The sequence below is a fragment of the Kitasatospora purpeofusca genome (assembly GCF_034043715.1).
Classification (GTDB): Bacteria; Actinomycetota; Actinomycetes; order Streptomycetales; family Streptomycetaceae; genus Kitasatospora; species Kitasatospora purpeofusca_A.
In genome coordinates this window covers 57,672-115,342 of record NZ_JAXCLC010000009.1, presented here as the reverse complement: position 1 = coordinate 115,342, position 57,671 = coordinate 57,672, and the positions used below count along the sequence as shown (strand labels likewise).

The window sequence follows — 57,671 nt, the reverse complement described above, 5'->3', positions numbered from 1 at the left end:
AGACCCGGAAGACCGGTGAGCCGGAGCTCTCGGTCAACGCCTTGTCCACGTCCGCCAGTTCGTGGCGCGAGGTGACCAGCGGGGCCAGCCGATCGGCGAGCGCTCCGCTGCGCAGCAGGGCGGCGGCGGCACGCCAGTCGGCGGGCTCCTGGCTGTAGGAGCCGGTCACGGTGAGCTGGCGGCGGTGCACCTCGTAGCCGGGCAGGACGGCGTCGGGGGTGTCGTGGGAGCCGCCGAAGAGGACCAGCCGGGCGCCGTCGGCCGCGGCGCGGAAGCCGGCGGCGATCGCCTCGCGGGAGGCGATGGTGACGAACACCACGTCGGCCTTGGGGAGTTCCACGAGTTCCGCGAGTTCCTCGGGCGTCACGGCGTGGTCGGCGCCGGCCGCCAGGGCCGCGGTGCGGCGGGCCTCGTCGGTCTCGATCACGGTGACCGAGCGGGCCTGCTGGTGCTGGGCGAGCAGCAGGTGCAGTCGGCCCATGAAGCCGCCGCCGATCACCGCGACCCGGTCGCCGGGCTGGAAGGAGCCGCGCCGGAACGAGTGCACGACGCAGGCCAGCGGCTCGCCCATGGCGGCGTGCAGCGGATCGGCGTCGCCGACCGGCCAGGCGTGGGCGGCCGGGACCCGGACGTACTCGGCGAGTCCGGCGCCCATGCTGATGCTGCCGTCCGGCAGCAGACTGCCCTGCGGGGACGCGCAGATGGCGCTGTTGCCGGAGCGGCAGTGGCGGCAGCTGCCGCAGCGGGTCAGCAGGTCCACGGTGACCAGATCGCCGACGGCGGGGGCGTCCTCCAGTGCGGCGGCGCGTGCACCGACCTGCTCGACGCGGCCGGAGACCTCGTGGCCGGCGGCCACGGGGTAGACGGGCATGGCGCCGGTGTAGAGCTTGGCCTCCATGGTGCACAGGCCGCAGGCGGCGATCCGGACGAGCACGTCGTCCTCGCCGATCCCGGGGCGCGGGGTCTCGCGGATCTCGACGGAGCCGGGGGAGGTCACCAGGGCTATGCGCATCGGTCGTTCCTTTCGTGGTGCTGCGGTGCTGTGGTGCAACGGTGCTGTGGTGCAACGGTGCTGCGGTGCAGCGGTGGGGGCTGCCGCGGTGCGGTGGCGCCGCGCTGTCGCGCGGCCGGGGCACGGTCGGTGCCCCGACGGCCCGGGCGGTCGGGCGGTCAGGTGGTCGGGTGGACCCCGGACGGCGGGAGGTCGGCTCAGGCCGAGGGAGGGGGAGCGGTCCACTGCGCGGCGGGTCGCCAGTGCGTCCACCGGTCGGCCCACCAGGTGTCGCCGCGGTCGATCCGGGCGGCGAGCGCGGCGGCCTCGGCGCGGACGGCGGCGGCCTGTTCGGGGGTGAAGCCGCCGGTGCGGGCGCGCTCCTCGAAGGCCTCGACGTCCTTCCAGCGGTAGGGGCCGCCGTCGGCCGGGAGCCAGAGGTCGAGCTCGTGGTCGAGGGTGTCGACGCCCTCGGCGGTGATCCGGTACGGGTCCTGGAAGTTGACGTACCAGCCGGAGAGTTCGTCGGTCGCCGGGTCGCGGAAGGCCCAGACGGCGTAGGCCTCGCCGGGGCGCTGCAGTTGCAGGACGCCGGGGCTGCGCCAGCGGTCGGCGACGGTGCTCCAGCCGTGCGGGCCCCAGCTGAACTCGCCCTCGCCGAAGGTGAGTCGGGTGTCGTGGGCCAGGTACACGGCGAGCAGGCCGGGTTCGTGGGCGACGACCCGGACGGGGTAGCTCAGCCAGACCCGTCCGTCGAGGATCTCCCGGCGCAGGACGACCTGACCGGGCGTCAGCCATCCGCTCGCAGACAGGGCCGGGTCGGGGTCGGCCGCCTGGTCGGGGTCAGTCGCGGGGTCGGGGTCGGCCGCGCGGCCGGTCGCGGGCAGGGCTGCGCCGAGGCCGGCCGCGGGCCCGGCCGTGCCCCGGCCGGATTCGTCGCCGGCGGGCGCGGCGGAGCGCCTCGGACCTCTCGAAGGATCGTGCATGAACGTCTTGCCCCCGTTTCGCAATGCCGCCCCCGGAACGCGGGCGGCGAGACTCCGGCCCCCGCCGGAGTGCCGCACACCTGCCCCTCGGACCCCTTCCCCAGTGGTTCGACGCAGGTCGAACGGGGGTCGCTACTCGCGGGTAGGTATCGGCGGTCCGGATCTTAGGCACGCTTGCGGAGCATTGGCAATGCCCCGCCGAATGGCGGGTACGGGCCCCCCGATGGACGGTGTGATGCAGCCCACGGCGCCACCGGTTCACCGACGTCTTGTCAAGATCGCGGCAACTGTGCGAAGTTGACGAGCGTTGTTCAAGACGTTTGCGCACTCCGGGGTCGGTGAAAGTCCGAACCGGCGGTTACAGTCCGCGACCCGTCCGCCGCCAGCGGCCGGTTGACCAGGTGAAATTCCTGGACCGACGGTTAAAGTCCGGAAGGGAGGCAGTGCGCGGCGAGCAGGTTTTCCGATGGCCGGGGGATTTCCCGTCGGCCCGTCGGTCGCGGGCCGCTTCCACCGGAATGCGGTCGAAGGCCGTCCCTGCACGCCCATGCTCCAGCAGCCCCGGAAGTCCGCGCCCCGAGCGCGAGGAGAGTTCCGATGGGCCACACCACGGGCACCACCACCGCCGACGCCGGCTCGTACGCGGTCGGCGACACCGAGCAGCCGTTCGACTCCGTCGAGTACGCGGTCGCGCAGATCGCGGCCGGCCGGGCGGTCGTCGTCGTCGACGACGAGAGCCGCGAGAACGAGGGCGACCTCGTCTTCGCCGCCGAACTCGCCAGCACCGAGCTGGTCGCCTTCGCCATGACCGAATGCCGCGGGCTGCTCTGCGCCCCGATGGCCGGCGCGGACCTCGACCGGCTGGAACTGGACCAGATGGTCCGCGAGAACACCGAGCACCACCGCACCGCCTTCACCGTCTCGGTCGACGCCGCGACCGGGATCAGCACCGGCATCTCGGCGGCCGACCGGGCGCTCACCCTGCGCCTGCTGGCCGGGCCGGGCACCCGCCCGGCCGAGCTGGTGCGCCCGGGCCACGTCTTTCCGCTGCGGGCCGTCGACGGCGGTGTGCCGGCGCGCCCCGGACACACCGAGGCCGGGGTGGACCTGTGCCGCCTGGCCGGCCTGCGCCCGGCGGCGGCCATCTGCGAGATCGCGATGGCCGACGGCGCCATGGCCCGGCTGCCGGAGCTGCGCGAGTTCGCTCGCCGGCACGGCCTGGCGCTGATCTCCATCGCCGGCCTGATCGAGTACCTGCGCACCGCGGACGGTGCGGCTGGCGTCCCGGCCGGGCCGACGGCCCCGGCCGGAGCGGCGCGGACGACGGCCGCGGCGGTCGCCGGCTGACCCTGCCGGGAGACCGGCCGCAGGGGGGGCGGTTCCGCCGGGAATTATTTCCTGGGCGGGGCCGTGATTCGCCCTGCCCGCAGGAATTCCGGTACCGGATCCGGTTAACCTGCCGTTTTCCCGGAATTGACAGTTCCGCAATCCTGCTCCAATAATCGATTTACGGATGCACGCCGACGGGGAGAGGCCTGGTATGTCCGACATCAGCACCACGGAAAAACTCAGAATTATTTGGGAAGAAGTCCTCGGTACGCCGGTCGACGACCTGGACGCCGATTTCTTCGACCTCGGCGGGGATTCCCTGCTGGCCCTCGCGATTTCCACCCGGGCCATCGAGTCCGGTCTGGACATGCCCCGGTCGGCGGTGCTGCGCCGCAGCACCCTCCGGCAGCTCGCCGAGGCCGTCGAGGACCCCCGACTCTTCGATCGCGCCTGAGCGATGGCCATCGTCGTCGTCTACGACCAGGGTTCGGCCTCGCCGCGAGAGGTGATCGCCCTGGGGCGAACGGCTCCGGTGCTGGTCGCCCTGGCCGACTCCGACCACGCCCGGCAGGTCGGCCCGCTGTTCGAGGAGAACTGCGCGGGCGTCGTCACGCTGGGCGAAGGTGACGAGGCGGTCGTCGCCCGGCTGCGCGAGTACGGGGCCGCGGGCATCCTGACGTTCAGCGAACGGATGCTCGCCGACACCGCCCGGCTCGCCGGACTGCTCGGCCTGCCGTTCAACACCCCCGAAACCGTGCGGGTGTTGACCGACAAGGCGGCGCAGCGCCGGCGGCTGCGGGAGGCCGGGGTGGACAGCGTGCGCAGCGCGCTGCTCACCGACGCCGACGGCTGGCACGCCGCGCTGGCCGAGGTGGGCCTGCCTGCCGTGGTCAAGCCGGTCCGCGGGGAGGGGAGCCGGAACACCGTCCTGGTGACGGATCCGGACCGCGGCGCCGCCGTGGTGGAGGAGTTCCTGCGCGCCGAACCGGCGCTGGTGGTCGAGGAGTTCCTGCGGGGCGCGGACTGCGCGCCGTTCGGGGACTACGTGTCGGTGGAGAGCGCCGCCACCCCCGGCGGGATCCGCCACTTCGCCGTCACCGGCAAACTGCCGCTGGCACCGCCGTTCCGGGAGTCGGGGCAGTTCTGGCCCTCGCAGCTGGCCCCCGGGCCGGAGGCCGAGGTGGTCGAGCTGGCCGACCGGGCGCTCCGGGCGCTCGGGGTCACGCACGGTCTGGTGCACACCGAGATCAAGCTGACGGCCGCCGGGCCCCGGCTGATCGAGGTCAACGGCCGCCTCGGCGGTGACCAGACCGATCTGGCCGGACGGTCCGTCGGGCTCGATCTCGTCGCTCTGGCGGGCGAGTTGGCGCTCGGTCGCGGCGTGGAGCTGAATCCGGCCCGCCCGGAGCGGGTGCACTTCCAGTACTACACCCCCGGCCCCACCGCGGGCGGCCGGCTGACCCGGGTCGACGGCCAGGCCGCCGTCCGGGCGCTGCCCGGGGTCGACTCGTACCGGCTCTCGGTACGGCCCGGCACCGAGCTGGCCGCCGGGACCGGTACCACCCTGCTCGACCTGCTGTGCGGCTCGGCCGCCGACCACCGGGGCATGACCGCGCTGGTGGAGCGGGCGGTCGCCCTGCTGGCGTACGAGTTCGTCGTCGACGGCCGACCCGTGACGCGCACGGCCCGGGACCTGCTCGACCACGTCTGAGGCATGCCGTCCGTCGGCGCGGCGGTGGACCGTGGGCGCGGCGGTGGACCGTTGGCGCCGCGGTAGACCGCTGACGTCGCGTCCGACCGCCGGGATCCGGAACACGACCTCGGCGCGACACCTCCGTGAACCACCTCCGTGAACCACCTCCGTGAACCACCTCCGTGAACCAACTCCGTGAACCACCTCCGTGAACCACCTCCGTGAACCGCCTCCGTGAACCGCCTCCGTGAACCACCTCCCTGAACCGCCTCCGTGAACCACCTCCCTGAACCGCCTCCCTGAACCACCCCTTGGATGCCCCATGCCCACCATCGGCTCGGCCGCCGCCGGGTTCCTGAAGGAACTCGTCCCGGCGCCCGGGGCCGAGCGCCGCATGGGTGTGCTCACGCTCACCCAGTCGCTCGGCACCGGCCTCTTCCTGACCTCGAGCGCCATCTTCTTCACCAGGACCGTCGGGCTGTCCGCCGAGAGCGTCTCGGTGGCCATGTCGGCGGCCGGACTGTGCGGGTTCCTCGCCACCGTCCCGGGCGGGCGGGTCGCCGACCGGTTCGGTGCGCGGCGGCCGCTGGCGGCCAGTTACGGTCTGCTCGCGGTGCTGTTCGTCGGCTACGCCTTCGTCGAGGGGGTGGCCGCGTTCACCGCCGTGGCCTGCGCGATCGCGGTGTGTGAGACGGTCGGCAGCCCGCTGCGCGCGGCCCTGACCCACGCCCTGTTCGGCTCCGCCCGCTCCGCGGGGGTCCGGGCGAGGATGCGCAGCCTGTTCAACCTCGGCTTCACGGCCGGCGCCGGTCTGGCCGGCGCCGCCCTGGCGACGGATTCGCGGACCGCCTTCCTGGTCGTGATCGCGGTCAACGTGGCCCTCCAACTGCTTTGTGCCATCATGGCGTTGGGCCTGCGGCCGGACGGCCCCGAGGTGGTCCCGGCCGCCGCGGGACGCTCCTGGGCGGCCTTCCGGGACCGCCGGTTCCTGCTGGCCACCGCGCTCACCGGGATCCTGGAGCTGTTCCAGCCGGTGCTCGCGGTGGGCGTGCCGCTGTGGATCGTCGACCGCACCAGCGCCCCGGGCGCCCTGGTGGCGGCCCTGACGGTGGTCAACACCGTTCTGGTGGTGCTGCTCCAGGTCGCCGCGGGCAAGGGCTCGGAGACCGTGTCCGGCTCCGGTCGCCTGCTGCTGCGGGCGGGCCTGCTGATGGCGCTGGCCTGCTGCCTGTTCGCCGGATCCGGCGCCGCCGACACCTCGCTGGCCGTCGTCCTGCTGTTCGCCGGCACGGTCCTGATGACCCTGGGCGAACTCGCCCAGTCCGCCGGCGGCTGGGGACTGTCCTTCACCCTGCCGCCCGAGGGCCGGATGGGCGAGTACCAGGGCGTGTTCGGGCTCGGCCGGGGACTCCAGCAGTTCTTCGGGCCCGCGCTGGTGGTCATGCTCCCGCTCGGCATGGGCGCCGTCGGCTGGCTGCTGCTGGCCGGAGTGTTCGTGATCTGCGGCCTGACCGCCCTGTGGGCCTTCGTCCGGGACGCCCCGCCGTCCGGCGTGCCCGACGAACCGTCAAATGAACCATCACCCCAGACGTAGGAGCACCACGTGAGCCCCACCCCCCACAGCTACCCCTCGTTCCGCGGCGTCCTCGCGGACAACCCGCTCGTCCGGATCGCCGGCGCGCACTCCGCGCTCGGCGGCGTCATCGCCGAGCAGGTCGGCTTCCAGGCCGTCTGGGCCTCCAGCTTCGAGATCTCCGCCGCCCGCTGCCTGCCCGACGCCAGCCTGCTCAGCATGAGCGAGTACCTGGACGCGGCCGCGCACATCCAGAAGGCGCTCTCCGTCCCGGTGGTCGCCGACTGCGACACCGGCTTCGGCAACAGCATGAACGTGGCGTACATGGTGGCCGAGTACGAGCAGGCCGGCATCACCGCCGTGTGCATGGAGGACAAGGTCTTCCCGAAGATGAACAGCTTCGCCGCGGCCGACCACAGCCTGCTCGACGTGAACGCCTTCGCCCACAAGATCGAGACGGCCAAGAAGTCCCAGCGCGGCGAGGACTTCTTCGTCATCGCCCGCACCGAGGCGATGATCAGCGGGCTGGGCGTCGACGAGGCGCTCAAGCGCTGCGCGGTCTACGCCGACGCCGGCGCCGACGCCGTCCTGGTCCACTCCAAGCAGGCCACCAAGGACGAGGTGCTCTCCTTCCTCGACCAGTGGGACGACCGGCTGCCGGTCGTCGTGGTGCCCACCACCTACCCCGACTGGCACGCCGACGAGGCCCGCGCGGCCGGCGTCTCCGCCGTCATCTACGCCAACCAGGGCCTGCGCGCCACCATCACCTCCCTGCGGTCCGCCCTCGGCTCGATCTACGAGACCGGGCACTCGGCCCACCTGGAGGACAGCATCGCCGGGGTCAAGGACGTCTTCGCGCTCCAGCGACTGGACCAGTGGCAGGAGTTCACGGCCTGACGGCCGCAACGACCTCGCCCACGACCCCGACCCACCGAAAGGATCAAGACTTGTCGTCGCAAGACATGGCGCTGGTGCGCCGTCGGGCGGCACGGGCCCGAGCACTCGCGCTGACCACGGTCAGCACCGCCGGCACCGGCCACATCGGGGCGGACCTCTCCGCCATGGACATCCTCTGCGCACTCCACTTCGGCGTGCTGCGCGGCGGCCCGGACGACCCGGACCGGGACCGCTTCATCCTCAGCAAGGCCCACGCCTCGGCCGCCATGTACAGCGTGCTCGCCCTGCGGGGCATCCTGCCCGAGGAGGAGCTCGCGACCTACGGCGCGGCGGACTCCCGGCTGAGCACGGTGGTCTCCACCCGCGTGCCGGGCATCGAGTTCAACACCGGCTCGCTCGGCCACGGCCTCTCGCTCGGCGTGGGCGCGGCTCTCGCCGCCCGCGTCCAGGGCTCGGGCCGCCGGACCTTCGTGCTCACCGGCGACGGCGAGCTCCAAGAGGGCAGCAACTGGGAGGCCGCGATGCTGGCGGCCTCGCGGGGGCTGGAGAACCTGGTCGTGATCGTCGACCGCAACCTCGCCCAGAAGGGCGCCAGCACCGAGGACATCAACGCCCTGGAGCCGCTGGACGAGAAGTGGCGCTCCTTCGGCTGGGCCGTGCGCACCGTCGACGGCCACGACGTCGGGGAACTGCTGACCGTCCTCGGCGCCGCGCCGCTGGAGCCGGGCCGGCCGACCTGCCTGATCGCCTCCACGGTCAAGGGCAAGGGCGTCTCCTTCATGGAGCGCAACCTCGAATGGCACAGCCGCCGACTGACCCCCGACCTTCTCGACCAGGCACTCCGGGAGCTTGAGCATGGCACCGACGACTGACTGCGCCGCCGCCTTCTCGGCGGCCCTGCTCGAACTGGCGCGCACCGACGAGCGGATCTGCATCGTCAACAACGACTCGGCCGAGACCCACTCGGCGCTCGGCTTCCAGGCCGAGCTGCCCGACCGCTTCGTCGACGTCGGCATCGCCGAGCAGAACCTGGTCGGCGTGTCGATCGGCCTGGCCAACGCGGGCCTGCGCCCGTTCGTCTACTCCGCCTCCTGCTTCCTGACCGCCCGTGCGCTGGAGCAGATCAAGAACGCCGCCTACACCAACGCCGACGTGGTGTTCTGCGGCTTCGTCAGCGGCCTCGCCTACGGCGCGCTCGGCGGCACCCACCACGCCGTCGAGGACCTCGCCTGGATGCGGTCGATCCCGCGGATGACCGTCCTGGCGCCGGCCACCCCCCGGGACACCGTGGCCGCCCTGCACGAGGCGATGACCCACGACGGCCCGGTCTACATCCGGATCGTCAGCAAGCTGGACACGCCCGAGCTGTTCCCGGCCGACCACTCCTTCGCGTACGGCGGCTCGGTGCGGCTGCGCGAGGGCGAGGACGTCACCCTGGTCGGCACCGGCCTGCTCACCACCCGCCTGGTGGAGGCCGCGGACCTGCTCGCGGCCGAGGGCGTCCGGGCCGGCGTGCTGCACCTGGGGTCGGTCCAGCCGATCGACGCGGAGGCGATCGGACGGGCCGCGCGCCACAGCGGACGCCTCGTGGTCGCGGAGGACCACGTGCTCAACGGCGGCCTCGGCGGGGCGGTCGCCGAGACCGTCGTCCGCACCCACCCGGTGCCCGTGCTCCAGCTCGGCGTGCCGAACGAGTACGCGCCGATCGGCCCGGCCGAGTTCCTGTACGAGCACTTCGGCCTGACGGCGCAGGGCGTGGCGAAGCGGGTGGCGCAGTGGCTGGCATGACCGTCACCGTGGCCGACTACACGGCCGCCTACCTGCACGCGCTGGGCGTGCGCACCTGTTACAGCCTCTCCGGCACCGGCTCCATCCACCTCGACCAGGCCTTCAGCCGGCAGCCGGGCCTGGTGACCATCTGCGCCCGGCACGAGACCGCGGCGGCGCTGATGGCCACCGGCGCGGCCAAGCTGACCGGCGAACTCGGGGTGGCGCTGGTGACCAGCGGCCCGGGCGCCGTCAACGCGCTGGCCGGACTGGTCGACGCGTACGCCGACGGCGTGCCCGTACTGGTGGTCTCCGGCCAGGTCGAGACCCGGCACATGGAGGAGGGCGTGCGCTCCTTCGGCGTCCAGGGCTTCGGCGTGGTGCGCAGCGCCCGCAGCATGACCAAGTACTCCGCGGTGGTGGAGCGCCCCGGCGACATCCGCCGCCACCTGGACGAGGCCGTCCGGCACGCCCTGGAGGGCCGCCCGGGCCCGGTCTGGCTGGACATCCCGCTGGACGTCCAGGCCGCGCGGGTCGACCCGGACACCCTGGAGGGGGCCGAGCCGCCCGCCGCCGAACCGCGCGGCTCCGGCGCCCGGCAGACCGCCCGGCAGCTGATGACCATGCTGCGCTCCGCCGAGCGCCCGCTGATCGTCGCCGGCCAAGGCGTCCGGCAGGCCGACGCCGTGCAGGCCTTCCGGGCCATGGTGGCGAAGCTGCGGATCCCGGTGGTCACCTCCCGGCTGGGCACCGACCTGCTCCCGTACGACTCGGAGTTCTGCTTCGGCCAGGGCGGCATCCGCGGCCGGCTCTACCCCGGGCTGATCATGGGCCGCTCGGACCTGGTGATCTCGCTCGGCTCCAGCCTGTCCACCGCCTTCGTCGGCGAGGACGCGGACGCCTTCGACCCGGACGCCACCGTCGTCGCGGTCGACATCGACCCGTCGCAGCTGACCAAGAAGGGCGTCCGGGTGGACTTCCCGGTCTGCATGGACGTCGGCCGGCTGGTCGAGGCACTCCAGGAGGAGGCGGCCGAACCCGCCGCCCCCGCCCACGAGACCTGGCTCGCCGAGTGCGCCGCGCTCAAGGCCGCCCACCCCACCGTCGGCGAGCAGCGGCCGGACGGCCCGATCAACTCCTACCGGTTCGTCGACCGGCTGGAGGCGCAGACCGGCCCCGGCCACGTCTTCGTGGTCGACACCGGCAGCGCCTACTACGTCACCGGCCAGACCCTGGAGTTCACCGCCTCCCAGCGGGAGATCACCTCGGCCGCCTTCCTCAACATGGGCGCGGCCGTGCCGATGGCGGTCGGCGCGGCCTTCGCCCGGCCGGACGCCCAGGTGCTGGTGATCGTCGGTGACGGCGCGATCGAGCTCAACATCCAGGAGCTCGCCACCATCAGCCAGTACGGCCTGGGCATCAAGGTGTTCGTGCTGAACAACGGCGGCTACGCCTCCATCCGCGAGTCGCAGGCCGCGCTGGTCGGGGGACCGGAGCTGGAGGAGCCCGAGACCCTCGACTTCTCCGCCGTCGCCACGGCGTTCCGGCTGCCGTACCGCACCCTGCGGCACACCGGCACGCTCGACGCCGACATCGCCACCGTGCTGGCCGAGGACGGGCCGGCGCTGGTCGAGGTGATCTGCGACCCGGCGCAGCTGCTGCTGCGTCCGCTGCGGGCCGACGGCGGGCGCCGGGCCCATGACGGCGCCTCGCTGGTCCGGGCCGGCGGGCCGGACGGCCTCCCGGCCCTCACGGACCTGGTCCGGGAGCGGGAGCTGAACCATGCGTGAGACCCTGCGGGCCTCCTGGAACCACCGGCACCGGCTCGGCCAGACCCGGGAGGACGCCGAGCGGGGCGTGTTCAACCCGCACCACAGCACCCTGCCGCTGGTCCTGCACGGCACGCTCGACCTGGCCGCGCTGAACCGTGCCTGGCACGCCGTCCAGCGCCGCCACCCGGCCCTGCTCAGCGGCTTCGACACCGACCGGGCGCTGTGGCACGTCGGCGCCGCCGAGCCGCAGGACCTCCGGCGGCTGCCCGCCGGGGCGGACGAGGAGGCCGACCGGGCCGCGGTCCGCGAGGCCGTGATCGAGCCCTTCGACCTGGTGAACGGGCCGGTCGCCCGGCTGGTGGTGCTCCCGCGCTCGCCGCAGGAGACGTACTTCGCGCTCGTCACCGAGCACATGGTGAGCGACGGCTGGTCGCTGAACGCCCTGATCCGGGACCTCGCCGTCGGTTACGGGCAGGAGGTGGGCGCCGCGGTGCCGCCGCTGCCGCCGATCGAGCTGCCCTTCCAGGAGTTCGTCCGCCGGCAGAACCTCGCCGTCGACTCGCCGGCCGGGCGCGCCGCGCTCGCCCGGCTGGCCGCCCGGCTGGACGGCATCGGCGCGATTCCGGCCATGCCGGTCGAGGGGTTCAGCGGCGCGACCGGCATCCGGTACGAGCAGAACGAGGACTTCGTCCGCCGCCTGCCGGGCGGGCTCTGCCGCGACCTCGCCGCGGTGGCCCGCCCGCTGCGGATGACCGGCCTGAACCTCATGCACGCCGCGCTCCACCGGGCGCTGCACGAGCGCTCGGGCCGCCCGGTGGTCGCCACCACGCTGTCCACCGCCAACCGGGAGCTGCCCGGACTCACCCACACCGTCGGCTGGTTCGCCAGCAAGACGGTGCTGGCCAGCGAGCCCGGCCGGCACCCCGACCCGGTGGAGTACCTGCGGCACTTCCGCGAGCGGATCCTCGTCACCCTGGACGACAGCGACCTGCCGTGGCCCGCCCTGATCGACCTGATGGACCCGCGGGCGCTCGGCCGGCAGGCCACCGTCCCGTACGTCACCTTCAACGCCCGCCCGCTCGGCATGCGCCGCAGCGTCGGCGAGATCGAGATCCCCGGCGTGCGGACCGCGCCGCTGCGGATCTCCAACGGCTGGCACGACGCCGCGATCGCGACCTTCTGGGACGAGGACGAGGACGGCGTCACCGTGAACGTCATGTTCAAGACCGACTGGTACACCGCCCCCGACGTGCTGGCCCTGTGGGACGCCGTGGAGGCCCGGCTGTACCGGTGGGCCGAGGAGCTGCGCCCGTGACCGCCGTGCCCGCGCGCACCGACCCGTCGACGAAGGAGAACACCATGGACGACACCGGCATGCACATCGCGACCATCCGCGAGTCGACGGTCGAGACCGCCGTCGAACGCGACTGGACGCCGCTCACCGACGAGCAGCTCGAGAGCTACGAGCGGAACGGCTACCTCCACCTCAGGGGCCTGTTCGGCCCCGAGGAGGTGGAGCGCGGCCTCGCCGTCATCGACGAGGTGGTCGCCGACGGCGCGCGGACCATCGGGAACCACGCCAGCTTCACCGACCGCGCCCACACCGTCCGGGTGCGCGACGCGGTGGCCCGCACCACGGGCATGGACTACTTCCTCGACCACCCGAAGCTGGTCGGCCCGCTGATGTCGCTGCTCGCCGGCAGCGTCCAGCTCCTCGGCACCGAGATCTTCGTCCGCTCGCTCCAGGACGAGGCGCTCGAGTACTGGCACACCGACGGCGGCGAGTACCTGCAGCAGCTGCGGCTCGTCCACGGCAGCCCGAGCCTCCAGGTCAAGGCGCAGGTGTTCTTCACCGACACCACGAAGTCCGACAGCGGCAACTTCCTGCTCGTCCCCGGCAGCCACCGCCGGGTGCCGACCGACCGGACGGCGCTCTGCTACATCGAGGAACTCGACGAGCCGCTGCGCCAAGGGGTGCTGCCCGAGGACGCGCTGGAGGTCAAGGCCGCGCCGGGTGACGTGCTGATCTTCCCGTACTCGCTGTGGCACGCCGTGGCGCCCAACAAGGTCCAGGAGCGCAAGACCTTCATCCTGCGCTACGGGCACCTGTGGCACCGTCCGCACGACTACCTCCAGCAGCCGGCCGAGGTGCTGGACCGGATGTCGCCGCGGCTGCGCCGGATGTTCGGCGACTTCGGCGACCAGGTCCACCCCACCGACTACTACAAGCCGGTCGGCCAGGGTGACGTGATGGCGGTCGGTGGCAACCATGCAGCTGTCTGACCAGCCAGACCAGCCAGACCAGCCCGGCCAGCCCGAGCAGCCAGGCCAGCCCGAGCAGCCCGAGCAGCCCGGCCTGTCCGGTCTGGCGGCCGACGCCCGGTCGCTGCCGGAGCTGTTCGCCCGCGTCGCCGCCGTGCGCGGCGACGCGGCCGCGGTGGCCGGCGGCGGCGAGCGGCTCGGCTACGCCGAACTCGACCGGACGGCCGGGGCCGTCGCCGCCCGGCTGACCGCCGCCGGCCTGGGCCGCGGCGACCTGGTGGGCGTGCTCCTGGAGCGCTCGCACCGGGCGCCCGCCTGGATCCTCGGCGTCCTGCGGTCCGGCGCGGCGTACGTGCCGCTCGACCCGTCGTACCCGGCCGACCGGCTCCGGTTCATGGCCGGGGACGCCGGTCTCGCGGCCCTGGTCGGCGACCCCGACCGGGCCGCGGCCTGCGGGCTGGACGCGCTGCCCGTGATCGCCCCCGTGATCGATCCCGCGGTCGACCCCGAGGCCGCCGCCCCGGAGCCCGCCGCACCGGCCTCCGGGCCGACCGGGGCCGCACCCGGCCCGGACGACCCGGCGTACGTGATCTACACCTCCGGCTCCACCGGCGTGCCCAAGGGCTGCGTGGTCACCCACGGCAACGTCCTGGAACTGCTGCGGGCCACCCTGCCGCTGTTCGACCTCGGCACCGACGACCGCTGGACCCTCTTCCACTCCGCCTCCTTCGACTTCTCGGTCTGGGAGCTGTGGGGCGCCTGGGCGACCGGCGCGACCGCCGTCCCGGTGCCCGCGGCCACGGCGCAGGCGCCGGAGGACTTCCTGCGGCTGCTGGCGGACGAGCGGATCACGGTGCTCAACCAGGTCCCGTCCGCCTTCCGCCACCTCGCCCGGGAGTACACCGACTCGGGCGCCCCGGCGACCGCGCTGCGGTACGTGGTCTTCGGCGGCGAGAGCGTCGACCTCGACGTGGTGCGCGGCTTCCTCGCCGCCGCACCCGCTCCGGCGCCCGTCATGGTCAACATGTACGGCATCACCGAGACCACCGTGCACGCCACCCACCTGGTGCTCACCCCGGAGCAGCTGGCCGGCGGCACCGCCTCGCCGATCGGCCGCCCGCTGCCCCATCTGGCGATCGAACTGCGCGACGACGCGCTCCGGTCGGTCCCGGACGGCGAGACCGGCGAGATGTGGGTGGCCGGGTCGGGGGTCGCCGACGGCTACCTGAACCGGCCCGAACTCACCGCCGAGCGCTTCCGCGTCCTCGACGGCCGCCGGATGTACCGCACCGGCGACCTCGCCCGTCGACTGCCCGACGGCGGGCTCGCCTACCTCGGCCGCAACGACCAGCAGGTCAAGCTCCGCGGCCACCGGGTCGAACTCGGCGAGGTCGAGGCCGGTCTGCGGGCCGCCCCGCAGGTCCGCGACGCCGCCGCGCTGGTCGTCCGGGACGGCGCGGGCAACGAGCTGCTGACCGCGCTGGTCGTCCCGGCCGGACCCGGGGCACTGGACGTCGCCGCCCTGCGGCGGCACGTCCGCAGCACCATGCCCGCACAACTGGTCCCCAACCGGTTCCACCCGGTGGAGGAGCTGCCGCTCACCTCCTCCGGCAAGCTCGACCGGCGGGCGCTGGCCGAGCAGGCGCCGCGGGCCGGGGTACCACGCGCCCGCCTCCTGGTGCTCGACCCCATCGACCCGGGGGCGCTGGACGAGCTGCGCCGGCGCCACGACGTCACCGTGGCGCTGCGCCCGCCCGTCGACGAACTGCTCCGGCTGGTGCGCGACCAGGACGTGATCGTGCTGCGCAGCGGGGTGCGCCTGGACGCCCCCGTCATCGCGGCGGCCCGGCGGCTCAAGGTGATCGCCCGGGCGGGTTCCGGGATCGACAACATCGACGTCGGGGCGGCCACAGCGGCCGGCGTGACGGTCTTCAACATCCCCGCCGTCTCCGCTCCGGCGGTCGCCGAGCTGGCCCTCGGGCTGATGCTCACGGTCGGGCGCCACCTGGCGCTGGCGGACCGCCAGGTGCGGTCCGGGATCTGGAACAAGGCCGCGCTGTCCGGGTCCGAACTCGGCGGCAAGACCCTGGGACTGGTCGGCTACGGCCGGATCGGCTCCCGGATCGCGGCGCTCGGCCGCGCCCTCGGCATGCGGGTGCTGGTCGACGTGGCCCGTCCCGACGACGACCGCCGACACGAACTGGAGCGGCTCGACTACGAGTTGGCGCCGCTGAGGACGCTGCTGCCGGCCGCCGACGTGGTCTGTCTGGCCGTCCCGCTGACCGACCGGACGCACCACCTGATCGACGCCGCCGCGTTGGCCGCGATGAAGCCGACCAGCCTGCTGGTCAATGTCTCCCGCGGCCTGGTCGTCGACGAGGACGCGCTGTACGAGGCGCTCGCCGAGGGCCGGATCGCCGGCGCCGGACTCGACGTGGTGGCCGAGGAGGGCCGCCCGAACCGGCTCCACGAACTGGACAACGTGGTGATCACCCCGCACATCGGCGCGATGTCGGTGGACTCGCAGGTCCGGATCGGCCGCATCCTGGTCGACTCGGTGGCCGCCGCCCTGGCCGGCCAGGAGGTGCCCAACCAGTGTTGACGACCAGTCATAACACCATGGAGAGCGCGGTGTTGGCCGACTACGGCCGGATCGAGCACCGGCGCACCCCGCTGCCGACGGTCGCCCCCGGTGAGCTGCTGGTCCGGGTGCTAGCCACCGGCATCTGCGGCTCCGACCTGGCCACCTACCGCGGCGCCCACCCGTACAAGACCGCGCCGACCGTGCTCGGCCACGAACTGTGCGGCACCGTCGTCACCCCGGCCGGCGGGTTCGCGGAGGGCGAGCTCGTGTGCGCCGCCGCCTACGCGCACTGCGGCGACTGCCCGATGTGCGCACGGGGGCGCACCAACCTGTGCGGCGCCAAGGCCAACCTGTGCCACCTCGGCTGGGACGGCTCCTTCGCGCAGTACGTGACGCTGCGGCCCGCCATGACCTACCGCCTGCCCGCCGGCACCGATCCGGAGCTCGGGGCGCTGGTCGAGCCGCTGTCGATCGCCCACCACGCCGTCGCCCTGGCCGGCCCGGCGGACGGTCGGGCCGTGCGGATCATCGGCGCGGGCAACATCGGCCTCGGCTGCCTGATCGCCGCCAAACGGCTCGGCTTCGGCACCGTCGTCTGCTCCGACCTCGGCCCGCACAAGGGCCGCCGCGCCGAGGCCCTCGGCGCCGACGGCTACCTCGACGTGCTGGCCGGCGGTTCCGGTCCCGGCCCGGCCGCACCGGAGGCCGACGTGGTGCTCGTGGCCGCCGGCCACCCCGGCGCGTTGAACGAGGCGGTCCGGGCGGTGCGGCCCGGCGGCACCGTGGTCGTGGTCAGCTTCTTCGACCGCCCGCCCGCCGTCGCGGTCAACGCCCTGGTCGGCAAGGAGGTCCGGGTGATCGGCTCCTCGCTGTCCACCGCCGAGGACTTCCACGCCGTCATCGGCTGGCTGGCCGAGGGCAGCATCGACCCCCGGCCCATGGTCACCCACCGCTTCGGCCTCGCCGGGGCCGGCGCCGCCCTGGCGCTGATGGCGGCCGGCGAACCGGCCACCGGAAAGATCATCATCATCCCGTGAGGACACGTATGACGCTCACCATCGGCATCGTCGGCGGCACCGGGCACGCGGGCGGCGAACTCTGCCGCCTGCTGCTGAACCACCCGGGCGTCGCCACCGTCCTGCCCACCGCCCGCGGCGGCGAGGACCTCGAACGGGTCCACCCCAACCTGCTCGGCAGCGGGCTCGCCTTCACCACCGTCGAGCAGCTGCGCGAGCGGGCCGGCGAACTCGACGTGGTGTTCTTCTGCACCCCCTCGGGCGAGGCGATGCGCTCCGCTCCGTACTTCCTGGACCGCGGCGTCAAGGTGATCGACGTCAGCGCCGACTTCCGGTTCGCCGACGCCGACCGCTACCGCGAGGTCTACGGCGAGGAGCACGCCAGCCCGCAGCTGCTGCCGGAGGCCGTCTACGGCGTCACCGAGCTGTACCGCGACCGGGTGGCCGGCGCCCGGCTGGTGGCCAACCCCGGCTGCTACGCCATCACCACCGTGCTCGGCCTCGCCCCGCTGCTGCGCTCCGGGCTCGCCGACCTGGACACCGCGATCCACCTCGCCGCCGTCAACGGCACCTCCGGCGCCGGCAACAAGCCGCTCACCGAGATCATGCACGCCGAGGCCTTCGCCTCGATGCTGCCGTACAGCCTGGAGGGCCACCGGCACGCCCCCGAGCTGGAGACCCAGCTCGCGCCGCTGGCCGGCCGCGAGCCCTGCGTCGACCTGACCACCGCCCACGGCAACTTCGTCCGCGGCATCTACATCCAGGCCAGCGTCGCGGTCCGGGCGCAGGCCCGGGCCGGCCTCGACCGCGCCGCCCTGCTCGACCTCTACCGCGAGCACTACGCCGGCGAGCACTTCGTGCGCGTCAACACCTTCGCCAAGCAGGGCAGGCTCAACGCCAAGGAGTACGGCGTCTACCCGAGCCTCACCTCGGTGACCGGCTCCAACTTCTGCCACATCGGGGTGGACTACGACCCGGTGCGCGGCTTCGCCAAGGTCGTCGCGGTGACCGACAACCTGGTCAAGGGGGCGGCCGGCTCGGCGATCCAGAACATGAACCTGATGTTCGGCCTCGACGAGCGCGCCGGCCTCGGGCACTACGGCCTGTGAGCACGATGCGGCTGCTCGCCGACCACACCCCGGCGCCCGGCGAGCGCTGGATCTACTCGGCCGGGTTCAACGCCGGTCCCGCGCTCGCCGACACCGGCCGGATCGACGTCGAACTGGCCGACCTCGCCCGGCTGTCGGACGCCGGCGCGCGCGTCGCCCTGCTCAGCCACCAGGGCAGCGCCAAGGACGGCAGCGCCCGCCACCTGGACTACCTCGCCGACCACCTCTCCCGTCGGCTCGGCCGCCCGGTGCGCTACCTGCCGGAGAACACCACGGCCCGCGCCCGGGCCTGGGCCCGCGAGCTGAGCCCCGGCGAGATCGCCCTGTTCGGCAACACCCGCCTCGACCCGGGCGAGGAGCGCGGCGACCCCGAACTCGCCCGCACCCTGGCCGGTCTGGGCGACCGGGTGGCGATCGGCGGCTTCTCCAAGGCGCACCGGCGGCACGCCTCCAACACCGGCCTGCTCGACCACCTGCCCGGCTGGGCCGCGGCCGGCCTGGTCGGGGAGGCCCGCGCCCTCGACCCCTGGGCTGCCGGCACCGGCGTCGGTAGCGGTAGCGGAGACGGGAACGGTGGCGGCGTCGGCGACGGCCCGTCGGTCGCGGTGCTCGGCGGCGTCAAACCGGAGAAGACACTGATCGGCCTGCGCGGCCTCACCCGCACCCACCACCTGGTGATCCCGGGCGGCGTCGTGCTGAACACCCTGCTCGCGGTCACCGGCCACCGGATCGGCCGCTCCGAGCTGGGCAGCGACCCCGAGGGCTGCGCCCGGGCGGCGCGCGAGGTCCTGGCCCGCACCGGCGGGGCGGGCATCCACCTGCCGCGCGTCGTCCTCGCGGCCGGCCCGGACGGCACCGTCCGGCAGCTGCCGATCGACCGGGGTGTGCCGGACGACCACGCCATCGTCGACTTCGAGGTCCAGCCGGGCGCGATCGAGCTGCTCCGCCGCGCCGGCCGGGTCCTGGTCGCCGGCACCCCCGGCCGCCACGCCGAGGGCAACCGGCACGCGGCGGCGGCCGTCCTCGCCGCCCGGGCGCACGCCCCTGGCGGCACACTGCTGCTGGGCGGCGACACCGTGGCCGAACTGCCCTGGGACGGGCCGCGTTCCACCGGTGGGGGATCGGCCCTGCAGTACCTGGTCGAGGGCACCTGCACGGTGTTCGAGGCCCTCGCCGCCAACGCCGCCCGCACCGGCCCGACCCGCACCGGCCCGACCCGCACCGGCCCGGGCCCGTACCGGTCCGACCCCGCACCAGCCCCGGCGAGGAGCCGCCCACGATGACCGCTGACCCGAACCCCGGCACCGTCGACCTGGACGACCTGCCCGTCCCCACCCGGGTGGTCCTCGGCCGGGGCGTCCTCGACCGGCTCGGCCCGCTCGCCGCCCCGCTGGGCGGCCACGCCCTGCTGGTCTGCGGCCGGACCGCGATGCGCCGGACCGGCATCCTGGACCGGGCGCTCGGCTCGCTCACCGCCGCCGGCCTCGCCGTCACCGTCTTCGACCGGATCAGCGCCAACCCCCGCTCGGACGAGATCGACGAGGCGCTCGCGCTCGCCCGGGCGAACGGCTGCGACCTGGTGGTAGGCCTCGGCGGCGGCAGCGCCATCGACGCCGCGAAGGCCGTCGCGGTCGCCGGCGACGCCGACACCGTGCGCGAGCTGATCGGCCGCACCCTGCCGGGCTCCGCCGGCGCGCTGCCGGTCGTCGCCGTCCCGACCACCGCCGGCAGCGGCTCGGAGGTCACCCGGGGCGCCATCGTCACCGACGTGGTGCGGGGCTTCAAGTCCGGCATCCGCGGCGAGGACGTGGCCCCCAGGATCGCGCTCGTCGACCCGGACCTCACCGACCGGCTGCCCGCCGCCGTCGCCCTGGAGAGCGGCTTCGACGCCCTGGCCCACGCGGTCGAGGGCGCGGTCGCCAGGAGCGCGACCGCCCGCAGCCGGGCGTACTCCCACCGGGCGCTCGGCCTGATCCGCGACCACCTGCCCGGGCTCGCCCGCGGCGCGGCCACGCCCGAGGCCCGGGAGGCGATGGCCCTGGCCGCCCTGCTGGGCGGGGTGAACGTCACCACCGTCAGCACCTGCCTGCCGCACCGCCTCCAGCAGGCGATGGGCGCCGTCGCCGGCAACCCGCTCTCGCACGGCCGCGGTCTGGCCCTGCTCTACCCCGCCTGGCTGCGCAGCGCCCGCCCCTTCGCGGACGAGGCCTTCGACGCCATCGGGGACACCCTCGGCCACCGGGACGCCGCCACGGCCGTGGACGCGCTGCTCGCGCGCACCGGCCTGGGCACCTCGCTGACCGAACAGGGCTACACCGAGCGGGACATCGACACCTTCGTGGCCGGACTCAGCGGGAACCTGGAGAACGACCCGCACCCCGAGGTCGACACCGGGCTGGTCCGCTCCCTCTACCGCGCCAGTCTGACCCGCTGACGCCGTCCGCCCGTCCGCCCGCCGGCCCCCGGCCCCGTGCCCCTTGCCCCCTGCCCCCGACGGGTCAGGGGGCCGGCGCGTCCGCCGGGGCCGGGGCGGCGGTCGGGGCGGCCCCGGCGGAGGCGCCCCGGCGGAGCAGCAGGACGGCCAGGACACCGATCACCGCGGCCAGCAGGGTGGAGCCGATGGTGATCGCCGCGAAGCCGCGGCCCGAGGCGTGGGTCGCGGTGCCGACGAAGCTCGCGAAGAGCGAGCCGAACATCGACACCGCTATCGCCTCGCTGCCGAGGCGGACGGTGTTGATCCAGCCCGCGGCCATGCCGGCCTCCTGCTCGGGCACCTGGGCCAGCGCCTCGCCGTCGACCAGACCGGCCTGGAGGCCGAAGCCGGCGCCGACGACGACCAGCGGCAGGGCCATCCAGGCGAGCCCCTGCGGGGCGGCGGCGCCCGCCAGGACCAGGCCCACCACCAGCAGGCCGATGCTCCAGGCGAGGATCCGGTCCATGGCGGCGCCACGCGCGACCAGCCGGCCGGCCAGCAGCGGGGCGATCAGCACCGGCATCGTCATGAACATCAGCAGGGCGCCGCTCTCGCCCGGCGAGGAGCCGTAGGCGCCCTGGAAGAACACCGGGATGTAGGCGACCGCGTTGGTGAAGGTGAACGACGCCACCGCGATCACCAGCGTCATCCCGGAGAACCGCGCGTTGCGCAGGGTGCGCAGGCTCAGCAGCGGGGACGGCGCGGTGGCCTCCTGCCGGGCGAACAGCCCGTAGCCGGCCAGGCCGGCGGCCGTGCAGAGCAGGAACTGCGGGGACAGCCAGCCGGTCTGGGAGCCGAGCACCAGGCCGCCGAGGAGCAGGCCGGTCGCGGCGCAGAACAGCACGGCGCCGGTCACGTCGATGCGGGCGTCCCGCCGGGTCGCGTGGGCGGTCGCCCGGCGGATCAGCGGCATGGCGGCGCAGGCGACCACCAGGCAGACCAGTTGGAAGCCGAACACCAGCCGCCAGCCGACGACCTGGGTGAACAGGCCGCACAGCGAGGGGCCGAAGGCCAGCGACAGGCCCGCGACGGCGCCCAGCAGGGCGAAGGCCCGGGTGCGGTGTTCGCCCGTGAAGCTGGTGGAGATGATCGCCGAGCCGACCGAGAAGACGGCGCCCGCGCCGACCCCCGCGACCAGCCGGGAGGCGTCCAGCAGCAGGTAGCCGGAGGACAGGACGCTGAGCAGCGAGCCGGCGCCGAAGGTCAGCAGGCCGATCAGCAGGGCCCGCCACCGTCCGATGACGTCCGCGACCGAGCCCCAGACGAGTGTGGCGCAGGCGAAGGTCAGGTTGTAGCCGTTCAGGGCCCACTGCTCGCCGGTGGACGACGACCCGAGGTCCGCGGCGATGTCGCCCAGCGCGACCGCCGTCCCGGAGACGGACAGCGGGACGGTGAAGACGGCGAGCATGATGACGGGCATCACCAGGCGCCGGCCGGGCGGCCCGGTGTCCGGTGCCGGCCGCGTGTTGTCGGAGGTCATCGAGGTCATCGTTCTCCTCTACCCGGCTTCCGGGCACGGAAGTCGAAGGAACAGCAACGGAAAACGGCCGTTCCACGCCGGCGGGCATCGGGGCCGGCGTGGAACGGCGGTTCGGGGGACCGGGGGACCGGGGGACCGGGGGACCGGGGCGGTGGCGCCTCCGCGACGGGACGCCACCACCCCGGCGGTCAGCGGCCGGCCTTGACGGTCCGGCACTCGTCGAGGAAGTCCACGATCGGGCCGAACACGTCCAGCGCGGCGTTGCGGCCGATGAAGGTGTCCAGGTGGCCGTAGCCCGGCACCTCCACGTAGCGGACGTCCAGCTGGGGGTACCGGGCGGTCAGGATCTCGTGGCAGATCTTGTTGGAGTCGAACCAGAACCGGTTGTCGCTGCCGGACAGCAGCATCAGCGGCGCCTCGATCTTCCCCGCGTTGTCCAGCGCGTTCTTCGGCAGCGCGTCGTAGCGGCCGTCGTTGTCGTTGAACCGCAGCATGGTGTGGGCGAGTTCGACGCTGCGCAGGTGCGGCAGGATCCACATCGGCACGGTGCCGTAGAGGTCGGCGAGCCGGTCGTGGGTCCGGGTGTCGAGGTTGTCGTGCTCGAACAGCGAACCGCCGACGCCCCAGGAGTCGTTGTGCAGGATCTGGCAGGTCGGGTCCTTGCACTCGGCGCCGATCGAGACCTCCGCGAAGATCAGCGAGTGCTTCGACCAGAGCCCGACCTTCTTGAAGTCGGTCGGGATGTTGACGAGCCGCGAGCGCAGCAGCTCGCCGCCGAAGTGCAGCCGGGCCCGGGTCTTCCAGGACAGCTTGGGCGTCAGGAAGACGCCCTGCGCGACGATCCCGTCCAGCCCCGTGACCAGGCCGGCCGCCAGGCTCATCGACAGGCAGAGCGCGCCGATGCAGTGGGCGACGCAGAGCAGTTGGCGCCCGCCGATGCGCTCCCGGATCAGCGCCACGGCCTCCGGGATGTCGTACAGGGCCACGTCGTCGAAGCTGTACCGGACCCGGCCCTCGTTGTACGGCAGGCGGCAGCTGCCGCGCCAGTCCAGCAGCCAGGGCTCGTAGCCGGCGTCCAGCAGCACGTCGACCAGGTTGCGGGTCTCCGGCAGGGTGAACATGTCGGCCGAGGCGGTGAGGCCGTGCAGCACGAGGACGGCCGGACGCTCGCCGGCGCCGCCGTCGGGCACGACCCGGGTCAGGCCGAGCCGGGTGCCGTCGGACGCGGTGAAGGGGATGTCCTCGACCCGCTCGCCGAGGCGGTGGTGAAGGGGCCTCAGGGTCATCGGTTCTGCTCCCTCTGGATCATCAGCTTCCTGATCTTGCGTGCCAGTTTGTCCTTGTCCCGGTCGATCGCGTCCCGGCGCAGGTCCAGCAGTTCGGCGGCGGCCCGCAGCGACGGTTCGGCCAGGCCGGCGCCCATCTGCAGGAAGAACCACGACAGCCACGCCAGCTTGGCGAGCCGCTGCTCCTGCGAGGACAGCCGCGGGTCGACCTGGATCCCGTCGATCTGGTCCGGCAGGAAGCTGCTGCCCGGCACCGTCACCACACCGGCCAGGACGGCCGGTTCGCCCTCGCGGCCGATCGCGATGTCCAGCGTGCGGGTCTGCTTCCAGAAGTCGCGCCGGGCGCGGGCCGTCTTGAAGCCCTCCAGCCACCAGCGGTTGCCGTCCCGGTCCTCCAGGGTCAGCCGGTAGCGCAGCAGCGGATGGTCGTTGCTGTGCAGGCGCGGGACGCCCTCGTCGGGGCGGACCTGGATCTCGCCCTCCACCACGGTCAGCGGCTCGGGGTGGATCCGCTCGCACACCACCTGGCCGCGGACGTCGATCCGGCGGTGCCTGACCACCTGGTACATGCTCGCGATGGACAGCGTGAACGCCAGCCGGCAGCTGGTGTCGCGGTCCTCGCCGACCGGGCCGACCTGGCCCTTCATCCGCTCGCGGAAGGACAGGTAGGGCGGGTCCTCACGGCTGGGGAGCCGGGCCACGCCGTTCTCCGCCATCCGCTCGAACGCCTTCAACTGGGCTTCCGAACCGTAGCGTTCGGCCTGCGGCAGGCGGTGCCGGGCGACGAACGCCTCGGTGCGCTCGGAACCGGCCTCCGGGCCGAACATCAGCGCCTCGAACAGCTTGACGGCGGTCGGGCTGCTCAGGATGCGGACCAGGAAGTCGAGTTCGGGGACGGGGTCGGCCTCCTGCCGGCGCAGCAGGTCGTCCCGCCAGTCCTTCCAGCCGGCGATCCGGACGTTCATCCCGGCCAGCTTCATGTCCTTGACCAGCTCCGGCAGCGTCTCCGCCCGGCCGGTCAGGTTGTAGTTCTGGCCCCAGGCCTTCGGGTCGAAGACGATCGCGGCCGTGGTCCGGCTGATCCAGTCCACCGGGGCCAGGTTGAGGAACTTGAACGCCGGCACCGTCCGGAACCGGGAGATCGCGCCGATCAGGCCGGTGCTGAGGTCGGCCGGGTTGTAGACGCCGGTGCGGGTGTGGCCGCCGATGGCGCCCGGCCGCAGGAAGGTCACGGTCAGGCCGTGCTCCCGGGCCCGCCGCAGCACGGCCTCGGCCGCCCACTTCGACTTGTCGTAGCCCGCGAACAGCCGGTCGATGTGCGCGACCGGGTCGTCCTCGCCCATCTTCTCGATGCCGACCTCGTTGAACACCGCGACCGAGGAGATGTGGTGCAGCGGCTTGGGACTTCCGGTCATCGCCAGCTCCGCCAGCTGCAGCGGGCCGAGCACGTTGGTCTGCCGCAGCGAGGGGTAGCCGCGCAGGAAGTCGACGGCGGCGGCGACGTTGACGATCGAGTCGACGTCCCGGGCCAGCTCCGCCCAGCGCTCCTCCGACAGGCCCAGCCGCGGCTGCCGGATGTCGGCCGCGAGGACGGTCACCCGGCGGCGCACCTCGAAGGACCACGGCTGGTGGTAGCCGGCCAGGGCCTCGGCGAGCCGCTGTTCGGCGGCGGCGTCGTCGGCCGCGCGCACCAGGCAGACCACGTGGGCGTCGCCCGCGCGCAGCAGGTCCAGCAGCAGGTGGCTGCCGAGGAAGCCGGTGGCGCCGGTGAGCAGGATGCGGCGCGGCTCGGCCGGCTCGGCCTGGCGGCTGAACGGCAGCCGGTCGGCCAGCGCGAGGTCGGCGAGGATCGTCGCGATGTCCTCGTGCGCCTGGGGGGCGGGCGCGCGGTGGTCGTCGGCCGGCAGCAGGCCGGGCCGGAGCGCCAGGGCGGTCCCGGTCGCCGCCGGGGCGGCGGCCTCGGCCGCGGTGACCGGCAGGCCGGCCGCCTCGGCCCAGCGCTGCGCCAGCCGGCGCGGCCGGGCGTCCGCGAACAGGTCGTCCAGGCTGACCCGGACGTCCAGCTCCCGGGCCATCAGGGCGACCAGCTCGACCGCGTCCACCGAGGAGAGGCCGGCGTCGAACAGGTCGGTCTCCACCCCGGCCGCCGTGCCCGGCAGGAAGCGGGCGGCCTGCGCGGCGATGTCCGTCGCGACCTGGTCGACACCGCGTGCCCCCGCCGCCGCCGCCGCGCCGGCCGCCGCCGGGGCGGCATTGGCGGGAGCGGTGGTGGCGGGCGCGGCCGGCTTCCGGAGCCGGGCCAGCAGGTCGGACGCCTGGGCCCGGCCGGGCCGTCGCCGCTCGATCACCTCTTCCTCGGGACGGCGGTTGACACTGGGGTTGCGGCTGGTACCGCTTCCCGCCTCAGGCATTGCTGACCTCCGCTGCGATATCGGTTCCGAGGTCCCAGGAGCGGAACGCCCGGAGTTGGTTCAACGCCACCACCGTCTCCAGTCGCGGTGCCTCGACCTCGCCGCCACCGAGGCGGGAGACCAGGCGCCGGGCCGGGATGTTGCGGGGCGTGTGGTCGGCGACGAGCCGCACGGCGTCCAGCCCGAGGGCCTCCGCCCGGTCGGCGAGCCACTGCAGCAGCCGGTCCTCGACCCCGCGGCCGAGCACCCGGCAGCTCATCATCCAGGCCACCAGCTCGAGCGCGTCCCCGTCCGGGCGGACCGCCAGGACACCGATCTGCCCGTACTCGCCGAAGCGGTCGCGGGCGGTCGCCGTCCAGACCTCGCCGCCGTCCTGCCGCAGCCGGTCCAGCCCGGCCGCGTCCAGCGGCTGCGGCCGCAGGTTGAACTGGTTGGTGCGGCGGCTGAGTTGGACGGTCCGCTCGGCACTCTCGGCGGACACCGGCACGATGTCGAGTTCCAGCTTCAGGTTCTCCAGGAACTCGGCGAAGCCCAACTGGGCGCGCGCCTCGTCGCGCACCTGCTCCTGCTGGTAGAACGCGGCCCGGGCGGCGTCCTCGGCCGTCGCCGCGATCGGCGTCACCGGCCACAACCGGTGCACGAAGTCGGCGAGTCCGGCCGCGGGCGGGCAGGTGAGGCAGAGCACCTCGGGCAGCTGGGCGCGCACCCCGGCGATCTCCACCGGGTTGTCGTCGAGGAACAGGAAGCTGTCCAGGCCCAGCCGCAGCTCCTCCGCGATCCGCGCGATCCGCGTCCACTTCGGCTCCCAGGCCGCCGAGATCGCGGCGAAGTGCTCGCGGCGCAGCAGGCTGTCCGGCCGGTCGAGGACGGCGTGCACCGTCGCCTCGTCGTTGTTGGAGACCAGGGCGAGCAGCACCCCGGCGGCCCGCCACTGGAGCAGCCGCCGGGCCAGCAGCTCGCGGGCCCCCGTCAGGTCGACGTTCTCCGGCCCGGCCTCGCCGGCGATGCCGCTCCACAGCGTCTCGTCGCCGTCGACCACGATCACCTTCGGCGCCCGGCGGCGCACCGTCCCGACCAGGTCGGCCAGTTGGAGCGCCACCACCGCCTGGAACTCCTCCTGGAACGGCAGATGGGCGAGCTGGTCGGTGTGGGCGTCGAAGACCTCGTCCGGCGGGAAGTCCTCCAGCCACAGGTCCGAGGCCAGCACGGCGACGCCCGGCCGGTCGGCCAGCCGCTCCGCGACCTGCCGCTCCCACCCGCGCAGCCGCTCGTCCGGCGACCGCTCCGGGAGGAAGGCCACCACCAGCGGCTTGCGGGTCCGCTCGGCGAGGGCGGCCAGCGCGGCCGGGTACTCCTCGGCCAGCTGGTCGAGCAACCGCTCGTCGCCCGGGGCGAAGCGGACCAGGTCGCCCGGGCGCAGCAGCACCAGGCCGGCCACCGTGGCCGGCTCGGCGAGCACGCTGCCCGGGTCGTGCAGGCTCGCCAGCACCTGGTGGTAGGGCGCCTCGGCGACCGGGAGGGCGCCGCCCTCGGCGGCGCCGTCCTCCAGCGCGACCGCCAGCATCGCCGGGAGGTTGCCGAGGGCGAAGGTCGCGGCGACGGCGACCTGTCCGGCCGGTACGGGTTCGGGGCTCACGTCGGTGCTCTCCGGTATCGCGACGAGGGTGTCGGGGGATTCGGTGATGTCGGCGGCGAGGGCGAGCAGGCCCCGGCCGAGGTCGGCACAGCTCGCGTCGTCGAGGACGTCGGCGTTGTACTCGAGGCCGACCTTCCCCAGCCCCGGCATCACGGTGACCATCAGGTCCAGGTCGGAGTAGCCGGTGCCGGCCGGCAGGATCCGCAGGCCCCCCGACGCGCCGGCCTGGGGCGGCATGTAGTTGAAGTAGACCTCGACCAGGGGCGCGTCCTTGCGGTACAGCCCCTCCTCGACCAGGGCCGACATCACGTCGAAGAAGGTGACGCCCTGCTCCAGCACCCGGGTCAGCCGGCCGTCGGTGCGCCGCAGCACCTCGGCGGCGGACTCACCGGCCCCGACCTCGGCCGCGTACGGGATCGGCAGGCCGAAGTAGCCGACCGCGTCGAGGGCGCCCACGTGCAGCCGGGTGTCCACCGGGACGGCCAGCACGAAGCGGTCGCGCTCCCGCAGCCGGGCGAGGTGCACGGTCAGCGTGCCGAGCCAGAACGCGGCGGGCGTGATGCCGAGTCCGGTCGCCGCGGCGGCCACCCGCTCCTGGAGTTCGGCCGGCAGCTCCACCAGGTGGGTGGCGGACCGGTAGGAGCGCCGCGCCGGGCGGGGGTGGGCCAGTTCGAGGTCCAGCCGCCGCGCGCCGGTGAAGTCGGCGCGCCAGTCGGCCGAGGGGCCGCGGTCCCCGGCCGGGCGCGCCGCCTGGGCGCGCAGCAGCAGGTCGATGTCCCGGTTGGAGACGACGGCGGGCGCGCGGTCCGGGCCGGTGCCCTGGCTGGTGTCCTGGCCGCTGTCCGGGCCGCTGTCCCGGTCCGTGCCGAGGCCCGCGTCCAGCTCGTGCGCCACCAGCATCAGTGACGCCAGGTCGGAGACGGCGTGGTGTGCGCCGAAGACCAGCACCTGCTCCCCGGAGGGCCGGGCGAGCAGTTCGAACCGCCACAGCGAGGCCGTCGCGAGGTCGAACGGCGGCTCCATCAGCTCGCGCAGCCGGTCGTCCACGCTGGTGTCCTCGTCCACCGCCGACCAGCGCAGCAGCCCGTCGGGGACGCCGCGCCGGACCTCCAGCTGCTGCCCGGCCTCGGCGTCCGGCACGATCGCCGTCCGCAGCGCGGCGTGCCGTCCGGCCAGGGCGGCGACCGCTCCGGCCAGCCGTTCCGGCGTGGTCGGAGCGGACAGTCGCACGGCCAGCCCGATGTGGTGGGTGACGCCCGGGGTGCCCTGCTGCTCGGCCCGGAGCAGCCGGACCACGTCCCGGGTGGCCGGGTGGCGGACGAGTTCCGGCGCCTCCCGGTCCTCCGCGGGCGCCTCGGCGCCGGTCGGCCCGGCCTCGCCGGCCCCGGCCATCAGCCGGTCGGCGATGCTCTCCACGCTGGCGCCGCTGAACATCGAGGCGACCGGCAGCGTCTGCCCGAAGTCCGCCTCGATGAGGCCGCGGATCTGCATGGCCATCACCGAGTCCAGGCCCTGGCCGACCAGCGGCGCGGCGACGTCCAGCTCCGCCGTGTCGAAGCCCATGGTGCGGGCGAACCGGTAGCGCAGCCGGTCCACCGCCGCCTCCCGGGAGTCGAGCGCCGGACGCCCGGCGGACCCGGCGGACCGCCCGGCCCTGGCCACCCCGGCCCGCCGGCGCGGCGGGAAGAGCCCGGCCAGCAGCGGCGGCAGCAGGCCCGGCTCGGTCGCGCGCAGCACCGGCTCGTTCAGGGCCACCGCGAGCAGCAGCCCGTCACCCGGATCGCCGGTCAGTGCGGCGTCCAGCAGACCGAGGCCCTGCGCGGTGCCGAGCGCGGTGATCCCGCCGCGGTTGATCCGCTCCAGATCCGCCCGGTCGAGGTGCCCGGTCATCCCGGTGGCCTCGGCCCACAGGCCCCAGGCCACCGACAGACCGGGCCGGCCGGTGCGACGGCGCTGCTGCATCAGGGCGTCGAGGAAGGCGTTCGCCGCCGCGTAGCCGCCCTGCCCGGCGCCGCCCAGCACGCCCGCGACCGAGGAGAAGGCCACGAACGCGGCGAGGTCGGCCCCGGCGGTGAGTTCGTGCAGGTGCCAGACCGCGTCGATCTTCGGCCGCAGCACCGCGTCCAGGTCGTCCGCGCCGATCGAACCGAGCAGTCCGTCGCGCAGCACGCCCGAGGAGTGCACGACGGCGGTCAGCGGGAACTCCTCCGGGACCTCCCGCAGGACCGCCGCCAACTGCTCCCGGTCGGCCACGTCGCAGGCCCGCACGGTGACCCGCGCCCCGGCGGCCGTGAGCTCCGCCCGCAGCTTCTCGGCACCCTCGGCGCCGGGGCCGCGCCGGGAGAGCAGCAGCAGGTGGTGGGCGCCCAGCGCGGCGGCGTGCCGGGCCACCTGCGCGCCCAGACCGCTCGTCCCGCCGGTGATCAGCACGGTGCCGGTGCCCAGGGCCGCGGCCGGGTCGCCGACCGGCTCGGCCGGGCCGCGCCGAAGCTCCGGCGCGTACACCCGCCCGCCCCGCAGGGCGAGTTCGGGCCGGCCCGAGCGCACGGCCGCGCGCACCGCCGCCTCGTCGACCGGTTCCGCGCCGTCCGTGTCGACGTCGACCAGGACGATCCGGCCCGGGTTCTCCGCCCGGGCCGCCCGGGCGAGGCCCCACACCGGAGCGTGGTCCAGGTGGACGGCGGCGCCGTCCGGCTCCGCGCCGGTGGGCACGGCGCGGCGGGTCACCAGGACCAGGCGGGCCCCGGCCGGCCGGTCCTCGGCCAGCCACCGGCGCAGCTGCTCCAAAGTCAGCTCCAGCACCGCCCGGGCCCGGGCGGGCCCGTCGGCCTCCGCCGGGCCGTCGCCGACCAGCAGGAGCGTCGGCTCCTCGTCGGTGCCGGTGCCGGTGCCGGTGGTGGCGGCGGTGGTGGCGGTGGTGTTGGTGTCGTGGGAGTCGGGCACGGTGTCCAGCGGGGACCAGGCGACGGACAGCAGCGCCGTGCTGCCGCCCTGCCCGGTGGCGAGCTCACCCGCCGCCACCCGGCGGACCAGCAGCGAGTCGATCCGCACGAGCGGCGCCCCGGAGCGGTCGGCCAGCTCCACGGTGAAGGTGTCCGGACCGGCGGGCGTGATCCGCACCCGCGCCTCGCTCGCCCCCCGCCCGTACAGGGCGACCGACCCGAAGGAGAACGGCAGCGGCGCCGGACCGTCCGCCGTGTCCACCGCGGCGGCCTGGAGGGCCGCGTCCAGCAGGGCGGGGTGCACGCCGAACGCGGCGGCCTCCTCCGCCTGCCGGCCCGGCAGGGTGACCTGCGCCAGGATCGCGTCCCCGGACCGCCAGACGTCCGACAGACCCTGGAAGGCCGGGCCGTACTCCAGGCCGAGGGCTGCCATCGCGTCGTGGTGGGCGTCCACGTCCAGTCGCTGCGCCCCGGCGGGCGGCCACGCGGCCCCGGCCTCCCCGGTGGGGACGGCCTCCCCGGCGGCCTCGGCCTCCTCGCCGGTCAGGACGGCGCTCGCGTGGTGGGTCCACTCCGGCACACCGTCGGAGCGGCGCGGCCGGGCGTAGACGTCGACCGGCCGCACACCGCGCCCGTCCGCCCCGCCCACCTGCACCTGGAGGTCCACCTCGCCGTGCTCGGGGAGCGGCAGCGGCGCGTGCAGGGTCAGTTCGCGCACGCCCCGCAGGCCGATCTCCTCACCCGCCCTGAGCACGAGTTCGACGAACGCGGTGCCCGGCAGGATGACCGTGCCGAAGACACCGTGGTCCGCCAGCCAGGGCTGGCCGGTCCGGGAGATCCGCCCGGTCAGGACGAGATCGTCGCCGCCGGCCAGCGGCAGCGCGGCGCCGAGCAGCGGATGCCGCACCGGGCCCAGCCCGGCCGTGCCGACGTCGGTGGCCGTCGCGGCGGCGGGCTGCCAGAACCGGCGATGCTGGAAGGCGTAGGTGGGGAGGTCGGTGAGGCGGCCCGCACCGATCCAGGGTGTCCAGTCGACCTCCACGCCGACGGCGAACACCTCCGCCGCGTTCCGCAGCAGCTGCGCAGGCTCGTGGTCCTGGCGGCGCAGCGTGCCGACGGCCGTCACCCCGGCGGTCCGGTGGTGGCCGGCGTTCTGGGCCACCGCACCGAGCAGGACGGGGTGGGGGCTGGTTTCGATGAAGACGCGGTGGCCGGTGGTGAGGAGGGTGGTGAGGGCGGCGTCGAAGCGGACCGTTTGGCGCAGGTTGGTGAACCAGTAGCCGGCGTCCATGGTGGCGGTGTCGATGGCTTCGCCGGTGACGGTGGAGATGAGGGGGGTGTGGCCGGTGCGCGGTGTCACAGGGGCCAGCAGGTCGAGGAGTTCCTCGCGCAGGTCTTCGACCTGGGGGGAGTGGGAGGCGTAGTCGACGGCGATCCGGCGGGCTTGGATGCCGTCGGTTTCGCAGCGTGCGGCGAGGGTGTCGAGTTCTTCGGGGGTGCCGGAGACGACGACTTGTTCGGGGCCGTTGACGACGGCGATCTGGAGTCCGGCTGTGAGGTGCGGGGTGATGCGTTCCTGCGGAGCCAGGACGGAGAGCATGCCGCCGTGGCCGGAGAGGCGGGTGATGGCGCGGCTGCGGAGGGCGACGATGCGTGCGGCGTCGTCGAGGGTGAGGGCGCCGGCGACGTGGGCGGCGGCGATCTCGCCCTGGGAGTGGCCGACGACGGCGGCGGGCTTCACGCCGAGTGAGCGCCAGAGTTCGGCGAGGGAGACCATGACGGCGAAGAGCACGGGCTGGACGATGTCGACCCGGTCGAGGGCTGCCTGGTCGTCGTCGCGGAGGACGTCGAGGAGCGACCAGCCGTCGGTGAATGGTTCCAGCGCGGTGGCGCAGTCGGTCATCTTCTCGGCGAACACCGAGGAGAAGTCGAGGAGTTCGCGGGCCATGCCGATCCACTGCGAACCCTGGCCCGGGAACACGAACACCGTCCCGGTCGGGGCGGTCCGGCCGGTGACGACTCCGGCGGAGTCGCCGGTGGCGACGAACTCCTGCAGCCGCTCGGCGAGTTCGGCGGAACCGCGGCCGATCACGACGGCCCGGTGGTCGAACAGGGCGCGGCCGGCGGTCAGGGTGAACGCGACGTCGCGCGCGTCGGGTCCGGTCCCGTCGGTGATCCGCTCCAGCAGATGCGCGGCCTGCTCGGTCAGCGCGGCCCCGGTCCGGGCGGACAGCACCCACGGCAGTGCGCCGCCGCCCGCCGAACCCTCCGGCTCCCCGACGGGCGCGGTGGCCGGCTCGGGCGCGGCCTCCAGGATGACGTGCGCGTTGGTGCCGCTGTAGCCGAAGGAGGACACGGCGGCGCGGCGCGGCCGGTCCAGCTCGGGCCACGGCCGGTTCTCCTCCAGGAGCCTGACCTCGCCGGCGGTCCAGTCGACGAACCGGGTCGGCTCGTCCACGTGCAGGGTGCGGGGCATCACGCCGTGGCGCATCGCCTGGACCATCTTGATGATGCCCGCGACGCCGGCGGCGGCCTGGGTGTGGCCCAGGTTGGACTTCAACGAGCCGAGCCAGAGCGGGTGTTCGGCATCGCCCCGCTGGCCGTAGGTGGCCAGCAGGGCCTGCGCCTCGATCGGGTCGCCCAGCGTGGTGCCCGTGCCGTGGCCCTCGACGAGGTCGACGTCGGCCGCGGTCAGCCGCGCACCGGCCAGCGCGTCCTGGATCACCCGCTGCTGGGCGGGGCCGTTCGGCGCGGTCTGGCCGTTGGAGGCGCCGTCCTGGTTGACCGCCGAACCGCGCACCACCGCGAGCACCCGGTGCCCCAGCCGCTCGGCGTCGGCGAGGCGCTCCAGCACCAGCACGCCGACGCCCTCGCCCCAGCCGGTACCGTCCGCGGCCGTCGCGTAGGACTTGCAGCGGCCGTCGGCGGCGAGCCCGCGCTGACGGGAGAACTCGACGAAGACGCCCGCGGTCGACAGCACCGTCACCCCGCCCGCCAGCGCCAGCGAGCACTCGCCGTCGCGCAGCGACTGCACCGCCTGGTGCAGGGCGACCAGTGAGGAGGAGCACGCCGTGTCCACCGTGACGGCCGGACCCTGGAGCCCCAGGTGGTAGGAGACCCGCCCGGACACCAGGCTGCCGACGCTGCCGCCGCCGGTGTCGTAGTCGTGGTGGAACGACCCGGCGAAGACACCGGTCCGGGTGCCCTTGAGGGTCTGCGGGTTGATCCCGGCACTCTCCAGCGCCTGCCAGGACGCCTCCAGCATCAGCCGCTGCTGCGGATCGATGCCGTGCGCCTCGCGCGGGGTGATCCCGAAGAACGCCGGGTCGAAGTCGGCGGCGTCGTGCAGGAATCCACCGGAACGGGTGTAGGTCCGCCCGCTCTTCCCCGGCTCCGGGTCGTACAGGGCGTCGACGTCCCAGCCGCGGTCGGCCGGGAACTCGCCGATCACGTCCTCGCCCTTGACCACGATGTCCCACAGGTGGTCGGGGGAGGACACGCCGCCGGGCAGCCGGCAGCTCATGCCGACGATCGCCACCGGCTCGTGCCGCCGGTTCTCGGCCGCCTGCAACCGGCCCCGAGTGGCGTGCAGCTCCTCGGAGACCGCCTTGAGGTACTTCAGCAGTTCTTCTTCGGTGGGCATGGGCTCACTCTCAGCTCAGGTCGGTGGGGGCTTCGTCGCCGGACACGGAGATGCCGAGGCTGTTGGTGACGAAGTCGAGGACTTCGGCGGCGCTGGCCGAGGCGAGGCCGGCCGGAGCCTCGGCCGCCGTCTCGGACGGGCCGCCGCTCCACGGCTCCGACAGGTCGCGCAGGGTCTCGGCCAGGGTGGTGCGCTGGGCGCCGGTGAGGTCCAGCGCGGCGAGGTGCGTGCGGATCCTGGCCAGGTCGGCCAGCACCCCTTCGTAGTCCGGCTCTCCGGCGTCCGCGGCCTCGGCGGGCGCCGGGGCGAGGCGGTCGAGCAGATGGTCCGCCAGCTCGCGCGGGCTGGGGTGGTCGAACACGGCCGTCACGCCCAGCTTGAGGCCGGTCCGGTCGTTGATCCGGTTGCGCAGCTCGACGGCGGTCAGCGAGTCGAAGCCGAGATCGCGGAAGGCTCCCTCGGCGGAGACGCCGTGGGCGTTCCCGTAGCCGAGGACGTGTGCCACGTCCGCCAGCACCAGACCGAGCACCAGCTCGCGCCGCTGCTCGGGCGACAGCCCGCCCAGCCGGTCGGCGAGGGACTCCTCGGCGACGGCGGTGGCTCCCGCCGCGGCCGCCCGGCGACGGGGCGCCGGCACCAGGTCCCGCAGCAGCGGTGGCGCGCTGTCCGCGTCCAGCGCCGCCGGGTCGACGGCGACCGGGACGACCACCGGCCGCGTGCCGAGCAGGGCCCGGTCGAACGCCGCCAGTCCTTCCTCGGTCGAGGTCGGCCGCAGGCCCGTCCGGGCGATCCGGCCCAGGTCGGCCGCCGCCAGGCCCGCCGTCATCCCGCTCGCCTGGGCCCAGAGGCCCCAGGCGAGGGAGGTGGTGGGGAGTCCGTCGGCGTGTCGTCGGGTGGCGAAGGCGTCGAGGTAGGCGTTGGCGGCGGCGTAGTTGGCCTGTCCCGCGGAGCCGAGGACGCCGGCGGCGGAGGAGAAGAGGACGAAGGCGGCGAGGTCGGTCCCGGCGGTCAGGTCGTGCAGGTGGTGGACGGCGTCGGCCTTGGGGCGCAGGACGGTGTCGAGGCGTTCGGGGGTGAGGGCCTGGAGGACGCCGTCGTCGAGGACGCCGGCGGTGTGGATGACGGCGGTGAGTGGGTGTTCGGTGGGGATGTCGGCGAGGGCGGCGGCGAGTTGGTCGCGGTCGGCGACGTCGCAGGCTCGCACGGTGACCTGCGCTCCGGTGTCCAGGAGTTCCTGGGGGGCGGCGGTGCCGCTGCGACTGAGCAGCAGCAGGTGGCGGACGCCGTGCCCGGTGACCAGGTGGCGGGCGACCAACTGCCCCAGAGTGCCGTTCGCGCCGGTGACGAGGACAGTGCCCTCGGGGTCGAGCGCGCGCGGCGTCACCGGGACGGCCCGGGCGTCGGGCGCGTCCGGGTCCGGTGCCGACGGGGCGGAACGGGTCAGCCGGGGCACCAGCAGCTGCCCGTCGCGGACGGCCACCTGGGGCTCGCCCGAGCCGACGGCCGGCGCGAACGCCTCCTCCGACCAGGTGTCCACGTCGATCAGCAGGATCCGGCCGGGGTTCTCGGCCTGGGCCGAGCGCAGCAGGCCCCAGACGGCGGCGGTGACCGGGTCGGGCCGCTCCGCCATCGTGCCCTGGGTGACCACGGCGAGCCGGCCGTCCACCGACCCGGACGCGGTCAGGAACTTCTGTGTCAGCGCCAGGACTTCGGTCAGCCTGGCCCGCAGGTCGCCACCGGGGGCGACCAGGGCGACGGTGACGTCGGCCGGAGCGGAACCCGGCCGGCCGGCCGGGGCGGCCCGCCAGTGCAGGTGCAGCCCGCCGTCCCGGTCCGGTGCGGCCCCGGACATCCGGCGCAGCGTCAGGGCGTCCACGGTGATCACCGGTCGGCCGGTGGTGTCGACGGCGGTGAGCGCCACGGTGTCCTCACCGGCGGCGGCGAGCCGCACCCGGACCGCCGTCGCCCCGGACGCGTCCAGCGAGACCCCGGCCCAGGAGAACGGCAGCAGCGGCCGGCCGGCGCCGGGGGCGCCCGCACCGTTCGCGCCGCCCGCGCTGTTCACGCCCGTGCCGTTCACGCCCGTGCCGTTCACGCCCGTGCCGTTCACGCCCGCGCTGCTCACGCCCGCGCCGGTCTCCGTCCCGCCGAGCGACGGGACGCCGAGCGTCACGGCGTGCAGGGCCGCGTCGAGCAGGGCCGGGTGGATCCCGAACCCGTCCGCAACGGCCGGGAGTTCGACCTCCGCGTAGAGGGCGTCGGACGTCGCCCAGGCGGCCCGCAGGCCCTGGAACACCGGGCCGTAGCCGTAGCCGCGCCCCGCGAGCTCCTCGTACAGCCCGTCGACCGGGACCGGCCGGGCGTCTGCCGGTGGCCAGGGCCACGCCCCGGCCGGCTGCGCGGGCGCCGGGGACAGCACCCCGGTCGCATGCCGGACCGAGGGCTCGGTGCCCGAGGCCGGCGTGGCCGAGGAGTGCACAGTGACGGACCGGCGGCCCGCCTCGTCCGCGGTGCCGACGGCGACCTGGAGGTACACGGCGGCCTCGGCCGGCAGGACCAGCGGTGCCTCCAGCGTCAGCTCCTCCACCAGCCGGCAGCCCACCGCGTCGGCGGCGTGCAGCGCGAGGTCCAGGAAGGCCGTGCCGGGCAGCAGCACCGTCCCGTCGACCGCGTGGTCGGCGAGCCAGGGGTGCGAGCCGGGCAGCACCCGGCCGGTGAGCACGGCCTGGCCGTCCGGCAGGTGGACGGCGGCGCCGAGCAGCGGGTGCTGGACGGCGTGCAGGCCGGCGGCCCGGAGGCCGGCCGTCGAGCCGGCCGCGTCCTGCCAGTAGCGCTGTCCCGCGAAGACGTGGCCGGGCAGCTCGACCAGCCGGCCGCCGGGCACGGTCCGCTCCCACGGCACCGGCACGCCCGCCACGAACTGCCGGGCCAGCGCCTGGGCGAGCGCGAGCGGCTCCGGCCGGCCGGCGGTGAGCGCGGCCACCGCGACGAAGCCGTCCCGGCCGAGCTCCTCGTCGAGGGTGGCGTGCACCATCGGCGTCACCACGGCCTCGGGGCCGACCTCCAGGAAGGCGGTGATGCCGTGCCCGGCCAGGCAGCGCACCCCGTCGGCGAAGCGCACCGCCCCGCGGACGTGCTCCACCCAGTACTGCGGAGTGCCGAACCGCTCGGCGTCGATCAGGCCGCCGGTGACGTTCGACACCACCGGGATCAGCGGCGCCCGGAACGTCAGGCCCGCCAGCACCTCGGCGAACTCGTCGAGCATCGCGTCCATCCGGTGCGAGTGGAAGGCGTGCGACACCGACAGCCGGCGCACCCGGTGCCCGGTGGCCCGGAAGTGCTCGGCGACCGCGACCGCCGCCTCCTCGTCGCCCGAGACCACCACGGCCAGCGGCCCGTTGACGGCGGCGATCCCGACCGCGTCGGCCAGGCCGGCCCCGGCGATGTACGCCTCGGCCTCCCGCTCCCCGGCCTCGATCGCGACCATCGCCCCGCCCACCGGCAGGGACTGCATCAGCCGGCCGCGGGCGGCCACCAGGGCGCAGGCGTCGGGCAGCGTGAGCACGCCCGCCGCGTACGCCGCGGTGATCTCGCCCAGCGAGTGGCCCATGACGTAGTCGGGCGTCACCCCGCGCTCCTCCAGCAGCGCGAGCAGCGCCACCTCCAGGGCGAACAGGCCGGTCTGGGTGTACATGCTCTGGTTCAGCAGCGCCGCCACCGGGGTGCCGGCTTCGGCGAACACCACGTCGCGCAGCGGGTGTTCGGCGTGGCCGTCGAGCTGCTCGTCCACCGCCCGGCAGACGGCGTCGAACGCCTCGGCGAACACCGGGTACCGCTCGTACAGCTCCCGGCCCATCCCGGCCCGCTGCGAGCCCTGGCCGGAGAACACCACGGCCAGCCCGCCGGCGCCGGCGGCACCCGTGCGGCCGGTGACGACGGCGGGGCTCTCCTCGCCGCGGGCGAGGGCGGCCAGCGCGCCGGTCAGCTCCTCGCGCCCGGCGCCCAGGAGCACGGCCCGGTGGTCCAGCACCGCCCGGCCCACGGCCAGGGTGTGCCCGACGTCGCGCGGGTCGAGGCCGGGGCCGTCGGTCCCGTCGGTGAGCCGCTCCAGCAGGCGGGCGGCCTGCCGGCGCAGCCCGTCCTGGGTCTTCGCCGACAGTGCCCAGGCGACCGCCGGGGCCGCTTCGGGGCCCTCCTGGACCGGGGTGCCCACCGGCTCCTCGGGTGCGGCCTCCAGGATGACGTGGGCGTTGGTGCCGCTGATGCCGAAGGAGGAGACGGCGGAGCGGCGCGGGCGGTCGAGTTCGGGCCAGTCCTGCTGCTCGGTGAGCAGGCTGACGGCGCCGGACTCCCAGTCCACGTGGTGGGAGGGGGTGTCGGCGTGCAGGGTGCGGGGCATCACGCCGTGGCGCATCGCCTGGACCATCTTGATGATGCCCGCGACGCCGGCGGCGGCCTGGGTGTGGCCCAGGTTGGACTTCAACGAGCCGAGCCAGAGTGGGTGTTCGGCGTCGCGCTGCTGGCCGTAGGTGGCCAGCAGGGCCTGTGCCTCGATCGGGTCGCCCAGCGCGGTGCCGGTGCCGTGCGCCTCCACGACGTCCACGTCCGCGCCGGTCAGCCGGGCACTGGCCAGCGCGTCCTGGATCACCCGCTGCTGGGCGGGGCCGTTGGGCGCGGTGAGGCCGTTGCTGCCGCCGTCCTGGTTGACGGCGGAGCCGCGGACGACGGCCAGCACTTGGTGGCCGTTGCGGCGGGCGTCGGAGAGGCGTTCGACGACGAGCATGCCGACGCCCTCGGACCAGCCGGCGCCGTCGGCGTCGTCGGAGAAGGCCTTGCAGCGGCCGTCGGGCGACATGGCGCGCTGGCGGGAGAACTCCACGAAGGTGGTCGGCGTGGACATCACCGTCACCCCGCCCGCGACGGCCAGCGTGCACTCGCCGTTGCGCAGCGCCTGGGCGGCCAGGTGGAGGGCGACCAGCGAGGAGGAGCAGGCGGTGTCCACCGTCATCGCCGGGCCCTCCAGGCCCAGCAGGTAGGAGATCCGCCCGGACGCCACGCTCGACGAGCTGCCGAGCATCCGGAAGCCGTCCATGCCCTCGACCGGCTCGTGCAGCGGCGGCCCGTACTCCATCGCCATCAGGCCGGCGAAGACGCCGGTGCGGCTGCCGCGCAGGGTGGCGGGGTCGATGCCGGCCCGCTCCAGGGCCTCCCAGGAGGTTTCCAGCAGCAGGCGCTGCTGCGGGTCCATCGCGGTGGCCTCGCGCGGGCTGATGCCGAAGAACTCCGGCTCGAACACGGCGGCGTTCTGGAGGAAACCGCCCTTGCGCGTGTAGGTCCGGCCGACGGCGTCGGGGTCGGGGTCGTAGAGGTTGGCGAGGTCCCAGCCGCGGTCGGTGGGGAAGTCCGAGATGACGTCCGCGCCGTCCAGCGCGGCTCGCCAGAGGTCCTGGGGGGTGGTGATGTCGCCGGGGTAGCGGCAGGCCATGCCGACGATGACGATGGGGTCGTGGTCGGTGGGGGTGGTGGTGGGGGTGGTGGGTGTGTGGGTGGTGGTGCCTTGGATGTGTTGGTCGAGGTGGTGGGCGAGGGTGGTGAGGGTGGGGTAGTCGAAGACGAGGGTGGAGGGGAGGCGCAGGCCGGTGGTGTTCTGGAGGCGGGTGCGGAGTTCGAGTCCGGTGAGGGAGTCGAAGCCCATGTCGCGGAAGGGTCGGTCGGTGTCGGGGTTGTCGGTGCCGGGGGTGTTGGTGGTGGTGTGGCCGAGGACGGTGTTGATGTGGTGGTGGAGGAGGGTGATGAGGGTGGTGTGGCGTTCCTCGGGGGTGAGGGTGGCCATGTGGGTGGTCCAGGTGGCTGCCTGGGTGGTGGTGGCGGCGGTGGGTCGGGTGGGGGTGCGGACGAGGTTGCGGTAGAGGGTGGGGAGGGTGTTGTCGGTGGCTCGGGTGCGCAGGGTGGGGAGGTCGAGTCGGGCGGGGACGAGGGTGGGGTGGGTGGTGGTGAGGGCTTGGTCGAGGAGGTTGAGGCCCTGGGTGGTGGTGAGGGGTGCGAGGCCGGTGCGGGTGAGGCGGTTCAGGTCGGCGCTGTCGAGGTGGCCGGTCATGGAGCTGGCGTCGGCCCAGAGGCCCCAGGCGAGGGAGGTGGTGGGGAGTCCGTCGGCGTGTCGTCGGGTGGCGAAGGCGTCGAGGTAGGCGTTGGCGGCGGCGTAGTTGGCCTGGCCTGCGGAGCCGAGGACGCCGGCGGCGGAGGAGAAGAGGACGAACGCGGCGAGGTCGGTCCCGGCGGTGAGTTCGTGGAGGGCGTGGGCGGCGTCGGCCTTGGGGCGCAGGACGGTGTCGAGGCGTTCGGGGGTGAGGGCTTGGAGGACGCCGTCGTCGAGGACGCCGGCGGTGTGGATGACGGCGGTGAGCGGGTGTTCGGTGGGGATGGTGGCGAGGGCGGCGGCGAGTTGGTCGCGGTCGGCGACGTCGCAGGCTCGCACGGTGATGTGCGCTCCGGTGTCCAGGAGGTCCTGGGGGGCGGCGGTGCCGCTGCGGCTGAGCAGCAGCAGGTGGCGGACGCCGTGCTCGGTGACCAGGTGGCGGGCGACCAACTGCCCCAGAGTGCCGCTGGCGCCGGTGATCAGCACCGTGCCGTTCGGGTCCCGGACCGGTGGTGCGGTGGTGTCCGTGGTCGGGGTGACGACGGTGAGCCGCGGCGCCAGTACCTCGGAACCGCGCACCGCGACCTGCGGTTCGCCGGTGGCGACGGCGGTGGCGAGGGCCGACTCCGACCAGGTGTCGGCGTCGATCAGCAGGATGCGGTCGGGGTGTTCGGTCTGGGCGGAGCGGAGCAGGCCCCAGACGGCGGCGGTGACGGGGTCGGGCCGGTCGGTGATCGAGCCCTGGGTGACGACGGCGAGTCGGGCGTTGTCGTTGGCGGGGTCGCCGAGGAACTGCTGGGTGAGTTCCAGGACTTCGGTGAGGCGGTCGCGCAGCTCGCCGCCGGGCGCGACCCGGGCGACGGTGACATCGCTGGGCGCGGCGGGCTGCTGCGGAGTGGGCAGCTGCGTCCAACCGATCCGGTAGAGCGGTTCGTCGGTGGTGGTGGCGAGTTGGTCGGCGGACATTCGCTGGAGGCGGAGGTCGTCGACGGTGACGACGGGGTTGCCGGTGGTGTCGTAGGCGGTGAGGTGGGCGGCGCTGTCGCTGCGGCGGGTGAGGTGGACGCGCAGGGTGGTGGCGTCGGTGGCGTGGAGCTGGACGCCGTTCCAGGAGAACGGGACCCACAGGTCACCGGTGGGAAGCGGGTGGAGGGCGGCGTCGAGGAGGGCGGGGTGCAGGGCGAAGCCGTCGGTGTCCGTGGGCAGGACGATCTCGGCGAAGAGGTCCTGGCCCTGCTGCCAGAGCGCGGTGAGCCCCTGGAAGGCGGGCCCGTAGCCGTAGCCCAGTGCGCCGAGTCGCTCGTAGGCATCGGTGGTGTCGATGCGCTGGGCGCCGGTGGGGGGCCAGGTGCCGGTGTAGGGGGCGGGGGCGCTGGTGGGGGTGTCGGTGAGGGTGCCGACGGCGTGGCGGGTCCAGTCGTCGATGGTGCCGGTGTCGGTGCCGGTGTCGGTGGTCTGGGGGCGGGAGTGGATGGTGACGGTGCGTCGGCCGTCGGTGTCGGGGGCGGTGACGGTGAGCTGGATGACGCTGTGGGTGGTGTCGGTGAGGACGAGGGGGCGTTCGAGGGTGAGTTCGTCGAGGACGCGGTAGCCGACCTGGTCGGCGGCGTGCAGGGCGAGTTCGACGAACGCGGTGCCGGGCAGGATGACCGTCCCGAACACGGCGTGATCGGCCAGCCACGGGTGGCTCGACAGGGAGAGCCGCCCGGTCAGGACGCTGTTGCCGTCTGCGAGTTGCAGAGCCGCGCCGAGCAGCGGGTGGTCGCTCACACCCAGGCCGATGGAACCGACGTCGGTGGTCGTCGCACCGACCGGCAGCCAGTGGCGGCGGTGTTGGAAGGCGTAGGTGGGGAGGTCGGTGAGGTGGCCGGTGCGGGTCCAGGGTGTCCAGTCGATGGTGAGGCCGGCGGTGTGGGCTTCGGCGAGGCTGTGGAGGAGGCGGAGTTGGCCGCCTTCGCCGCGGCGCAGGGTGCCGATCGCGCGGACGCCTTCGGTGTCGGTGTTCTCGGCGGCCTGGGTGACGGGTCCGGTGAGGACGGGGTGGGGGCTGGTTTCGATGAAGACGCGGTGGCCGGTGGTGAGGAGGGCGGTGAGGGCGGCGTCGAAGCGGACCGTCTCGCGCAGGTTGGTGAACCAGTAGCCCGCGTCCATGGTGGCGGTGTCGATGGCCTCACCCGTCACGGTGGAGATGAGGGGGGTGTGGCCGGTGCGCGGTGTCACGGGGGCCAGCAGGTCGAGGAGTTCTTGGCGGAGGTCTTCGACCTGGGGGGAGTGGGAGGCGTAGTCGACGGCGATCCGGCGGGCCTGGATGCCGTCGGTCTCGCAGCGTGCGGCGAGGGTGTCGAGTTCCTCGGGGGTGCCGGAGACGACGACTTGTTCGGGGCCGTTGACGACGGCGATCTGCAGCCCGGCCGTGAGGTACGGGGTGATGCGTTCCTGGGGGGCGAGGACGGAGAGCATGCCGCCGCGGCCGGAGAGGCGGGTGATGGCGAGGCTGCGGAGGGCGACGATGCGTGCGGCGTCGTCGAGGGTGAGGGCGCCGGCGACGTGGGCGGCGGCGATCTCGCCCTGGGAGTGGCCGACGACGGCGGCGGGCTTCACACCGAGGGAGCGCCAGAGTTCGGCGAGGGAGACCATGACGGCGAACAGCACGGGCTGGACGACGTCGACCCGGTCGAGGGCGGCCTGGTCGTCGTCGCGGAGGACGTCGAGGAGCGACCAGCCGTCGGTGAACGGCTCCAGCGCGGCGGCGCAGTCGGTCATCTTTTCGGCGAACACCGGTGAGAAGTCGAGGAGTTCGCGGGCCATGCCGATCCACTGCGAACCCTGGCCCGGGAACACGAACACCGCACCGTTCGCCGCACCCGGTACGACCCGGCCGGCGATCGCCCCGGAGGAGGCACCGGTCGTGGCGAACTCCCTGAGTCGCTCGACGAGTTCGTCCCGACCGGCACCGACCACGACGGCCCGGTGGTCGAGCAGGGCGCGGCCGGTCGTGAGGGTGAACGCGACGTCGTGCACGTCGATTTCGGTCCCGTCGGTGACCCGCTCCAGCAGGCGCGCGGCCTGCTCGGTCAGCGCGGCCCCGGTCCGGGCGGACAGCACCCACGGCAGTGCGCCGCCGCCGGCCGAACCCTCCGGCTCCTCGCCGGACGCGGCGGCCGGCTCGGGCGCGGCCTCCAGGATGACGTGCGCGTTGGTGCCGCTGATGCCGAAGGAGGAGACGGCCGAGCGGCGCGGGCGGTCGAGTTCCGGCCAGTCCCGCTGCTCGGTGAGCAGGCTGACGGCGCCGGACTCCCAGTCGACGTGATGGGAGGGGGTGTCCGCGTGCAGGGTGCGCGGCAGCACGCCGTGCCGCATCGCCTCGATCATCTTGATGACACCGGCGACACCGGCGGCGGCCTGGGTGTGCCCGATGTTGGACTTCAACGAGCCCAGCCAGAGCGGCTGTTCGGCGTCGCCTCGCCGACCGTAGGTGGCCAGCAGGGCCTGTGCCTCGATCGGGTCGCCCAGGGTGGTGCCGGTGCCGTGCGCCTCCACGGCGTCGACGTCGGCCGCACCCAGCCGGGCGTTCGCCAGCGCGCCCCGGATCACCCGCTGCTGGGAGGGGCCGTTGGGTGCGGTGAGGCCGTTGCTGCCGCCGTCCTGGTTGACGGCGGAGCCGCGGACGACGGCCAGCACCTGGTGGCCGTTGCGGCGCGCGTCGGAGAGGCGTTCGACGACCAGCAGGCCGACGCCCTCGCCCCAGCCGGTGCCGTCGGCGTCGTCGGAGAAGGCCTTGCAGCGGCCGTCGGCGGCGAGGCCGCGCTGACGGGAGAACTCGACGAACATGCCCGGCGTGGAGAGCACCGTGACACCGCCGGCCAGCGCCAGCGAGCACTCCCCGTTGCGCAGGGCCTGAACGGCCAGGTGGAGGGCGACGAGCGAGGAGGAGCAGGCGGTGTCCACCGTCATCGCCGGGCCCTCCAGGCCCAGCAGGTAGGAGATCCGCCCGGACGCCACACTGGTGGTGGTGCCGGTGAGGCGGAAGCCCTCGGTGCCGTCCACAGGGGCGTTCAGTCGCGGGCCGTACTCCATGCCCATCGCACCGACGAAGACGCCGGTGCGGCTGCCGCGCAGTCCGTCGGGGTTGACGCCGGCCCGCTCCAGGGCCTCCCAGGCGGTCTCGACCAGCAGGCGCTGCTGCGGGTCCATGGCGGCGGCCTCGCGCGGGCTGATGCCGAAGAACTCGGCGTCGAAGTCGCCGGCCCCGGAGAGGAATCCGCCGTGGCGGGCGTAGCTGGTGCCGGGGTTGGCCGGATCCGGGTGGTAGAGGCCGGCCAGGTCCCAGCCGCGGTCGGTGGGGAACCCGGAGATGGCGTCGGTGCCCTCGAGCACCGCCTGCCAGAGCTGCTGCGGCGAGTCGATCCCCCCGGGCAGGTGGCAGGCCATGCCGACGACCACGATCGGGTCCTCGTCGGTGGCGGCGGCCGGGGCGGCGGTCCGCCGGTCGTCGTCGTCGGCGTCCAGCACGCCGACGATCCGCTCGTGCAGGTAGGCGGTGAGGGCGTTCGGGGTCGGGTAGTCGAAGAGCACACTGGCGGGCAGCCGCAGGCCGGTCGCCGAGGCGAGCCGGTTGCGCAACTGCACGGAGAGCACGGAGTCGAAGCCGAGGTCGCGGAAGGTCTCGTCGGCGGCGAGGCCGGTCCCGCCGGTGCCCTCGGCCAGATGCTCGGCGAGCCAGCGGCGCAGGAAGCCCTCGGGCTCGGTGCGGATCCGGTCGCGCAGGGCGAGGGTCGCGGAGCTGAGGTGCTGCTCGGCGGCGGGCGCGGCGGGGCGCTCGTCGAGCCAGTAGCGCTCGCGCTGGAAGGCGTAGGTCGGCAGGTCGACGGTCGGTGCCGCGCCGATGATCCCGGCCCAGTCGACGGGCACACCGGCGACCCAGACCTGGGCGAGGCCGGTGACCAGGGTCTGCGGCTCGGGGTGGTCGCGGTGCTGGAGCGCCACGGCGAGTTCGGCCTCGTCCGGCCGGACCAGCGGGGTCAGGGTGGCATCGGGGCCGAGTTCGACGAACCGGGTGACGCCCTGCTCGCGGCAGGCGTTGATCGCGTCGTGGAAGCGGACCGTCGCGCCGACGTGCCCGATCCAGTAGTCCTCGGTCATCGGGGTGCCGGTGCGGCCGGTGACGGTGGAGACGATCGGGATGCGCGGCTCGGCGACGGTCAGGCCGTCGATCCGGCGGGCGAACTCGTCGAGCATGGGCAGGGTGAGCGGCGAGTGGGCGGCGTTCTGGACCCGGAGCCGGGTGGTGCGGCGGCCGCGGGCGCGGAAGTCGTCGGCGATCCGGGCCACCGACTCCTCGGCGCCGGAGAGGACGACCGAGGTCGGCCCGTTGATGACGCCGATGGAGACGTCGGCGACGCCGTCGAGGGCGGCGAGTGCCTCCTCCTCGGTCGCCTCGACGGCGATCATGGCGCCGCCGGGCGGCAGGGCCTCCATCAGTTCGCCGCGGGCGGCGGCGAGCGCGGCGGCCTCGGGCAGCGAGAGGGCGCCGGAGACGTGGGCGGCGACGATCTCGCCGAAGGAGTGGCCGACCAGCAGGTCCGGTTCGACGCCCCAGGAGGTGACCAGACGGTAGAGGGCGACCTGGAAGGCGAACAGGGCGGGCTGCATGCAGCGCATGCCGTCCAGGGCCGGGCCGGCGTCGGCGCGCTCGCCGAACAGCACCTCGCGCAGGCCGAGGGCGGGGTCGAGGTGGGCGAGCACCTCGTCCAGGGCCGCGGCGAACACCGGGTAGGCGGCGTACAGTTCACGCCCCATGCCGACCCGGTGGGCGCCGCCGCCGGCGAACAGGAAGGCCGTCCGCCCGGCCGGTGCGGCGAGACCGCTGACGGCCTCCTCGTGGAGGCGCTCCAGGCGGGCGGTGAGGTCGGAGCGGTCCGTGCCGAGGACGACGGCGCGGTGCTCGAAGACGGAGCGGCCGGTGGCCAGCGAGCGGGCGATCGCGGCGGCGTCGGCCGTGGCCGCTCCGGCGGTGGCGCCCAGGTGGGCGAGCAGCTTGCCGGCCTGGGCCTCGAGGGCGCGGCCGGAGCGGGCGGACAGCACCCACGGCAGCGGGCCCCGCGCGGCGGTCGCGGCGTCGGGTGTGGCGGCGGGCGTGGCGCCGGGCGTGACAGCGTCGGTCGTGACGGCGGTCGTGGCGTCGGTCGTGACGGCGTCGACCGGCGCGGTACCGACGGCCGGCGCGGTGGGGTCCGGCGCGGTGGGGTCCGACGGCGCGGCGGCGTCCGCCGGGTGGCCGGAGTAGGGCCCCTCGGCCAGCACGACGTGGCAGTTGGTGCCGCCGATGCCGAACGAGCTGACACCGGCGACCAGCGGGACCTCCGGGTCCGGCCAGGCGTCGAGTTCGGTCTGCACCCGGAGGTTCAGCTCGTCGAGCGGGATCGCCGGGTTGGGGGTGCGGAAGTGCAGGCTGGCGGGCAGCCGGCGGTGGCGCAGCGCCAGTGCGGCCTTCAACAGGCCGACGATGCCGGCCGCGGCCTCCAGGTGCCCGATGTTGGTCTTGACCGAGCCGACCCGCAGCGGCCGGCGGCCGTCGGCGCCGCGGCCGATCACGGCGGACACCGCGGCGGCCTCGACCGGGTCGCCCACGGGGGTCCCGGTGCCGTGGAGTTCGACGTACTGGACGGCCTCGGTGCCGATCCCGGCATTGGCGTAGGCCTGCCGCAGGACCTGCTGCTGGCCCGCGACATCGGGGTCGCTGAGCCGCTCCCCGCCGCCGTCGTTGTTGACGGCGCTGCCCCGGATCACGCAGTAGACGGGGTCGCCGTCGGCGACGGCCCGCGCGAGCGGCTTGAGCAGGACCACGCCGCCGCCCTCGCCGCGGACGAAGCCGTCGGCGCTCTCGTCGAACACGGCGCAGCGGCCCTTGGCGGAGAGGGCGCCGAGGCCGGCGGCGGCCCGCATGCCGTCCGGCGAGAGGATCAGGTTGACGCCACCGGCGAAGGCGAGGTCGGACTCGCCGCGGCGGATGCTCTCGCAGGCGAGGTGGACGGCGACCAGGGAGGAGGCCTGGGCCGCGTCGACGGCGAGGCTGGGGCCCTGGAGGCCGAGGGTCCAGGAGACCCGGTTGGCGACGACGGCCCGGTGCCGGCCGGTGAAGTCGTGCAGTTCGCCGTGGCCGGCCCGGTCGCCGCGGGCGGCGAGGGCGGCGTAGTCGTCGGAGGAGACGCCGACGAACACGCCGGTGCGCGAGCCGCGCAGCCGGTGGTCGGGCAGCCCGGCGTCCTCCATGGCCTCCCAGACCAGTTCCAGGGCGAGGCGCTGCTGCGGGTCCATGGCCGCGGCCTCGTCGGGCTCGACGCCGAAGAAGGCGGCGTCGAAGGTGCCGACCTCGTCGAGGAAGCCGCCGGTCCAGGACGCGCCGCCGGGGCCGCGCTGCTCCGGCCAGGGCGAGAGGGCGTCGGTGCCCTCCGTCAGGAGTTGCCAGAACGCGGCCGGACCCGATGCCGAGGGGACCCGGCAGGAGGCTCCGATCACGGCGATGGCGGTGTCGTGGGTGCGGCCGATCGTCTGGTCACCGGACATGGAGGGCTTCATACCGGGAGTATCCGTTTTCGGACCGGACCGGGACTTCCGCCAGAGGAACGGCAGGAGAGCAGGGCTTCGGGGCAGGATCGGCGGCGCGAAACCAGGACTTTAGGCCAAGGCGGACGGCCGGGTCCCGGGCGACCGGGTCGCGGGCGCGGGTCCGGTGCCGTGGGTCCGGCGCCGCGGGTCCGGCGCCGTGGGTCCGCCGACTCCCGGACGTCCGGTCAGTCTTCCCACCGGGGCGCGGTGTTGAGCGCGGACACGACAGCGGGGCGCCCGCACGGTGGTTCCGTGCGGACGCCCCGCTGTCGTGCGGTCGTCCTCCTCGCCGTCCGCGGCCGTCGTCTCACATGGCCGCGGCCGAGGCGATCAGCTGTGCCCGGGAGGCCATGTGGGCCTTCGCGAGCACGTTGGAGACGTGGAACTTGACGGTCTTCTCACTCAGGCCCAGCCGACGAGCGATCTCCTTGTTGGCCATGCCCCGCCGCACCAGCTGGAGCACCTCGGACTCGCGCGAAGTCAAGGGTGCGTGGGTGGGGACGACCGAGAGGGGGCGGGGCAGTGTGTCCCGCACGAACCGGAGGAGCAGGCCGCTGAGGCCGGGGGAGACGTAGCAGTCGCCGGTGGTGGCCCGGCGGACCGCTTCGACGAGGACCTCCTCGGGATCGTCGGAGTGCACGACGGCACGCACGTTGGCCTGCGTCAGCCGGATCCAGTCGGCCGCGGTGTCGGCGTCCTCCACGACGACCACCAGGGCGGTGTCGAGGGCGGTCAGCTCGTGCAGGTGGTCGGTCTGCTTCCGGGCTTCGAGCACCACGACGTCCGGTTCGCGCACCGCCGTCGCCGTCAGCAGCCCGATGATGTCCGCCGCCTCGCCGACCACGGTCAGCGCGTCGTCCTGCTTCAGTGCCCCGCGAATGCCCAGTCGCGCATAGGGGTGTCTACTGCATACGAATACTCGTGTCTGGCTGCTGCCACTATCCAACTTTTCCGCTCTCCTGTTATGTGGGCACACAGGGGTGAGGGGCGGGGCCGGCCGGGCGTGAATGATCGGCACGCCGGGCTCGGCCCGCATTTCCGAGCAGCGCGGAAAAGCGGCCGCGCGGCCCGGTGAAATGGACAGTAAAAGGCGCACTCGAAATCGCCGGGTAATCCGTGGGAAACCGCGTCGGGTGCGCGGCGCACCCGGGCCGGATCCGGCCGCCCGCGCGGGAGAATTCTGCGGGGGACCGGATTCCGGACACCGGTGCGGGGATGGGAAGGCGGATTTTCGAGACGCGGTCTGCTCGCCCCCGTGCAGTGCTGCGTCTGTCAGTCCGTCGAATTCCGGCGGGAGATCTCGATGGCGCCCACCGGACACAGCTGGGCGGCGCGCTCGACCGCCTCCTGGAGGTGCTCGGGCGGCTGGGAGATCCGCAGCAGCACCGTGCCGTCCCGGTTGTCCTGGTCGAACACGTCGGGGACGGTCTCCACGCAGTTGCCGGACCCGCAGCACAGGTCCCGGTCGACGGTGATGTGCATGGTCACCACGTCACCGGCAGTTCGCCCAGCCCGAAGGTGACCGCCTCGTGGCGCTTCGGGACGTCCGCCAGGGTCGTCTCCGACCGGAGGCCGGGGAACTGCTTGGCCAGCTGGACCAGGGCGATCCGCAGCTCCGCCCGGGCCAGCGGCTGGCCGATGCACTGGTGCAGGCCGAAGCCGAACGCCATGTGCCGGTGGGCCTCGTTGCGCCGGGGGTCGAAGAACTCGGGGTCGTGGAAGACCGAGCCGTCCCGGTTGGCCATCGACAGCATCGCCACGACGCTCTCGCCGGCCTTGATCTCCCGGCCGCCGATGACGGCGTCCTCCAGGGCGAGCCGGGGGAGACCGGTCCGGACGACGGTGCAGTACCGGAGCAGTTCCTCGACGAGGTTGGGCGCCAGGCCCGGGTCCTCGCGCAGGGCGTCCAGGTGCTCGGGGTGCTCCAGCAGCGCCAGCGCCGACATCCCGATCATGTTCGCGGTGGTTTCGTGGCCCGCCACCAGCAGCAGCATGGCCATGCTCAGGAGTTCCTCCTCCTTGAGCTCCCCCGGGATCACGCGCTCGGCCACCAGCCGGCTGAGCAGGTCCTCGCCGGGGTGGGTCCGCTTGTGCGCGATCAGGTCGCCCAGCAGGCCGTTCAGGGCGCCCATGGCGGCGCCGACCTCGGCCGGACCGGAGTTCCGGTCCATGATCGCGCGGCTGTGGTGCTGGAAGAAGTCGTGGTCCGAGTAGGGCACGCCGAGCAGGTGGCAGATCGTCATCGACGGCACCGGCAGCGCGAACTCGTTCATCAGGTCGGCCGGGGGGCCGATCTCGCGCATGCGGCCGAGGGCCTCGTTGACGGTCTCCTCGATGAGCGGCTCGATCCGCCGGATGTTCTTGATCATGAACTCGGCGGTCAGCATGCGCCGGAAGCGACTGTGGGCGTCGCCGTCCATGAAGATGAACAGCCCGGACGCCCCCTCGCGCGTCGGCGGGATCGGGTTCAGGACCGGGAACCCGGGGCGGTACTGGTCGGAGCTGAAGCCCGGGTGGCGCAGCAGCTGCCGCACGTCCTCGTGCTTGGTGATCAGCCAGGCCCAGCCGCCGAAGGGGAGTCTGATTCTGCCGGCCGACTCGTCGAGGTGCTTGAGGTCGTGATCTCTGACCGCAATGAACGGGTCGTGGTCCGACCCGATGAACGGGAACGCCGGAAAGGCGGCCACATCAACGCTTGCTACTTCCCCCACTTTTACCCCCGTGGATGGAACTCAACATTGAGCCATCACCCTAACAGGTCGTCATCGGACGGATCTTCGATAGTGATCCACCTCACATGCCCCTGACGATTGGCCCGGAGGAAAGCCATTGGTTAGCCGGGGAAGCTCCTCCGGGAAGCGGTGGGAGACGTTCCGTTCGTGTCGTCCGGAGGGGGCGCGGGATTTATATTGCGACGGGATCGTGAATGGGAATGCCGAGATTCCCGGTGTCGCCGTGGGGAGGACGGGGAGCCGGGGTTGGGGAAATGTGAACGAGTTGTCCGCGCCGGGGTGCGGGCGGTGCGGGGATACGGGGGTACGGGCGGTGCAGGGGCCGCCGTGCACGCCGGGGGCGTCATGCGCGGCGGCCCCTGGTAGGGGGCCCGTCCTCGTCCCCGTGGCCGGATCCGGCGGCGGGGACAGGCAGCGGGGGCGGGCGACGGGATCAGGCGACGGGGTCAGGCGACGGCGGGGAAGGCGAACCGGACGGCGGTCAGCCGCTCCGACAGCTCCCACAGGCGCTTGCCGGTCTCGGCGTCGGCGGCCGACGGGGCCAGCTGGACCACCTTCGGGGCGCCGCGCAGCTCGCCCATCCCGCTCGGTCCGATGAACTGCCCGGCCTCGACGTCCGGGGCGGTGGCGGCGAACAGCTGGGGCAGCGCGCCCTGGTCCGGGGCCTGGGCGAGCGGGGTCAGGACGCGGCCGAAGAGCACCTTCACCATGCCGACCGGGGAACTGGTCTGGAGGTTGGTGGCGGTGTAGCCGGGGTGCGCGAGCAGGCTGCGGACCGGGCTGCCGACCGCCGTGAGGCGCTGGTGGAGCTCCCAGCCGAACGCGGCGTTGGCGAACTTCGACTGGTTGTAGTAGCCCATCGGCGAGTACTTGCGCTCGCCGGAGAGGTCGTCGAAGAAGACCTTCCCCTGCCGGTGGTTGGTCGAGCTGACCGTGACCACCCGCGGGTCCCTGCCCTCGGCCAGCAGGTCGAGCAGCAGCCCGGTGAGGGCGAAGTGGCCGAGGTGGTTGGCGGCGAACTGGATCTCGTGGCCCTGGGCGTTCAGCGTCCGCGGCGGCGCCATCACGCCCGCGTTGTTGACGAGGACGTCCGGGCGGGTCCCGTCGGCGCGCAGCCGCTCGGCGAAGGAGCGGACCGAGTCGAGGTCGGCCAGGTCGAGGCGGCGGACCTCCAGGCGGGCGCCCGGCTGTGCGGCCGTGATCTCCGCGGCCGCCCGTCGGCCCTTGACCTCGTCGCGCACGGCCAGGATCACCTGGCCGCCCTTGCGGGCGATCGCCCGGGTGGTCGCCAGGCCGAGGCCGCTGTTCGCCCCGGTGACGACGAACACCCGCCCCGTCTGGTCCGGAATCCGATCGGCGGTCCAGCCCTGCTGCTTCGTCATGCGTCACACGTTGCCCTACCTGTCACCGAGTGTCAAGCGCGCCCTAAGGGGTCAATGGCGGCGCGGCGTGTAACATAAGGGGGTGACTACCCGCCCTGAAGCGAGCCTGGCCCAGCGCAAGCGTCAGCTGGTCTCCGACGAGCTGTCCCAGGCCGCGCTGAACCTCCTGGCGCAGAAGGGGTTCGACGCGGTCACGGTCGACGAGATCGCGGCCGCCGCCGGCATGTCCAAGCGCACCTTCTTCCGCTACTTCGCGTCCAAGGAGGACGTGGTCGTCCAGTTCCTCGGGGAGATGGGCGTCGGCATGCGGGCCGAGCTCGCCGGCAGGCCGGCCGTGGAGTCGCCGTCGGTGGCACTGCGGCACACCGTCTGGGTCTCCATCGACGCCTGCGCCGGCCATGCCGAGCAGGCGCTGCGGGTGGTGCAGCTGATCCTGGGCACGCCCGCGCTGCACGCCCGCTTCCTGGAGCGCCAGGCGCAGTGGCGCGACGAGCTGGCGGCCGAGCTGGCCGACCGGCTGGGCCTGGGCTCCGCGACCGGCCTCCACCCCCGGCTCGCCGCGGGGATGGCGCTGACCGCCTTCGACGTCGTCCTGCAGCTGTGGAGCGCCAGCGACGGCGCCGAGGACCCGGCCGAACTGACCGACCGCGCCTTCGCCACCATCGCCCCCGCCCTGGACGCCCTGCCGGCCTAGGGCTGGGCCCGGACCTTCCCGGGGAGCGCCGGAACGCGCGCCGGAACGCCGAACGGCCCCGGACGGTCGGTCCGGGGCCGTTCGCGGTGTGGCGGGGCGGGCCGGTCGGGCACCGCCCCGCGTACGGGGGAGGGGTTACCGGCGCAGCGGGCCCTCACAGGTGTAGTCGGCGCTGCCGGCGGTGCCGCTGGGCCAGACCTCGACCTTGCCGAACCAGCAGTTCATGTCGGCGAGGTTGTTGGCGGCGGCGCCGGCCCGGGTGAGCAGGTAGTAGTCGACGGCGGCGGCCATGTCCACGCGGACCTTGCCGGCGTCGAGGGTGTTGGTGAGGTTGGCGGTCGTCCGGCCGGTGCAGGTGAACCGCATGGTGTTGTTCCAGTCGGCGTTGTCCTTGCAGACCGGGGTGTTCTGGGTGGCGCGGGCGAACGCGTCCTGGACCTCGGAGGCCCAGGCGTAGCTGAGCTGGCTGTTCGGCGTGTAGCGGGTGACCGGCACGTAGAGGTTGTCGGCGAGCGGGATCTCGGCGTCCAGGAAGGCGTTGTACTCGCGCTGGAGGGCGGCGTCCCGGCCGAGGCGGTCGCGCCAGGCGTTGTAGCCGGTGACGTCGTCGGCGCGCAGCAGCCGGTACATCTCGGCGAGCTGGTCGGGGTGGCGCTCGCCGAGCAGGTTGAAGAAGGTGGCCGCGTACGGGTAGACGCGGAAGCCCATGCTGTTCCAGCTGGCGTGCAGGATCTGATCGATCGTCAGTCGCGCCGTGCCGTAGGCGTTTTCCTGGGCGATCTGGCGGACCATGTACTTGCGGGCCTTGACGCCGTCCTTGGAGGTGGAGCCGGCGAAGTACTCGGCGGTGCCCTCGTTCATCGCGAACGTGGCGTCGCTGGGCCAGCGGGTGGTGTAGCCGGACTCCGGGATCGCCCAACGGGCGTTCAGGTAGTGGGTGTACTCGTGCCGGAAGAGCTCCTCCAGGCTGAAGTACGACTCGGCGGTGGTCCGCTGGTAGGTGTAGAAGGTGGAGTTCTCCTCGATGAACATGCCGCCGTTGTCGACGTCGCCGATCCCGAACAGCAGGTACTGGAGCGAGCGGTAGTTCGTCTTGGTGTCGTACAGCTGCACCGTGAGGGTCGGGTGGGTGTCGTCGGCGAGCGGCCGGTCGGTGCCGATGACCCGGAAGAACTGGGCCTTGACCTGCTTGGTGGCGTAGTACAGCTGGTCGGCGGTGGCCCGGTCGAGGGCGGTGCGGATGACCAGGGTGCCGTTGTCGTAGCTGTAGGTGTTCGGGAAGAACTGCTTGACCAGGTCGGCCCGGCAGGCCCCGTACTGGCCGCAGAGGCCGAAGTCGTTGAGCGGGATGGCCAGGTTGAGCCAGGGGCGGCTCAGGCGGCCGAAGTTGTTCTGGACGGTGGTGACCACCCCGCCGATCTCGGCTCTGATCTCGGCCTTGAGCGAGTCCACCAGGGTGTACCGGGCGTACTCGTTCATGGCGTCGGCGACGGCCCACTCGGTCTCGGTGCCCTTGAGGTGGGTGTAGCCGGCGAAGGCGCGGATCGCCTGCCGGTAGCCCGGGTTGGCGACGGCCGCGGTGCGGAAGGCGCCGCCGTCCTCGGCAACGTTGTTGACGCCCTGGAAGTTGAGCTGGAGCGCGGCCTGGAGGGCCCAGTTCCAGCCCCGGTCGCCGATGTACGCGGTGCCCGGGGTGGCGTACTGGCGCAGCAGCCGCTCCAGGAGCGGGAGTCGGCCGGGGCGCAGCTTCGGGGCGGTGGCGGTCTGGAGCAGCTCGCCCATGGTGTTGCCGGCGGCGGTGGTCGGGTCGAACGCGCGGGGGTTGGCGGTGTAGGCGGTGATCGCGCGGTCGATCGAGGCCGCGGTGGCGTCGTCGTTGAGGTCGAACTCGCGCTGGCTGTAGTCGAAGTAGACCGCGACGTGCAGGTAGTACCAGAGTTCCTGCTGGTTGCGGTTGTTGGCGCTGTCGAAGCCGGGGGAGAGGGTGGTGATCCGGTCGGCGACGGCGCGCACGTGGGCCGGGGTCAGCACCTTGGCGAGCTCGGGGCTCCAGTTGACCAGCAGCGGGCGCAGACAGCCGTCGTAGGTGTGCGAGCGGTCGGCGAGGAAGTCGGCCAGGGCGGCCGGGGTGAGGGCGGTGAAGGAGGCGAGCGAGCAGGCCGCGGCGGCGTCGGCGGCGGCCGGGGCGGCCTGGGCGGTGGGGGTGGACGGGTCGGCGGCCGGCCGGGTGGCGTCCGTGGTGGGCTGGAGCGTCTCGTTGCCCGGCGCTCCCTCGGGGCCGGGGGCGCCGGTGGTGGTGCTGCCGTGGGCGACGTCGCCGGCGGGGCCGGCCGGGTGGGTGGTGGTCCCGCCGAAGGCGGCGGCCGGGTCGCCGGCCCGCTCGGAGGCGGCGGGGGGTGTGACGGCCTGCGCGCTCTGGACGAGCGGGGCGGCGAGGGTCGCGGCGAGGGCTGCGGAGAGCAGGACCGAGCGCAGGCGGGGGGTGGTTGGCACAGGGGCTCCAGTCGAGCACGTGGGGGGGAGGCGCGGCGAGGATGGTGCCGCGGGATCGGAGCCGTGGGGGGCGCCGGGTCCGCGGACCGCGCGGGGGTTCGTGACGTCGAGGGAAACGGTGATGATCTCTCGACTCACTGGCCAGTAAAATAGTAATGTCAAATTGCATTGCGCAAGGGCTGGTGGGAGGGCAGATCGGCCGCTGGTAACGAGAGGGTCTCGACCGGGGGTCGGTGGCGCGCAGGGTCTTGACGGGGAATCGATCGGGGGCGTTTGCTACTCCCGCTCGTTGAAGATTGATCGGTTCTGTTCGTTTGTGTGGGATTTGAACGTTCAAATCGCTGCGCCTGCCCGACCAAGGAAGGGCCATGCCCGAGTACTTGAAGAAGTTCGCCGAGCCGTTCGGCTACCTGGACTTCGCCCGCTTCGGGCCGGTGTCGGAACCGGTCCGCCGGGTGCTGCTCCGCGAGGCCGACCGGCTCCACCGGCACGGCTGGGACGCGCTCGAGAGCCTCGACGCGGACACCGCGGCGGCGGCCCGGACGGCCGGCGGGCTGCTGGGCTGCGCGCCGCACGAGATCGCCTTCGTCGGCTCCACCTCGCACGGGCTCTTCGCCGCCGCCCACGCGGTCGGCGCCGGAGCGCGAGCCGCCGGGGCACGAGCCGCCGCTGGTGCGGGGGTCGTCGGCGGTACCGCGTCGGGCGGTACCGCCGACGGTGCCGCCCCGGACGGGACCGTGCTGGTGGCGCGGAACGACTTCCCCGGCGCCGTCTACCCCTGGCTGCGCGCCGCCGGAAACGGCGGGCTCGCGGTCCGCCAGCTCGACGGCCCGGTCACCGCCGATCTGGTCCGGGACCACCTGGACGATCGGGTGCGCGCCGTGGCCGTCTGCGCCGTCGACGCCGCGACCGGGTACCGGGCGCCGCTGGCCGCGATCAAGGAACTGATCGGGCCGGACCGGATCCTGGTGGTCGACGCCGTCCAGGCCCTGGGCGCCGTGGAGTTCGCCGCCGACGCGGCCGACGTGCTCGCCGCCGGCGGCCAGAAGTGGCTCCGGGCCGGCTGGGGCGCGGCCGTCCTGATGGTCCGCGACCGGATCGCCGACCGGATCGGCCCCGGGCTCAGCGGCTGGTCCGGCGTGGTCGACCCGATCGACGCGCCCGCCCACCCCTGCCCGCCCCGGCCCGGCGCCGTCGCCCACACCCTCACCAACCCCGACGGCCCCGCCGTCGCCGCCCTGGGCGCGGCGCTCGCCCTGGTGCGGGAGGAGGGCGCCGCCCGGATCGAGGCCCGGATCGGCGAGGTGCTCGGCGGACTGCTCGCCGCGGCCCGCGCCGCGGGCGCCGAGACCGGCGGCGGCCCGACGGCCGACGCCCCCTACGGCTCCTACCGCGGTACCGGCGACCCGGCCGCCGACGGCAGCGGGATCGCCCGGCTGCGGCTGCCCGGCGCCGACCCCGCCGCCGTCCACCGCGCGCTGACCGCGGCGGGCCTGGCCACCACCCGGCGGGCCGGCTGGATCCGGCTCTCCCCGCACGCGAGCACCGACCCCGGGACCGCCGAGCTGCTCGGCGAGACGCTCGCCCACGTACGGCGGGGCGCCCGCACCGCCTGAGCGGACGCCCCGCGGCCGGCCGTCCCGCCTCCGGGCGGGGCGGCCCGGCACCCCGCACCGACCCACCCGCGGCACGACACCCGCACCCGCCAGGACACCGCACACACCACGACAACCGCCCGCACCGCACCGCAGACCCGCACCGCACCGCAGACCCGCACTGCCCCGCATGCACCACCTGGCACCACCGACGTCCCACCCATTCCGCTCGACGTCCACCCCCTCAGAAGGGCATGCCATGTCAAACCTCTCCCGCCGCGACCTGCTGCGCGCCTCCGGCGCCGGCCTGCTGACCCTCTCCGCCGGCGGCGCCCTCGCCGCCTGCGGCTCCAGCGGTTCCGGCTCCTCCGGTGGGGACGCCGCCACCGGCACCATCACCGTCTGGTCCTGGACCAGCGCCGCCGACGCCCTGCGCGGCGTCGTGCCCGCCTTCGAGAAGGACAACCCGGGCATCAAGGTCGACGTCCAGGACGTCGGCAACCCGGCCATCTGGGACAAGATCACCGTCGGCCTGGCGGCCGGCGGACAGGGCCTCGCCGACGTCCTGCACATCGGCTGCGACTACCTGCCCGGCTACCTGGAGAAGTTCCCCAACGGCCTCGCCGACCTCTCCGCCCTCGGCGCCGACGCCCACAAGGACAAGTTCGCCAAGGGCCTGTGGCCGGTCGTCACCGACAAGGACGGCAAGGCCCGCGCCCTCCCCTGGGAGGTCAACGCCCAGGGCTTCTTCTACCGCAAGGACATGTTCGACCGGGCCAAGCTCGACCCGACCACGTTCGAGACCTGGGACGACGTGATCGCCGGTGCCGACGCCTTCAAGGCGGCCAACCCCGGCGTCGGCGTGCTCGGCATCAACAAGCCCGGCACCCCCGGCCCCGACGTCGACTTCCTGCAGTCCCTGATGCAGCAGCAGGGCGCGTTCTTCTTCGACCTCAAGGGCGACATCACCCTCACCTCGCCCGAGTGCGTCCGCGCCCTCACCCTGGTCAAGCGCCTCAACGACGCCGGGCTCGTCATCGAGACGCCCGGCTCCACCGCCTGGCGCACCCAGATGAAGGACAGCCAGCTCGGCGCCGGCCCGCAGCCCTCCTGGGCCGCGCACTACATCGAGACCAAGTTCCCCGACCTCAGCGGCAACTGGCGGCTCACCCGGCCGCCGG

28 protein-coding genes, 2 pseudogenes and 1 riboswitch (2 of these 31 cut by a window edge) are annotated in these 57,671 nt (G+C 74.1%); of the genes and pseudogenes, 18 read left to right on the top strand and 12 right to left on the bottom strand.

Going from position 1 to position 57,671, the window contains the following annotated elements; all coding sequences use genetic code 11:
* Together SM793_RS07260 and SM793_RS07255 are read right to left on the bottom strand one after the other, a co-directional pair.
* A protein-coding gene (locus SM793_RS07260; protein ID WP_320437202.1) for a zinc-dependent alcohol dehydrogenase crosses the window boundary here: on the bottom strand, window positions 1-1,012 show its 5' portion. It extends 17 nt beyond the left edge of the window; only the first 1,012 of its 1,029 coding nucleotides appear in the window; it begins with the start codon at window positions 1,010-1,012; its stop codon lies off the left edge, out of view.
* A 197-nt stretch (window positions 1,013-1,209) separates the two neighbouring features.
* Window positions 1,210-1,977 carry a DUF402 domain-containing protein gene (locus SM793_RS07255; protein WP_320437201.1) on the bottom strand — a complete coding sequence of 256 codons (768 nt, stop codon included), beginning with the start codon at window positions 1,975-1,977 and terminating at the stop codon, window positions 1,210-1,212.
* A 320-nt stretch (window positions 1,978-2,297) separates the two neighbouring features.
* Window positions 2,298-2,428: riboswitch (FMN riboswitch) on the top strand.
* A 146-nt stretch (window positions 2,429-2,574) separates the two neighbouring features.
* Here SM793_RS07255 and ribB point away from each other — a divergent pair.
* The 15 genes and pseudogenes from ribB to SM793_RS07180 form a co-directional block, all read left to right on the top strand.
* Window positions 2,575-3,238 (top strand): annotated as a pseudogene (gene ribB / locus SM793_RS07250) (3,4-dihydroxy-2-butanone-4-phosphate synthase); the annotation flags it as partial.
* Between the two features lie 279 nt (window positions 3,239-3,517).
* Entirely contained in the window at window positions 3,518-3,760 is a 243-nt protein-coding gene (locus tag SM793_RS07245; protein WP_320437200.1) for a phosphopantetheine-binding protein, read from the top strand.
* A 3-nt stretch (window positions 3,761-3,763) separates the two neighbouring features.
* The gene (locus tag SM793_RS07240; protein ID WP_320437199.1) at window positions 3,764-5,017 is read left to right on the top strand and encodes an ATP-grasp domain-containing protein; all 1,254 of its coding nucleotides are present in this window, start codon (window positions 3,764-3,766) and stop codon (window positions 5,015-5,017) included.
* Between the two features lie 304 nt (window positions 5,018-5,321).
* Entirely contained in the window at window positions 5,322-6,593 is a 1,272-nt protein-coding gene (locus SM793_RS07235) for an MFS transporter (protein ID WP_320437198.1), read from the top strand.
* A gap of 9 nt (window positions 6,594-6,602) precedes the next feature.
* Entirely contained in the window at window positions 6,603-7,469 is an 867-nt protein-coding gene (locus SM793_RS07230; protein WP_320437197.1) for an isocitrate lyase/phosphoenolpyruvate mutase family protein, read from the top strand.
* A gap of 50 nt (window positions 7,470-7,519) precedes the next feature.
* Entirely contained in the window at window positions 7,520-8,341 is an 822-nt protein-coding gene (locus SM793_RS07225) for a transketolase (RefSeq protein ID WP_320437196.1), read from the top strand.
* A complete protein-coding gene (locus tag SM793_RS07220) occupies window positions 8,325-9,257 on the top strand; it encodes a transketolase family protein (protein WP_320437195.1) in 933 nt (310 codons plus the stop codon). The genes SM793_RS07225 and SM793_RS07220 overlap by 17 nt, the downstream gene beginning before the upstream one ends.
* Window positions 9,254-11,026, top strand: coding sequence for a thiamine pyrophosphate-binding protein (locus SM793_RS07215; RefSeq protein WP_320437194.1), 1,773 nt, complete (start codon window positions 9,254-9,256; stop codon window positions 11,024-11,026). The genes SM793_RS07220 and SM793_RS07215 overlap by 4 nt, the downstream gene beginning before the upstream one ends.
* Window positions 11,019-12,323, top strand: coding sequence for a condensation domain-containing protein (locus SM793_RS07210; protein ID WP_320437193.1), 1,305 nt, complete (start codon window positions 11,019-11,021; stop codon window positions 12,321-12,323). Before SM793_RS07215 ends, SM793_RS07210 begins: the two co-directional genes overlap by 8 nt.
* The gene (locus tag SM793_RS07205; protein WP_320437192.1) at window positions 12,320-13,291 is read left to right on the top strand and encodes a phytanoyl-CoA dioxygenase family protein; all 972 of its coding nucleotides are present in this window, start codon (window positions 12,320-12,322) and stop codon (window positions 13,289-13,291) included. Before SM793_RS07210 ends, SM793_RS07205 begins: the two co-directional genes overlap by 4 nt.
* The gene (locus SM793_RS07200) at window positions 13,278-15,872 is read left to right on the top strand and encodes an amino acid adenylation domain-containing protein (protein WP_320437191.1); all 2,595 of its coding nucleotides are present in this window, start codon (window positions 13,278-13,280) and stop codon (window positions 15,870-15,872) included. The genes SM793_RS07205 and SM793_RS07200 overlap by 14 nt, the downstream gene beginning before the upstream one ends.
* The gene (locus tag SM793_RS07195) at window positions 15,869-16,891 is read left to right on the top strand and encodes a zinc-dependent alcohol dehydrogenase (protein ID WP_320437190.1); all 1,023 of its coding nucleotides are present in this window, start codon (window positions 15,869-15,871) and stop codon (window positions 16,889-16,891) included. Before SM793_RS07200 ends, SM793_RS07195 begins: the two co-directional genes overlap by 4 nt.
* The gene (argC, locus tag SM793_RS07190; protein WP_320437189.1) at window positions 16,888-17,979 is read left to right on the top strand and encodes an N-acetyl-gamma-glutamyl-phosphate reductase; all 1,092 of its coding nucleotides are present in this window, start codon (window positions 16,888-16,890) and stop codon (window positions 17,977-17,979) included. The genes SM793_RS07195 and argC overlap by 4 nt, the downstream gene beginning before the upstream one ends.
* 5 nt (window positions 17,980-17,984) lie before the next feature.
* Window positions 17,985-19,262, top strand: coding sequence for a phosphoglycerate kinase (gene pgk / locus SM793_RS07185; RefSeq protein ID WP_320437226.1), 1,278 nt, complete (start codon window positions 17,985-17,987; stop codon window positions 19,260-19,262).
* Entirely contained in the window at window positions 19,259-20,413 is a 1,155-nt protein-coding gene (locus SM793_RS07180) for an iron-containing alcohol dehydrogenase (protein WP_320437188.1), read from the top strand. Before pgk ends, SM793_RS07180 begins: the two co-directional genes overlap by 4 nt.
* Before the next feature lie 64 nt (window positions 20,414-20,477).
* Here SM793_RS07180 and SM793_RS07175 read toward each other — a convergent pair whose 3' ends face one another.
* The 9 genes and pseudogenes from SM793_RS07175 to SM793_RS07135 form a co-directional block, all read right to left on the bottom strand.
* A complete protein-coding gene (locus tag SM793_RS07175; protein WP_320437187.1) occupies window positions 20,478-21,932 on the bottom strand; it encodes an MFS transporter in 1,455 nt (484 codons plus the stop codon).
* 188 nt (window positions 21,933-22,120) lie between these two features.
* A complete protein-coding gene (locus tag SM793_RS07170; RefSeq protein ID WP_320437186.1) occupies window positions 22,121-23,218 on the bottom strand; it encodes an alpha/beta hydrolase in 1,098 nt (365 codons plus the stop codon).
* On the bottom strand, window positions 23,215-25,629 hold the full coding sequence (locus tag SM793_RS07165; protein ID WP_320437185.1) for a thioester reductase domain-containing protein: 2,415 nt from the start codon (window positions 25,627-25,629) through the stop codon (window positions 23,215-23,217). Before SM793_RS07165 ends, SM793_RS07170 begins: the two co-directional genes overlap by 4 nt.
* Window positions 25,622-33,847 (bottom strand): annotated as a pseudogene (locus tag SM793_RS07160) (HAD-IIIC family phosphatase); the annotation flags it as partial. The pseudogene SM793_RS07160 and the gene SM793_RS07165, both read right to left, overlap by 8 nt.
* Before the next feature lie 13 nt (window positions 33,848-33,860).
* Window positions 33,861-47,564 (bottom strand): type I polyketide synthase, encoded by a 13,704-nt coding sequence (locus tag SM793_RS07155; RefSeq protein WP_320437183.1) that lies wholly within the window; start codon window positions 47,562-47,564, stop codon window positions 33,861-33,863.
* Between the two features lie 337 nt (window positions 47,565-47,901).
* Window positions 47,902-48,438 carry a response regulator transcription factor gene (locus SM793_RS07150; protein ID WP_320437182.1) on the bottom strand — a complete coding sequence of 179 codons (537 nt, stop codon included), beginning with the start codon at window positions 48,436-48,438 and terminating at the stop codon, window positions 47,902-47,904.
* 428 nt (window positions 48,439-48,866) lie between these two features.
* The gene (locus SM793_RS07145) at window positions 48,867-49,076 is read right to left on the bottom strand and encodes a ferredoxin (RefSeq protein WP_320437225.1); all 210 of its coding nucleotides are present in this window, start codon (window positions 49,074-49,076) and stop codon (window positions 48,867-48,869) included.
* A gap of 2 nt (window positions 49,077-49,078) precedes the next feature.
* Window positions 49,079-50,281 (bottom strand): cytochrome P450, encoded by a 1,203-nt coding sequence (locus SM793_RS07140; RefSeq protein WP_320437181.1) that lies wholly within the window; start codon window positions 50,279-50,281, stop codon window positions 49,079-49,081.
* Between the two features lie 491 nt (window positions 50,282-50,772).
* The gene (locus SM793_RS07135; protein ID WP_320437180.1) at window positions 50,773-51,708 is read right to left on the bottom strand and encodes an oxidoreductase; all 936 of its coding nucleotides are present in this window, start codon (window positions 51,706-51,708) and stop codon (window positions 50,773-50,775) included.
* Window positions 51,709-51,790: 82 nt separating this feature from the next.
* On the opposite strand from SM793_RS07135, the gene SM793_RS07130 reads away from it, so the two are divergent.
* On the top strand, window positions 51,791-52,402 hold the full coding sequence (locus tag SM793_RS07130; protein WP_320437179.1) for a TetR family transcriptional regulator: 612 nt from the start codon (window positions 51,791-51,793) through the stop codon (window positions 52,400-52,402).
* A 135-nt stretch (window positions 52,403-52,537) separates the two neighbouring features.
* Here the strand turns inward: SM793_RS07130 and SM793_RS07125 are convergent, their stop codons facing one another.
* Window positions 52,538-54,895 carry a collagenase gene (locus SM793_RS07125; protein WP_320437178.1) on the bottom strand — a complete coding sequence of 786 codons (2,358 nt, stop codon included), beginning with the start codon at window positions 54,893-54,895 and terminating at the stop codon, window positions 52,538-52,540.
* A gap of 368 nt (window positions 54,896-55,263) precedes the next feature.
* On the opposite strand from SM793_RS07125, the gene SM793_RS07120 reads away from it, so the two are divergent.
* Window positions 55,264-56,511, top strand: coding sequence for an aminotransferase class V-fold PLP-dependent enzyme (locus tag SM793_RS07120; protein ID WP_320437177.1), 1,248 nt, complete (start codon window positions 55,264-55,266; stop codon window positions 56,509-56,511).
* A 238-nt stretch (window positions 56,512-56,749) separates the two neighbouring features.
* Window positions 56,750-57,671: the 5' portion of an ABC transporter substrate-binding protein gene (locus SM793_RS07115; RefSeq protein ID WP_320437176.1), read on the top strand. 419 nt of this gene lie beyond the right edge of the window; only the first 922 of its 1,341 coding nucleotides appear in the window; it begins with the start codon at window positions 56,750-56,752; its stop codon lies off the right edge, out of view.

Bases quoted from the DNA above. Each gene is read 5' to 3' on its own strand.
- SM793_RS07255 (WP_320437201.1), bottom strand. From the start codon at position 1,977: ATGCACGATCCTTCGAGAGGTCCGAGGCGCTCCGCCGCGCCCGCCGGC.
- SM793_RS07245 (WP_320437200.1), top strand. From the start codon at position 3,518: ATGTCCGACATCAGCACCACGGAAAAACTCAGAATTATTTGGGAAGAA.
- SM793_RS07240 (WP_320437199.1), top strand. From the start codon at position 3,764: ATGGCCATCGTCGTCGTCTACGACCAGGGTTCGGCCTCGCCGCGAGAG.
- SM793_RS07235 (WP_320437198.1), top strand. From the start codon at position 5,322: ATGCCCACCATCGGCTCGGCCGCCGCCGGGTTCCTGAAGGAACTCGTC.
- SM793_RS07220 (WP_320437195.1), top strand. From the start codon at position 8,325: ATGGCACCGACGACTGACTGCGCCGCCGCCTTCTCGGCGGCCCTGCTC.
- SM793_RS07215 (WP_320437194.1), top strand. From the start codon at position 9,254: ATGACCGTCACCGTGGCCGACTACACGGCCGCCTACCTGCACGCGCTG.
- SM793_RS07210 (WP_320437193.1), top strand. From the start codon at position 11,019: ATGCGTGAGACCCTGCGGGCCTCCTGGAACCACCGGCACCGGCTCGGC.
- SM793_RS07200 (WP_320437191.1), top strand. From the start codon at position 13,278: ATGCAGCTGTCTGACCAGCCAGACCAGCCAGACCAGCCCGGCCAGCCC.
- pgk (WP_320437226.1), top strand. From the start codon at position 17,985: ATGCGGCTGCTCGCCGACCACACCCCGGCGCCCGGCGAGCGCTGGATC.
- SM793_RS07180 (WP_320437188.1), top strand. From the start codon at position 19,259: ATGACCGCTGACCCGAACCCCGGCACCGTCGACCTGGACGACCTGCCC.
- SM793_RS07175 (WP_320437187.1), bottom strand. From the start codon at position 21,932: ATGACCTCCGACAACACGCGGCCGGCACCGGACACCGGGCCGCCCGGC.
- SM793_RS07170 (WP_320437186.1), bottom strand. From the start codon at position 23,218: ATGACCCTGAGGCCCCTTCACCACCGCCTCGGCGAGCGGGTCGAGGAC.
- SM793_RS07165 (WP_320437185.1), bottom strand. From the start codon at position 25,629: ATGCCTGAGGCGGGAAGCGGTACCAGCCGCAACCCCAGTGTCAACCGC.
- SM793_RS07155 (WP_320437183.1), bottom strand. From the start codon at position 47,564: ATGAAGCCCTCCATGTCCGGTGACCAGACGATCGGCCGCACCCACGAC.
- SM793_RS07145 (WP_320437225.1), bottom strand. From the start codon at position 49,076: ATGCACATCACCGTCGACCGGGACCTGTGCTGCGGGTCCGGCAACTGC.
- SM793_RS07135 (WP_320437180.1), bottom strand. From the start codon at position 51,708: ATGACGAAGCAGCAGGGCTGGACCGCCGATCGGATTCCGGACCAGACG.
- SM793_RS07120 (WP_320437177.1), top strand. From the start codon at position 55,264: ATGCCCGAGTACTTGAAGAAGTTCGCCGAGCCGTTCGGCTACCTGGAC.